Source organism: Streptomyces sp. NPDC001100 (genome assembly GCF_053598575.1).
This window is the reverse complement of the sequence record NZ_JBSFKO010000036.1, coordinates 54,979-109,173: the sequence shown is the minus strand read 5'-3', so window position 1 is coordinate 109,173 and position 54,195 is coordinate 54,979. Positions and strand designations below refer to the sequence as shown.

The window sequence follows — 54,195 nt, the reverse complement described above, 5'->3', positions numbered from 1 at the left end:
GAAGCCGAAGCCGAAGCCGAAGCCGAAGCCGAAGCCGAAGCCGAAGCCGAAGCCGGAGCCGACCCGGCCGCAGTCGGTCCAACCCCCGAAGGCCAAGCCCCCGAAGACCCGACCCCCGACACCCCCGCAGGAGGCCCGCAGTGAACGACGTGCTCGACGTCGCCCTGCGACTCCTGATCGTCTTCGTCGTCTTCCTCACCTTCCCCCTCATCGTCGGTCAGACCGAGCACAAGGTGATGGCCCACATGCAGGGCCGCCTCGGCCCGATGTACGCCGGTGGCTTCCACGGCTGGGCCCAACTCGTCGCGGACGGCGTGAAGTTCGCCCAGAAGGAAGACATCGTCCCGGCGGGCGCGGACCGCCGTATCTTCCAACTCGCCCCCGCCGTCGCCCTCCTCCCGTATCTGCTCGTCCTCCTCGCCATCCCGATCGGCCCGGGCGAGGGCGCCGTCGGCCAGGTCCTGGACGCGGGCATCTTCTTCGTCCTCGCGGTGATGGGCGTGGGCGTCCTGGGCTCCCTCATGGCCGGCTGGGCCTCCGCCAACAAGTTCTCCCTCCTCGGCGGCCTCCGCACCGCCGCACAGCTCCTCGCCTACGAACTCCCCATGCTGCTCACCGCCGCCTCCGTGGCGATGGCAGCGGGTACGGTCTCCCTGCCCGGCATCCTCGACGCCTTCCACTGGTGGTGGCTGCCCTGGCAGATCGTCGGCGCGATCGTCTTCTTCGTGGCGGGCCTGGCCGAACTCCAGCGGCCCCCCTTCGACATGCCCGTCGCCGACTCCGAGATCATCTTCGGCGCCTACACCGAGTACACCGGTCTCCGCTTCGCCCTCTTCCTCCTCGCCGAGTACGCCGGAATCGTCGTCCTGTGCGGCCTGACCACCGTCCTCTTCCTGGGCGGCTGGCACGGCCCGTGGGGCGCGGACGGTCTCGGCTGGGTGTGGACCCTGCTGAAGACCGCGCTCCTCGCCTTCGTCGTCATCTGGCTCCGCGTCACCTATCCCCGGCTGCGCGAAGACCAGCTCCAGAAGCTCTCCTGGACCCTCCTCGTCCCCCTCTCCCTCGCTCAGATCGCCCTCACCGGCATCGTGAAGGTGGTGTTCCTCCAGTGACCCCGTTTCCCGGCTCCGGCCTGGCCAAGGGCCTGGCCGTCACCCTCCGCACGATGACGAAGAAGACCGTCACCGAGCAGTACCCGGACACCCAGCCCGACCTCCCGCCCCGAACCCGGGGAGTCATCGGCCTGTTCGAGGAGAACTGCACGGTCTGCATGCTCTGCGCCCGCGAGTGCCCCGACTGGTGCATCTACATCGACTCCCACAAGGAGACGGTCCCGGCGGCAGTCCCCGGTGGCCGCGAGCGCAGCCGCAACGTCCTCGACCGCTTCGCCATCGACTTCTCCCTGTGCATGTACTGCGGTATCTGCATCGAGGTCTGTCCTTTCGACGCCCTGTTCTGGTCCCCGGAGTTCGAGTACGCCGAGACCGACATCCACGAACTCACCCACGAACGCGACAAGCTCCGCGAATGGATGTGGACCGTCCCGGCCCCACCCGCCCTCGACCCCGGCGCGGAGGAGCCCAAGGAGATCGCCGCGGCCCGCAAGACCGCGGAGAAGCTCGCCGCGACTCAGGCTGCCGCGGAGGCCGAGGAAGCGGCCCGGGCCGCGGAGGTCGCCGGCGCTGCGGAGGTCACCGGGGGCGTGCAGACCGCGCCCGAGGCCGCCGAGCCCGGCCACGTCGAGTCGGCCTCGCCCACCGACCCGCCGGAGGGACAGTCGTGACCCTCGCCGCCACTGCCACCGCCACGGCAAGTCTCGCCGTCACCCGCACTCACGGCTTCCTCTCCCCGACCGGCGTGGAGATCGCCTTCCTCCTCGTCGGCCTGGTCACCTTCGGCGCCGCCCTCGTCACCGTCACCACCAAGCAGCTGGTGCACGCCGCCCTGTGGCTCGTGGTGGCCCTCGGGGGCATCGCCGTCGAATACCTCCTGCTCACCGCCGAGTTCATCGCCTGGGTGCAGGTCCTCATCTATGTCGGTTCCGTCGTCGTCCTCCTTCTCTTCGGTCTGATGCTCACCAAGGCCCCCATCGGCCGCTCCCCGGACGCGGACTCCGGCAACCGCTGGGCCGCTCTCACCGTGGCCGTCGCCGCGGCGGCGGCCCTGGTGTGGGTCGTCGTCGACGCCTTCCGCGCGACCTGGACGGACCTGGACGGTCCGGCCGCCGGCTCCACCGCGGTGACCGGCGCGAGCCTGTTCCAGAACTGGGTCCTCCCCTTCGAGGCCCTCTCCGTCCTGCTCCTCGCGGCCCTGGTCGGCGCGATCGTCCTGTCCCGCAAGTCGAAGGCGGAGTCGAGCTCTCCCCCTGTGAACTCCCGACCCGCGACCGGTAGTTCCCCATCCGTCCCGGATTCCCGTAATCACACGATCGGGCGAAATGGTGCGGTTGAGGGTAACGGTCCCGCCCGCCCGGACAACCCGGCCCAGCAGGAAGGAGCCCGCTGATGCACCTCGTCTATCCCGCTGTACTCGCCGTCCTCCTCTTCTGTACGGGCCTCTACGGCGTTCTCGCCCGCCGCAACGCGATCCTCGTCCTGATGTCGGTCGAGCTGATGCTCAACGCCGTCAACCTGAACCTGGTCGCCTTCGACGTCTGGCTCAGCCGGACCGCCGAGGACAAGCTGCACTCCGGCCAGGCCCTGACGCTGTTCACCATCGCCATCGCCGCCGCCGAGATCGGCATCGGCCTGGCGATCGTCCTCGCCGTGTACCGAGCCCGCGGCACCTCGGACATCGACAAGCTCCGCGACACCGCCGAGGGCCACGAGACCAACGGCCCCGACAGCGACCCCGCCGGCAGCGACGGCACCGAGCCCCCCGCGGCCGAGAAGGCTGAGGCCACCGCGTGACCACGACCACCCTGGCCGTCCTCGTCCCTCTCCTTCCGTTCCTCGGTGCGACGGCCGGCCTGCTCCTGGGCCGCACCGCCCCCGGCTTCGTCCGCCCGCTCGCCGTGCTGCCGACGCTCGCCGCGCTCGCGTCGGCCGTGATCGTCGCCGTACGCCAGGGCGGCGACGCGGCCATCGACTCCGCCACCGAACTCACGCCCACCGGCTCGGTACCGATCGAACTCGCCCTGCACATCGACGGCTTCGCCGCGCTCGTCGCCGTCCTGGTCGGCTTCGTCGCCACCTGCGTGCAGATTTACTCGACGGGCTATCTGCGCGACGACCCGCGCTATCCCTCGTACGCCGCCCTCGTCTCCCTCTTCACCTCCGCGATGCTCCTCGTCGTCTACTCCGGCGACCTGATCGTGCTGCTGGTCGGCTGGGAAGTCATGGGCATCTGCTCCTACTTCCTGGTCGGCCACTACTGGGAGACCCCGGAGGCCCGCGCCGCCTCCATGAAGGCCTTCCTCGTCACCAAGCTCGGCGATGTCCCCTTCCTGATCGGCCTGTTCGCGCTCGCCACCGACGCCGGGTCCTTCCGCATCACCAAGGTCCTGAGCACCGTCGCGAGCGGCGGGCTGCACCACCCGACGCTGATCGCGCTGCTGCTCCTGGCCGGTGTCGCGGGCAAGTCGGCGCAGTTCCCGCTGCACACCTGGCTGCCCGACGCGATGGCCGGCCCGACCCCCGTCTCCGCGCTGATCCACGCCGCGACGATGGTCGCCGCTGGTGTCTACTTCGTCGCCCGTCTCCTCCCGGTCTTCGAGGCCTCCTCGTCCGCGATGGTCGTCCTCGCCGTCATGGCCGCCGTGACGATGGCCGGTTCGGGCCTCGCCGCGCTCGCCCAGGACGACATCAAGCGCGTCCTCGCCTACTCGACGATCGGCCAACTCGGCTACATGACCGGCGCCCTCGCCGTCGGCGACCGCGGTGCCGCCGTCTTCCACCTCCTGTCCCACGGCGCCTTCAAGGCGCTGCTCTTCCTCGCCGCCGGCGTCATCATCCACGCCTCCGGCACCAACTCGCTGGCCGCCATGTCCCGCATGGGCAACCTGCGCGCCCGCGTCCCCGACGCCTTCTGGACGATGACCGTGGCGCTTCTCGCACTCGCCGCGATCCCGCCGTTCAGCGGCTTCTTCTCCAAGGAGTCCGTCCTCGGCGCCGCCGAACACGCGGCCACCGAGCACACCTCGCACATCCCCGGCGCCGCGGGCTGGATCGTCCTCCTCGCCGGCCTGCTCACGGCCCTGCTCACGGCCGCGTACGCGACGCGCCTTTGGCTGCTCGCCTTCCACGGCAGGGGAGCCGAGGCCCCCGACCACGGCAGGCAGCCCGTGGCGATGAACGCCGTGCTGTGGGTGCTCGCCGTCCCGTCCCTCGCCCTCGGCGGGCTCGCCTACCGCGTGCTCCCCGACTGGTTCGACGGCCGCGACCTCACCCCGACGCTCACCACATCCGTGCTCGGTACGGGTGTCGCGCTCGTCGGCGGCATCGTCACCTACGGCGCCTGGCGGCACACCACCGAGCGCGCGGCCCGCGCACCGATGGGCGCGGTCGCGGCCCACCCGGAGGGGGACGCGGGACTGGTCGAGGCGGAGGCCATCACGAGCCACGCGCCCGCCTACGGAGACATGGCCTCGGCAGCCGACCCGGTGGACCCGGGCCGCCTCCTGCTCGGCCCGCTGCACCGCCACGCGGCCTCCGGCTTCCACCTGGACGCCGTCTACGGGGCGCTGTTCGTCCGCCCTGTGCTGGCGGCGGCGAGCCTCGTCCGGTTCCTGGACCGAGAGGTCGTCGACACCTACGTACAGGGCGCGGGCACCCTGCCCCGCCTGCTCGGAGCCGCCGTACGGCGCGCTCAGACCGGCAATCTGCAGACCTATGTGAGCGCGCTGCTCGCCGGCACCGTCGTCCTGACGGTTGCCGTCCTCCTCGTCGCCACGGGAGCGTGAGCAGGCGTGATCGATATCAACGAGTCCGTGATGCAGGTCCTTCTGGCGTTCGTCGTCGTCGGCCCGCTCCTCGGCGCCGTCGCCGCCCTCCTGCCGGCTCCGCCCGGGCTGAAGGGGAAGTCACCCGAGCAGGCCGTGCTGCGGCACGGCGTCACCGTGACCGGCGTGATCCTCGTCGCCGCGCTCGTCCTCGCGCTCGGCTTCGACCACGACCATCCGTCGAAGATGCAGGCCACGACCGACATCAGCTGGATCCCCGCACTCGACGTTCGCATCCACCTCGGCATCGACGGCATCTCCCTCCCCCTCCTGGTCCTGACCGCGCTGCTGACCTTCCTCTGCGCGCTCTACTCCTACTTCAAGATGCCGTCGGGCCCGTCCCCGAAGGCATTCGTCGCCCTGCTGCTCGTCCTGGAGTCCGGCACCCTCGCCACCTTCGCCGTCCTCGACCTGATCCTCTTCTTCCTCGCCTTCGAGACCGTCCTCATCCCGATGTACTTCCTCATCGCCCGCTGGGGCGGTGCCCAACGGACCCAGGCCGCCTGGAAGTTCATCCTCTTCACGCTGCTCGGCTCCGTCGTCATGCTGCTCGGCCTGCTCTTGATCGGAATCAAGGCGGGCACATTCGACATGGTGGCACTCGCCACTGACAACGGCCGGTCGCTGACCACATCCGTGCAGGTCATCGCGGTTCTGGCGGTCGGGATCGGGCTCGCGGTCAAGACGCCGATGTGGCCGCTGCACAGCTGGCTGCCCGACGCCCACACCGCCGCCCCGACCGTCGGCTCGGTCCTGCTGGCCGGCGTGATGCTGAAGATGGGCACGTACGGGTTCGTCCGCATCCTGCTGCCGATCGCCCCCGACGGCATGCACACCTTCGCGCCCTACCTCGCCGCCTTCGCCGTCGTCGGGATCATCTACGGTTCCCTGGCCTGCCTCGCCCTCGCGAAACAGGGCGCGAAGGGCGACCTCAAGCGCCTCATCGCGTACTCCTCCGTCGGCCACATGGGCTTCGTCCTGCTCGGCATCTCGACGATGACCCCGACCGGCGTGAACGGCGCCCTGTTCGCCAACATCGCCCACGGCCTCATCACCGGCCTCCTGTTCTTCCTCGTCGGCGCCCTCAAGGACCGCACGGGCACCACCGACCTGGACACCCTGGCGGAGGAGACCGGCGCGGCCCTCTACGGCAAGGCACCGCGCCTCGGCGGCCTGCTCGCGTTCGCCGCCGTCGCCTCGCTCGGACTCCCCGGACTCGCCGGATTCTGGGGCGAGATGCTGGCCCTGTTCGGCGCGTTCAAGCCCGCCGCCGACCTCAGCCGCCCCGCGTTCCTCACCTTCATGGCCGTCGCGGCCTTCGGTACCCTGCTGACCGCCGCCTACATGCTCGCCGTGGTCCGCCGCGTCTGCATGGGCGCCGTGGCGCAGGAGGCGCCGAAACTCTCCGACGTCCAGACGTACGAGTTCGCCGCCTGGACCCCGCTCGTCGCCCTCACCGTCGCCGCCGGCCTGTGGCCGAAGGCACTCCTCGGCCTGACCGACCCGGCCGTGCAGCAGCTCCTCGCAGGAGGCACCCGATGAGCTCCCTGGCCCAGCCCCTCGCGGAGTCGGTCGTCCAGTCCGTCGACTGGCTCGCGATCGCACCGCCCACCATCTCGGCGGTCGTCGGCCTGGTCGTCCTCGTCGCCGACCTGTTCCTCCAGGAGGCCCGAAAAGCCTTCCTGGGCTGGGTGTCGGTCGCAGGCCTCGCCGTCTCCGCGCTCATGCTGCTGCCCCTCCTGGACGGCGACCGCGCCACCTTCTGCCACACCGGCGCCCCGACGGCCTGCAGCTACACGGCGGACCGCTTCACCCTGGTCATCCAGTTCCTGGTCCTCGGCGGCGCCCTCCTCGCGGCCCTCCTGTCGATCACCACCCTGAAGGACGCCGACAAGGGACTCCCCGAAGGGGAGTACTGGTTCCTGCTGCTGTCCTCCGCCGCGGGTGCCGCCCTCCTGCCCGCCTCCCGCGACCTCGCGACCCTGATCGTCGCCCTGGAGGTCGCCTCCCTGCCCGCCTTCGCCCTCGTCGGCATCCGGCACGGCGACAAGAAGTCCGCCGAAGCGGCCCTCAAGTTCTTCCTGTCCTCGGTCACCGCGACCGCGGTCAGCCTGATGGGCGTCAGCTTCGTGTACGCCACCACGGGCACCCTGTACCTCACCGAGATCGCCGACCGCATCCAGCACGTCGACGGCCAGTTCCACACCCTGGCCCAGACCGGCGTCGTCCTCACCCTCATCGGCTTCGCCTTCAAGACGGCCGCCGTCCCCTTCCACTTCTGGGTACCCGACACCTACGTGGGAGCGCCCCTCCCGATCGCCGCCTACTTGTCGGTCGTCGGCAAGGCGGTCGGCTTCTCCGGCCTGATCCTCGTCACCGTCGTCGCCTTCCCGTCGTACGCCGACGTGTGGGGCCCCGCGCTCGCCGCACTGGCCGCCCTCACCATGACGGTCGGCAACCTGGGCGCCCTGCGCCAACAGGCCACGCGCGCGTACAGCGCGGTACGGCTGCTCGCCTGGTCCTCCGTCGGACAGGCCGGCTACCTCCTGGTGCCGATCGCCGCAGCCGCTTACTCCAAGGACGCCCAGAAGTCGATCGGCTCCACCGTCGCCTACGCCCTCATGTATGCCGCCGTGAACCTCGGCGCCTTCGCGGTGGCCGCACTGGTGGGCCGCAGCAGAGCTCTGAACCGCGTCAGCGACTACCGCGGCCTGTACGGGTCGAACCCCCTGGCCGCCCTCCTCCTGGCCTTCTTCCTGCTGTGCCTCGCCGGACTGCCGCCGGGCGTCATCGGGCTCTTCGCCAAGGTCACCGTCTTCTCGGCGGCCGTCGACGCGGGCCTGGGCTGGCTCGCGGTCGTCATGGCCGTCAACGTGGTGATCGCGCTCTTCTACTACCTCCAGTGGACGGCCCTGCTCTTCCGCGCACCCGAGGGAGAGCACGACAAGCACCGCGTCCCCGCCCCCCTCACCGCCGCCCTCGCGCTCACCGGCGCCCTCGGAATCGCCCTCTCCGGAGCACCCCAACTGGTCCTGCGCTTCGCCGACACCGGACTCTTCTGAGCCACCGGCACATACCACCGTCCTCACCCGGACGGCCCACGCCCGGCGCCGTACGCACAAGGGAACTAGTGGCCCCCGCCTGGCGTTGACCAGTGCGGAAGGTTCCACTGGACGTGGCACCACGACACCAGTGGCATCAGAGATCAGCAAGCAAAGGGTTCCCCTGCTGCACGATTTGGAGGGCGTACCGTGCACCGCCGGCACAACGGGCTCAGGACCGCAGTTCTCCTCGGGGGACTGTCCGCACTCATCATCGTCATCGGCAGCTTCTTCGGCCGCATGGGGCTCGTCGTAGCGGTCGTGATCGCGCTGGGCACGAACGCGTACGCGTACTGGAACAGCGACAAACTGGCGCTGCGCGCGATGCGCGCCCGCCCGGTGAGCGAGTTCGAGGCCCCCGCCCTGTACCGCATGGTCCGCGAGCTCTCCACCCAGGCCCGCCAGCCCATGCCGCGCCTGTACATCTCGCCCACGGAGGCCCCCAACGCCTTCGCGACGGGCCGCAACCCGCGCAATGCCGCCGTGTGCTGCACGGAGGGCATCCTGCGCATCCTGGACGAGCGCGAGCTGCGCGGAGTCATCGGCCACGAGCTGAGCCATGTCTACAACCGCGACATCCTGATCTCGTCGGTCGCCGGCGCCCTCGCCTCGGTGATCATGTTCCTGGTCAACTTCGCCTGGCTGATCCCGATCGGACGCTCCAACGACGACGACGGCCCCGGCATCCTGGGCATGCTGATGATCATGATCCTGGGGCCCCTCGCGGCCAGCCTCATCCAGTTGGCCATCAGCCGCTCCAGGGAGTACGAGGCCGACGCGTCCGGCGCGCAACTGACCGGGGATCCCCTCGCCCTCGCCAGCGCCCTGCGCAAGCTCGACGCGGGCACCAAGCAGCTTCCGCTGCCCCCGGAGCCCCGCATCGAGACCGCGAGCCACATGATGATCGCGAACCCCTTCCGCCCGGGCCAGGGACTCTCCAAGATGTTCTCGACACACCCGCCGATGGCGGAGCGCATCGCCCGGCTCGAGAAGATGGCAGGTCGCCCTCAGTGAAAACCATCCTGAACGTCATTTGGCTCGTCCTGAGCGGCTTCTGGCTGTTCCTCGGGTATCTGTTCGCGGGCGTGGTGCTCTGCATCACCATCATCGGCATCCCGTTCGGCATCGCCGCCTTCCGTATCGGCGTCTTCGCCCTGTGGCCCTTCGGGTACACCACGGTCGAGCGCCGTGACGCGGGCGCGCCGTCCTGCGTCGGCAACGTCCTGTGGCTGATCCTCGCGGGCTGGTGGCTGGCCCTCGCGCACATCGTCACCGGCATCGCCATGTGCATCACGATCATCGGCATCCCGTTCGGCATCGCCAACTTCAAGCTGATCCCGATCTCGCTGTTCCCCCTGGGCCGCGAAATCGTGCCCACGGACCAGCCGTTCGCCACCCGCTGACGGGAGCGACCGTGGTGGGGGCGCCGAAGTACGTCCTGCTGTCGTACGACGAAGTCTCCGAAACCGACGGCGAGCACGGGTACGAGCAGACCTGGGCACTCTGCCAGGACGCCGACGACCTCTTCGCCGACCCGCTCCCACCCGTCCGGGAGACGTACGAACTGCTCGGCTGCGCCCCCGAGGGCGAACTCGCCGTGGCCCTGGCACGCGCGCGTGCCGACGGTTCGGCGCCGCTCGGCCTGCTGACCCTGGAGATCCTCGACAAGACCGGCACCGGCGCGGGCATGGAGGGCGACTGGTGGCTGGAGGACGTACGCGTCGTCGGTGACCGCCCCTGCGCGCGTGACCTGTCCCTGAGGGACGTCACCGTCGAGGGACTGCCGTCCGACGACAACCTCTACGACTACCCGCACTGCCCGCCCCTCTCCCCGGGATACCGGCTGCTGGGCCCGGATGGCGAACCCTGGGGCGCCTGCCGGGACTTGGCCCATCCGCAGGAGGACCGGCCCGAACCGCTCGACCCTCCCGTGCGCCTGCTGGGCTGTTCCCCGCGCGGTGCGCTGCGGGCGGCCATGGACAGCGGGGACGAGGACCTCGGCCACGCCAAGGTGCTGCGCATCGACTCCTCGGGCCGGCCTCTGCAGCCCGCCACCGATGGCGAGTTGCGGGCCTGGATCCCGTCCGCGCGCGGCCCCGGCCTGGTCGACCTCACCCTCGACCCCTGGGCGGAACGGCCACCGCTCGCCGCCCGGGCGGTGTGGGACCTGTGGGGCGAAGGACGTCCCTCCGAGCCCGGCCGCTGGGCCGGTTGCGACGCGGACGGCCGCCGGTTCTGGCTCGACACCGCGCTGGCGAACCACCCCCACGGCGCCCCGGACCGGCCGCCGGGCACCACCTACCACCTCGACGGCAGGCACATCACCGACCCGCAGGGCTTCTTCTGCGCCCTCGGCGAGGCGGTGAACGGCCCCGGCGGATACTTCGGTTGGGGCGTCGACGCCCTGGACGACTGCCTGTGCGGTTGCTGGGGAGCCGCCCCGCACTTCACCCTCGTCTGGCACGACGCGACCGTCGCCCGCGCCTGCCTCGGCCTCACCCCGCTCACCGGCCCGCGACCACCGACGTTCGAGGAACTGCTTGCCCTCCTCGCCGAGAGGCACGTCGACGTCCGCCTGGCCTGACCGTTCGTCACCGGCCCCTCCGGCGAGCCGGATTTCCACAACCGCCGGGTTGTCCACAGGCCGGCCCGATTGTCAGTGGCGCGTTGCACTATGAAGCCATGACCGAGAACGAGCAGCGACTGCTGACCCGGGTGGCCGTCGAGGCCCGCAACACCCGTCCGTGGGGCTGGACTTCGCTCCCCGCCCCGGTGGACGAGGCCACGGTGACCCGCGCCGAGGCCGCCCTGGGCTTCAGCCTGCCTCCGCTGCTCGCGGCGCTCTACTCGCGGATAGGAGACGGTGGATTCGGCCCGGAGTACGGCCTGTTGTCCCTGCTCGACAGCCCGCCGGCCGGCGAGCCCGCCGCCGTCACTCAGTACCTCGCCAACCGCGAGAGCGGACGCAAGGACCCCGACTGGCCCTGGCCCGAGGGCGTCCTGCCGATATCCCACTGGGGCTGCGCGATGTACGCATGCGTGGACTGCCGGACCCCGCAGGCCACCGTGCTGCTCTACGAACCGAACGCGGACGAGGCGGACCACGCCTGGTACGTGGACGCGCCCAGCCTCGCCGACTGGCTTCAGGGCTGGCTCGACGGCACGGGCTGGTACGTCGACGCCAACATCGGCATCGAGCCCGAGCCGTGGGCCGACTTCCGTATACGTACGGCCGCGCCGGCATCCTGACCGGCTCCCGGCACCGGGCGCCCCTCGCAGCACCCCCGCCGATGTCTGCAACCACCACACGCATCCGTGGCGTCCTGTTCATCGACACGGCGCAACATGCAGCGACAGGCCGTGCGCAGGACCTACGAACACAGCCTGTCCGGGCGGAATTCACAGCTCCGGATCAGCGCAAGCACAGTGTGAAAGGGCAGGTTCACGGCATGGGCATCATCAGCTGGATCATCCTGGGACTGTTGGCCGGAGCCATCGCCAAATTCCTGCTGCCGGGCCGCGACCCGGGCGGCTTCATCGGTACGACCGTCATCGGCATCGCCGGCGCGTTCCTCGGCGGCTGGATATCGGCCCGCTGGCTGGACCACCCGGTCGCCAAGAACTTCTACGACGGCGCCACCTGGGCCTCGGCGATAGGCGGCGCCCTCGTCCTCCTGATCGCCTACCGCATCTTCTTCGGCAACTCGCGCAACTAGGGCTTCTCCGGCGGACAGGCCCTGGCGCCCCCGTACCGCAGCCAGCAGAAGAGAAGGGTGGGTGCCGACGGGCACCCACCCTTCCTCGTACCGCGTACCGCTGCGCGTCAGGCGCGCAAGGCGTGGCTCTACCGGTAGTTGACGAACTGCAGCGCGAAGTCGAAGTCCTTGCCCTTGAGCAGGGCCTGCACGGCCTGCAGGTCGTCGCGGCTCTTCGAGCTGACCCGCAGTTCGTCGCCCTGCACCTGGGCCTTCACGCCCTTGGGGCCCTCGTCGCGAATGATCTTCGCCACTTTCTTCGCGTTGTCCTGGGAGATGCCCTCCTCGATGGACGCGAAGATCTTGTACTCCTTGCCGGAGAGCTGAGGCTCACCGGCGTCCAGCGCCTTCAGCGAGATGCCGCGCTTGACCAGCTTGGACTGGAAGACGTCGAGCACCGCCTTGACCCGCTCCTCGGAGTTCGCCTCCATGAGGATCTTCTCTGCGGACCACGAGATCGAGGCACCCACGCCCTTGAAGTCGTAGCGCTGCGAGATCTCCTTGGCGGCCTGGTTGAGGGCGTTGTCGACCTCCTGCCGCTCGACCTTCGAGACGATGTCGAAACTGGAGTCGGCCATGTCCTGTGGCTCCTTGTATCGGGGTGCGTATCGATGCGTGTCACTGCGTATCGGCGTGCGTGGGGGCAGCCGCCGAGCCCGGTGTAGGCGCCGGGCCGCATCCGTATAAGCCTAGCCATCCCCTCCCCTCCGGGCGCCGATCTATCGGGTGGCGGAGCACCCCTGGGCATCGGGTATCGTTTACGTCGTTGCCACGGAGCACCGCTGAAAAGCGGTTCGAGGGGCAGCATCCCCGGCGGTGTGCCCGAGTGGCCAAAGGGAGCAGACTGTAAATCTGCCGGCTCAGCCTACCCAGGTTCGAACCCTGGCGCCGCCACATGATCGAGAGGGTCCGTCCTCAGCAGCAATGCTGAGGACGGACCCTTTTGTCGTTCCCGGAGCCTTCTGCCGCTCCGCCACCAGTCTTGACGTGACCGTGCCACAGCCCTACTGTCGCGGCAGTGCGTTCATATTGAAACACAAAGTTCATGTATGTGAATACGCGTGAACGCGCATCGCCAACCGAGTCCATCGAGCAGACAGGAAGGCACCCCCCATGCGCATGCGTACGCTGCTCACCTCCCTGGCCACCGTCACCGCAGTGACCGGTGGGCTGGCCCTCACGGCGCCGGCCGCTTCGGGCAGTACCGACGTCACCCGCGCCGTCGCCGCACCCCTCGCCGACCCGACCGTCGCGCCCGGCGGGAACTTCGACCTGGGGGTGTGGCAGCTCCAGGAGCCGGTGGGTTCCCCCGGCTCGCCCACGACCATCTCGTCGGCCCGGCTCCAAGGGGCCAACGGCTTCCAGGACTCGTACTTCTACACGGACACCCGTGACGGCGCGATGACCTTCTGGGCGCCGGAGAAGGGCGTCACCACGCCCAACTCGAACTACGCCCGCTCCGAACTGCGCGAGATGAACCGCAGCGGCAGCGCCGCCAACTGGTCGCTCAGCGGCACGCACACGATGAAGGCGACGCTACGGGTCGTCTCCGTCACGTCGAACGTCTGCGTGGGTCAGATCCACCTCGGCACGGGCGGCACGTCCACCAAGCCGCTGCTGGAGCTGTACTACCGGTCGAGCGGAGACATCGTCCTCGGCACGGAGAACTCGCCCGACGGCGGACAGACGCTGCACACCGTGGGCAACGTGGCGGTCGGCAAGACATGGAGCTACACGATCGGCGTCTCGGGCGGGAACACCATCAACCTGACGGTCAACGGGAGTACGACGCACTACGCCATCCCGTCGTCCTTCAACGCCTACAAGCAGTACTTCAAGGCCGGTTCGTACAACCAGTCGTCCTCCGACAGCACCACCAAGGGCGCCCGGGTCGCCTTCTACGGACTCACCGTCTCCCACAGCTGAGCGAGCCTCGACGGCCGACGCGGCCTGCGGCGGGGCAGACTGATCCCATGTCGTCACGCCGCAGAAGCTGCCCCGAGTGCCGTCGCGAGATCGCCGTCGTCGCCGGACGGTTCGCGCGCCACGACCCGCCCGGCGCACGCGAGAGCGGCGAGCTCGTGTCGTGCCCCGGCTCGCGCCGACAGGCGGAACTCGGGGCGGCCCAGCCCGCGTTGGACGGTTACGCGGTGCCGGACTTCCCGGGCCAGATGCCGCTGTTCTAGGCAGAGTAGAAGGCAGTAGAAGAACGTCCGGCGGACAACGTCAGTTCCCCGCCACCGACTTCACCGCCACCGACACCGGCGCGGACCCGCCGATCAGCTCCAGCGTCAGACCGGCCGTCGCCGGAGTCTCCACCAACTCCGCGAGTACGGCGGCCACATCGTCGCGCGGGATCGCGCCGCGCCCGGTGTGGGCCTCCAGGCGGACCAGGCCCGTGCCGGCGTCGTTCGTGAGCGAGCCGGGGCGCAGAATCGTCCAGTCCAGGGCATCCAGCCCGCGTACATACGCGTCGGCCTCACCCTTGGCACGCAGATACACGTCGAACACGCCGTCCCCGGCGTGCGCGGGATCCGCGCCCATCGAGGAGACGACGACATGACGCCGTACGCCCGCCAGGACCGCCGCGTCGGCGAACAGCACCGCCGAACCCCGGTCCACCGTGTCCTTCCGGGCCGTACCGCTGCCCGGGCCCGCGCCCGCCGCGAAGACCGCCGCGTCCGCGCCCCGCAGCAGCGCCGCGACCTCCTCGACCGAGGCCGACTCCAGGTCGAGCACGAGCGGTTCGGCGCCGACCGCCCGTAGATCGTCGCTCTGTCCGGCGTTGCGGATGATGCCCGCGACCTCTTCACCACGTGCGGCGAGCAGGCGCTCCAGCCGCAGCGCGATCTGACCATGACCTCCAGCGATGACAATGCGCATGCCTTCGACCGTACGCCCGGAGGGCCGCACGCGCCGCATGACTTCAGCCGCGTCCCAGCAGCACACTCCCGCGACGCACGCGCCGGGCGCGCGAGCAGGGATGCATGCGGGCCTTCGCGCCCCAGGCGTACGCCCCCGGGCGGCAGCGGGTCACACCAGCGGTTCACCCACCGAGCCGAGCCCCTGCTTACGGTCCCGTCGAGTGGCTCACGGACCGCGCCCCGCTTCTGTCTCGGGTCACGTCGAGCGGCTCGGGCACCGCGTCCCGCCTCCGACTCGGCTCACGACACCTCGCCCCGCCCCTGCCGCGGCAGCCCCAACTCCGCGCCCGCCGCCGTGTTGCAGTACTCCCGGACCGCGCTCGTCCGTGCCACAACGCGCCCCCGGTGCACCACGATCCGGCTGTACGCCAGCGAGAGCGCGCCCGCGAGCCGGTCGCCGCGCACCGCGAGCAGTTCGGCCGGAAAACCCGCCTCGACCCGCACCTCGGGCAGACCGAGCGCCGCCCGTGCCGACGAGCTCACCGTGTCGAAGGCGTCCTCGGGCCGCATCCCGTGCCGCGAGGCGAGCAGGTACGCCGCCTCCAAAGGGTCCCCGCGGCCAACAGGGTTGGACAGGTCACGCAGGGCGCCGCTGCCCGCGGCCACCTGGACGCCGGCCGTGCGCAGCAGTCGTACCGGAGCCGTGCCCCGCCGGTCGACGCCGCCGCAGCCGCCCTGCGGCAGGCACACCACCGTCACGCCTGCCGCGGCCAGTTGGTCCGCGATCCGCGTGACCGTGTCCGCGGGCAGCCGCCCCAGGCCGCCGCACGGACCGAGCGTCACCCCGGGCCGCATCCCGCCCGCGACCGCCGCCAGCCGGGCCAGCCGGGCCGGGTCGGCGGCGTCGGTGTGCAGGTCGACGGGGCAGCCGTGCTCGGACGCGACCTCTAGGACCGCCTCCACGTATCCCGTCGGATCCGGGTCCAGATCTGGACAACCGCCCACTACGGAGGCACCCATTTTCAGCGCGTCCCGCAGCATCGCGAGCCCGTCCGCCCCCGCGACCCCGGTCAGCAGCCGGGGCATCGCCACCGCCGTCAACTCCGCCAGCCCGCGCAGCGCCCGCCGTGCCTGCAGTACGGCGGCCAGCGCGCCCAGCCCCTGGACGTCCCCCACGCGCACGTGTGCCCGCTGTGCCGTCGCCCCGTGCCCGAGCTGCAGCAGCGCGGCCTCCGTGGCCCGCCGCTGGACGTCCTGGGGGTCGTAGGAGACGGGTCCGCCGTTCTCGGCCGACAGCGCGGTGTCGCTGTGCGCGTGCGGCTCGGCCGGGGCCGGGAGGAGGAGGTAGCCGCCGAGGTCCACGCGCGCGCCGCACGCGCGCGTGGCCTCCGTCGCCAGACTGCCCGCCGTGCCGACCGCCTCGATGCGCCCGCCGCCCAGCCGTACGTCCACGGTCCTGCCGTCGGTCAGCCGGGCCCCGCACAACAGGAGCGCGGCCGGGTCGGCCGGCCCCGACGAACCCGACGACGAGTGGGACGGCTGGGGCTGACTGTCGGGCATCGCGCTCCAGGGGCTCAGGGCTTCGCGGGCTCGGCTTCGGGGCTCACGGTGGGGGCTGCGCAAAGGGGCGCAAGATCACGCAGAGTGAGTCGAGCCTAGGGCGGTGATCCGTTCGCGGCGCGGAGGAGCGCAATAGTCGTACCGGTGTGGTCCGCCGTGCGGGAGGGGCCCGAGAGGCCTTCGGGAGGGCCGTGGAAGGGGCTGGAGCGGTGCCGCGAAACGGATTTGGGCGAACGGCGGCGGAGCGTGTAATGTCTTCATCGCTCGCCCCAATAGCTCAGTCGGTAGAGCGTCTCCATGGTAAGGAGAAGGTCTACGGTTCGATTCCGTATTGGGGCTCTGGTGTGAGAGGTTCCTACCGCAAGGTGGGAACCAATCCCATCACAGCGGTGTAGCTCAGTCGGTAGAGCAAGCGGCTCATAATCGCTGTGTCACCGGTTCAAGTCCGGTCACCGCTACTGACAGTAGCCGATTGTGGGGTCGGTCCTTCGATCGGCTACTCTGTTATGCGTTCATAGTCCCATCCGTTCGTCAAGGAGCACTCCTGTGGCTGCCACCGACGTCCGCCCGAAGATCACGCTGGCCTGCGTGGAGTGCAAGGAGCGGAACTACATCACCAAGAAGAACCGGCGTAACAACCCGGACCGACTGGAGATGAAGAAGCACTGCCCGCGTTGCAATGCGCACACCGCGCACCGCGAAACGCGATAAATACAGGCTCGTACACGAGGCCGTCCCCGCACGTTGGGGGCGGCCTCGTGTCGTTATTCAGCAGAGCAGACACATCAGGAGGTGCCGAGTCATGGCGCTCGACCAGTCCTTCGTGGGGCGGACCTACCCGCCCACCGACCCCTACGAGGTGGGCCGGGAGAAGATCCGTGAGTTCGCGGAGGCGGTGGGGGACGCCAACCCGGTATACACGGACCCGGAGGCCGCCAAGGCGCTCGGACACTCCGATGTGATCGCCCCGCCTACCTTCGTCTTCTCCATCACCTTCAAGGCCGCAGGGCAGGTAGTCCAGGACCCGCAACTCGGCCTGGACTACAGCCGCGTGGTGCACGGCGACCAGAAGTTCGTCTACGTCCGCCCCGTGCGCGCCGGCGACCGTCTCACGGTCACCTCCACGATCGAGGCGATCAAGTCGATGGCGGGCAACGACATCCTGGACGTCCGCGGCGAGGTCCACGACGAGGCGGGCGAACACGTCGTGACCGCCTGGACCAAGCTGGTGGCCCGCGCGGCGGAGGGGAGCTGACATGACCGCGAAGATCGCGTACGACGACATCGAGGTCGGCACCGAGCTGCCGGCCCAGACCTTCCCCGTCACCCGCGCCATGCTCGTCCAGTACGCGGGTGCCTCCGGGGACTTCAACCCGATCCACTGGAACGAGAAGTTCGCCAAGGAGGTCGGGCTCCCGGACGTCATCGCGCACGGCATGTTCACCATGGCCGAGGCGATCCGCGTGGTCACCGACTGGGCCGGCGACCCGGGCGCGGTCGTCGAGTACGGCGTCCGCTTCACCAAGCCCGTCGTCGTCCCGAACGACGACCAGGGCGCGACCGTCGAGGTCAGCGCCAAGGTCGCCGCCAAGCTCGACGACAACACGGTCCGCGTGGACCTCGTGGCGACCAGCGCCGGCCAGAAGGTGCTCGGGATGTCGCGAGCGGTCGTACGACTGGCGTGAACGTGAGCCGAGGTAAGGGGCGTCCGCCACTGCAGGCGCCCCTTACCTGTTGTAGGTCGGCTCGGCCCGGCTTGGTGACTTGCAGTGACACCGTCCGGCCCGCTCGTGTGCCGTGCCCCACACTCTTGACTTGGTTAGTGATTGAGTACTAACTTTCTCGCATGGTCAGGATGAGCGCAGAGGAGAGGCGCGAGAGCGTCGTTCGCGCAGCGATCGCCGAGTTCGCGCAGCGGGGGTACTACGGCACCTCCACGGAGGCGATCGCCAAGCGGGTCGGTGTCTCGCAGCCGTATCTCTTCCGGCTCTTCCCGGGCAAGAAGGCGATGTTCGCGGCGGCCGCGCTCAGGTGTGTCGAGGACGTGTGCCGGGTCATGGAGGAGTCGTCCGAGGGGCTGGAGGGCGAAGAGGCCGTGCACGCCATGGCCGACGCCTATGTGCGGCTCATCACGGAGCATCCCGAGAAGCTCCAGATGCAGATGCAGACGTACATCACGGTGGCCGCCGCCGAGGCGGAGGGCGACCGCGAGTTCGGCGAGGCCGTACGCAAGGGCTGGATGAGGCTCTGGGACATCGTGCATGTGTCCATGGGCGCGGATGTGAACGAGACCGCGACCTTCATGGCGCACGGAATGCTGATCAACACCCTTGCGGCCATGGGTTTCCCGCCCGAGCACAGGGTCTGGGAGGGGATGTACCCGGAGGCCCGTGTCACCGGTCGGCTGGAGAAGTCGTAGCGGCGGGCGAGAGGCGGATTCCGCGCCTTTTCGTGACCGCCAAAGTTAGTCATCAATAACTAATCACCAGTAGCGATCACCCACACTGGGGGAGCGATGTCAGAGAAGACCGCACCGCGCGGGGGAATGGTCTGGGCCCTCGTCATCACCAGCGTCGCCGGATTCATGGCGGCCCTCGACAACCTCGTCGTCACCACCGCTCTGCCCTCCATCCGCAAGGACCTCGGGGGCGCGCTGGGCGACCTGGAATGGACCGTGAGCGCCTACACGCTCACCTTCGCCGTCCTGCTGATGTTCGGCGCGGCCCTCGGTGACCGGTTCGGCCGCCGCCGGCTCTTCGTCGTCGGCATCACCATATTCACCGGCGCCTCCGCCGCCGCGGCCATGGCGACCGGCATCGACTCCCTGATCGCGGCCCGCGCGGTCCAGGGCGTCGGCGCGGCGATCATGATGCCGCTGACACTGACCCTCCTCACCGCGGCCGTGCCCGCCGCCAAGCGCGGTATGGCCTACGGCATCTGGGGCGCCGTCAACGGACTCGCCGTCGCCTCCGGACCGCTCATCGGCGGCAGCCTCACCGAACACGTCTCCTGGCACTGGATCTTCTGGCTGAACGTCCCGCTCGGCCTGGCCCTGATCCCGCTCGCCCGCCTGCGCCTCTCCGAGTCCCACGGCACCGGCGCCCCGCTCGACTTCCCCGGCACCCTGCTCGCCAGCGGCGGCCTCTTCGGGATCGTCTACGGCCTGGTCCGCGGCCCCGCCGACGGGTGGACCAGCTCCCTCGTCCTCACCGGGCTCTTCGCGGGCAGCGCGCTCTTCGTCGGCTTCATCATCTACAGCGTCAACGCCAAGAACCCCATGCTCCCGATGCGGCTGTTCCGCTCCCGCGCCTTCTCCGGGATCAACGCGGCGAGCCTGCTGATGTTCCTCGGGATGTTCGGGTCGATCTTCCTGCTCAGCCAGTACATGCAGGGCGTGCTCGGCTACTCGCCCACCGAGGCGGGCCTGCGGATGCTGCCCTGGACCGGTATGCCGATGCTGGTCGCACCCGTCGCCGGCATTCTGTCCGACCGCGTCGGCGGCCGCCCGGTCGTCGCCGCCGGCCTCTTCCTCCAGGCCGCCGGTCTCGGCTACATGGCGTACATCGTCACCACCGACGTCTCCTACGCCGCCCAGCTGCCCGGTCTGATCCTCAGCGGGATCGGCATGGCTCTGTTCTTCGCGCCGGCCGCCAACCTGGTCATGTCCAGCGTCCGCCCCTCGGAACAGGGCATCGCCTCCGGCGCCAACAACGCGCTCCGCGAGGTCGGCGGCGCCCTCGGCGTCGCGATCATGGCGTCGATCTTCTCGGCCCAGGGCGGCTACGAGACCGGGCAGAGCTTCGTCGACGGGCTGAAGCCCGCGCTGGTCACCGGCTCGGGCGTGGTCGCCCTCGCCGGGATCGCGACCCTGCTGATCCCGACGAGGCGCCGCGCGGCGGAGCTCGTGAAGGTGGCCGAGTCGGCCGACAGCGCCAGGGCCGAGTCGGTCATGGAGTCGGCCGGCCGCTGAGCACGAACAACCGGTACGACCGAGAACGAACAACCGGCACGACCGAGAACAAACAACGGCACACGCGCGTGGGGCCCCACCAAAACCGGTGAGGCCCCACGCGCGCGTGCGTCCCACCTCCACCCCCACCGCGCCCGGCGTTGTCGGTCCCGTCTCGTACTCTTGGCCCCGTGCAGGAACTCCACGACGCTCCCCTCGCCCCGCTGACCACCTTCCGGTTGGGCGGCCCCGCGACCCGTCTGATCACCGCCGGCACCGATGCCGAGGTGATCGACGCCGTCCGCGAGGCCGACGACACCGGGACGCCGTTGCTGGTCATCGGGGGCGGGTCCAACCTCGTCATCGGGGACAAGGGGTTCGAGGGCACCGCCCTGCGCATCGCCACCCGCGGCTTCGCGCTCGACGGCACACGGCTGGAGCTGGCGGCCGGCGAGGTGTGGACGGATGCCGTCGCCCGCACCGTGGAGGCCGGGCTCGCCGGGATCGAGTGCCTCGCCGGGATCCCCGGATCGGCGGGCGCGACCCCGATCCAGAACGTGGGGGCGTACGGCCAGGAGGTCTCCGCCACCATCACCGAGGTCGTCGCCTACGACCGCACCACCCGCGCGACGGTCACCCTCACCAACGAGGAGTGCGCCTTCTCGTACCGCCACAGCCGCTTCAAGGCCGAGCCCGAGCGCTACGTGGTGCTGCGCGTCCGCTTCCGACTGGAGGACGCGGACGGACTGTCGGCGCCGGTCAAGTACGCCGAGACGGCCCGTGTCCTCGGCGTCGAGCCCGGCGACCGGGTGCCGCTCGCGCGGGCTCGCGAGACCGTCCTCGCGCTGCGCGCCGGCAAGGGCATGGTCCTGGACCCCGAGGACCACGACACCTGGTCGGCCGGTTCCTTCTTCACCAACCCGATCCTCACCGAGGAGCAGTTCACCGCGTTCCACGCGCGCGTGCGGGAGCGCCTCGGTAAGGACACGGAACCACCCGCCTATCCGGCGGGGGAGGGGCACACCAAGACCTCCGCCGCCTGGCTGATCGACAAGGCGGGCTTCACCAAGGGGTACGGCAGCGGTCCCGCCCGCATCTCCACCAAGCACACCCTCGCCCTCACCAACCGCGGCGAGGCGACCACCGCCGACCTGCTCGCCCTGGCCCGCGAGGTCGTCGCCGGCGTCCAGGACACCTTCGGGATCACCCTCGTCAACGAGCCGGTGACGGTCGGCGTCAGCCTCTGAAAGCGCCCTCCGGAGGGGCTCAGTAGGCCACCCCCACCCCCTGCTTCACCGTTCCCGGGTCGTCGGTCATCGCCAGCATCGCGTGGGCCACGTCCGCGCGGGCGATGAACCGGCCCTTGTCCGGGAAGCCGCCCACGACCGTGCGGTACGTGCCGGTCACCGGCTTGTTCTGCAGGCGTGGCGGGCGGACCGAGGTCCAGTCGGTCGCACTGCGGGCCAACTCCGCCTCCATCGCCCGCAGATCGGCGTACACGTTCTTCAGGAGCGCCGAGATCAGCCCGCGCGCGGTGCGGTCGAGGAGACCCGCGCCCGCCGGTTCGGGGCCGACCGGACCGGCGCTCACCACCAGCACCCGGCGCACCCCTTCCGCCTCCATGGCGGCCAGAACCGTCCGCGTGAGCCGGGTCGCGACCCCCGCGTCCTTGCGGCTGCGGGCGCCGAGCCCGGAGAGGACCACGTCCCGGCCCGCGACCGCGGGGCGCAGCGCCTCCGGGTCGGTGAGGTCCGCGCGGAACACCTCCAGGCCCTTGCCGCGCACGGTCAGCCCGGCCGGGTCCCGTACGACCGCCGTGACCTGGTGACCCGAGGCCAGCGCCTGGCGGACGATCTCCTGACCGATGCCTCCCGTGGCACCGAAAACGGTGAGCTTCATGGCCTGCTCCTCAGCCTCACGGGGTGGGTGAGCATTCACTCACCCCTGTCTCCCCACTAGAGTGGGTAAGTACTCACCCACTCGTCAAGCCCGAACGGACCGGCCATGGAATCCTCGAAGCCCGCGCGGGTCCGCATCCTCGACGCGGCCCACGAGCTGATGCTCACCGTCGGGCTGGCCCGGGCGACCACCAAGGAGATCGCGAAGGCCGCCGGTTGCTCCGAAGCCGCGCTCTACAAGTACTTCGCGAGCAAGGAGGAGCTGTTCATCCGCGTCCTCGCGGAACGGCTGCCCCAGCTGACCCCGCTGCTGCAGAGCCTCGCCGCCGAGCCCGGACAGCACTCCCTGGAGGACAACCTCACCGAGATCGCCCGCCAGGCGGCCCTCTTCTACGAGCAGAGCTTCCCGATCGCGGCCTCCCTGTACGCCGAGACCCAGCTCAAGCGACGCCACGACGAGGCGCTGCGACAGCTCGGCTCCGGCCCCCACAAGCCGATCGAGGGCCTCGACGCCTACCTCCGCGCCGAACAGGCCGCCGGCCGCGTCCGCCGTGACGTGGACACCTTCGCCGCCGCATCCCTCCTCCTCGGCGCCTGCGCGCAGCGTGTGTTCGCCTACGAGGCGACGCAGACCGGCGTACGCCCGCCCGTGGACGAGTTCGCGCCACGCATCGCCAGGACGCTGCTGGGCGGAATCTCCGTTGCCGAGGCCCCCTCCGGGCCGTGATCCTTACCGTATGAGGCACCCCGAATGGAGCTGAGACTCCGCCAGTTCAGGCCCAGGACCGGCCCGCACGAACACCGTGTCGTCCAGCCCGGGCAACCGCTGCGCCACACCTCACTGCGCGAGCCGGCGCCGATCGGGATGCTCATGGGGGACCACGACGGGCTGAGCCGGCTCGCGGGACTGTTCTCGTTCGCCGCCTGCTCGCGGCACACCATCGTGCACGTTCCGCTGCGGGACTGCGTGCCGCCCGACGAGGGGTGCGGGGAACTCGTCGACCTGGTGCTGGCGCACCCGGAGGCGGGGCTGCGGCCCTCCAAGTGGCCCGAACTGAGGCGGCGGTTGGGGCGCGGCACACCGCTCACCGTCCGTACGGACGAGGCCCGTACCGAGCGGCACGCGCGCGCGTGGCTGGAGCGGCCGTACGACCGGGGGCTGTTGCGGCACACCACACACGCGCGGACGTACTTCCTCATCGGCGGTCGTGAGGTGTTCTCCTGTGCGGCCACCGCCTTCGCCTACGCGGCCGGCTGGGGGCCGCGGCACAAGCGGGTCGTCAAGGGACAGTCGGCGTTCATGGCCGGTCTGCAGCACGAGCTGGAGCCCACGCGCGGCGGTGGGCACCCTCCCGAGGTCCTGATCTGTTTCAAGCCGTATCCGCCCTACGCCCACTTCAAGCGACCGGGGCGCTGAGCCAGTCGTCGATGCCGGACAGGAGCTTGGTCTTCATGTCCTCGGGGGCCGCCGAACCCCGTACCGACTGGCGGGCCAGTTCGGCCAGTTCGCGGTCCGAGAAGGCGTGGTGGCGGCGGGCGATCTCGTACTGGGCCGCCAGCCGGGAGCCGAACAGGAGCGGGTCGTCGGCGCCGAGCGCCAGGGGGACGCCGGCCTCGAAGAGGGTCCGCAGGGGCACGTCCTCGTGCTTCTCGTAGACGCCCAGGGCCACGTTCGAGGCGGGGCACACCTCGCAGGTGATGCCCCGGTCGGCGAGCCGCTTCAGCAGCCGGGGGTCCTCCGCCGCGCGCACCCCGTGGCCGATCCGGGTCGCGTGCAGGTCGTCCAGGCAGTCCCGCACCGAGGCCGGGCCCGCCAGTTCGCCGCCGTGCGGGGCCGACAGCAGACCGCCCTCCTGGGCGATCGCGAAGGCCCGGTCGAAGTCCCGTGCCATACCCCGGCGTTCGTCGTTCGAGAGGCCGAAACCGACCACACCCTGGTCCGCGTACCGCACCGCCAGCCGGGCCAGCGTGCGGGCGTCCAGCGGGTGCTTCATCCGGTTCGCGGCCACCAGCACCCGCATCCCGAGCCCGGTTTCGCGGGAGGTCGTCTCCACCGCGTCGAGGATGACCTCCAGCGCCGGGATCAGCCCGCCCAGGCGCGGCGCGTACGACGTCGGGTCGACCTGGATCTCCAGCCAGCCCGAGCCGTCCCTGACGTCCTCCTCGGCGGCCTCGCGGACCAGCCGCTGGATGTCCTCGGGTTCCCGCAGGCACGACCGCGCCGCGTCGTACAGCCGCTGGAAACGGAACCACCCGCGCTCGTCCGTGGCCCGCAGCTTCGGCGGCTCCCCGCTGGTCAGCGCCTCGGTCAGGGCGTCGGGCAGGCGCACCCCGTACTTGTCGGCGAGCTCCAGCACGGTGGTGGGCCGCATCGACCCGGTGAAGTGCAGGTGCAGATGGGCTTTGGGCAGTTCAGAGACATCGCGTACACGCTCCATCCGGGAATCCTGCCGTACGTTCCCGTGGTCCCGGTACCGCTTTCCCCGATAGTGGTCTTGCTCGCACACAGCAGCGGGCCGCCTCCCCGGAGGGAAACGGCCCGCACGCGCGCGTGGAGGTACGGAAACTCAGTCCGTGGCCTCGGAGAGCAGCTTCTGGATCCGGCTGACGCCCTCGACGAGGTCCTCGTCACCCAGGGCGTACGACAGCCGCAGGTAGCCGGGGGTCCCGAAAGCCTCGCCGGGGACGACCGCGACCTCGGCCTCCTCCAGGATCAGCGCGGCCAGCTCGACCGAGTCCTGGGGGCGCCTGCCCCGGATCTCCTTGCCGAGGAGGGCCTTGACCGACGGGTAGGCGTAGAACGCGCCCTCGGGCTCGGGGCAGAGGACGCCGTCGATCTCGTTCAGCATCCGCACGATCGTCTTGCGGCGGCGGTCGAAGGCCTCGCGCATCTCCGCCACGGCCTTCAGGTCACCGGAGACGGCGGCCAGCGCGGCGACCTGGGCCACGTTCGAGACGTTCGACGTGGCGTGCGACTGGAGGTTGGTCGCGGCCTTGACGACGTCCTTGGGGCCGACGATCCAGCCCACCCGCCAGCCGGTCATGGCATATGTCTTGGCGACACCGTTGACCACGATGCACTTGTCGCGCAGCTCCGGCAGGATGGCGGGCAGCGAGGTGAACTTCGCGTCTCCGTAGACGAGGTGCTCGTAGATCTCGTCCGTCATGACCCACAGGCCGTGCTCGACGGCCCAGCGGCCGATCGCCTCGCCCTCGGCCTCGCTGTAGACGGCGCCGGTCGGGTTCGAGGGGGAGACGAAGAGGACGACCTTGGTGTTCTCGGTGCGGGCCGCCTCCAACTGCTCGACGGTGACGCGGTAGCCGGTCGTCTCGTCCGCGACGACGTCCACGGGGACACCGCCCGCGAGCCGGATCGACTCCGGGTACGTCGTCCAGTACGGCGCCGGGACGATGACCTCGTCGCCCGGGTCGAGGATCGCGGCGAACGCCTCGTAGATGGCCTGCTTGCCGCCGTTGGTGACCAGGATCTGCGAGGCGTCCACCTCGTAGCCCGAGTCGCGCAGTGTCTTCGCGGCGATCGCGGCCTTCAGCTCCGGCAGACCGCCGGCCGGGGTGTAGCGGTGGTACTTGGGGTTCGAGCAGGCCTCGACGGCGGCCTGGACGACGTAGTCCGGAGTCGGGAAGTCCGGTTCACCCGCGCCGAAGCCGATCACCGGACGCCCGGCGGCCTTGAGGGCCTTGGCCTTGGCGTCCACGGCGAGGGTGGCGGACTCGGAGATCGCGCCGACTCGGGCGGAGACCCGGCGCTCGGTGGGAGGGGTTGAGGCGCTCATGGGCCCATCGTTTCAGACCCGAAACCCGCCCGGCACACCGGTTTCACGGACTGAACATGATCGGGCGGCCGTTGAACAACCGTCCGGATTCCCGCCCCTGCCTGGGCGATCTTCCTTCGGCGATCCCCGTACAGGCACTTTCTGTTCGACGACCGCCTCAGGAGCACGTACACTCCTACCTCGTTGGCCTTCAGCAGCCGCGCCCTACTTGGTGCACACCGAGCACCCGGGTGGATGCGGTACGTTGGGGATGTCACAAAGGGTCGTAGCTCAATTGGTAGAGCACCGGTCTCCAAAACCGGCGGTTGGGGGTTCAAGTCCCTCCGGCCCTGCTACACACACCCGCACCAGGATGTGTGCGCAGCGCATGTACGTACAGCAATGCACCGCCGTGCGGCTCAGACCGGGCGCGGCACGGCCACGACCCGGGAACAGGTGAGGATGAATGGCGGACGCCGTGGGCTCCATCGACATGCCTGATGCCCAGGACGAGGTGTCGGAGTCCAAGAAGAAGACCCGCAAGGGCGGTAAGCGCGCCAAGAAGGGCCCGCTGAAGCGACTCGGCATCTTCTATCGCCAGATCGTCGCGGAGCTCCGCAAGGTCGTCTGGCCGACGCGCAACCAGCTGACGACGTACACGACCGTCGTGATCGTCTTCGTCGTCATCATGATCGGTCTGGTGACCGTGATTGACTACGGACTGAATCACGCCGCGAAGTACGTCTTCGGCTGAGGCCGGAAGCGAAGGGCGCCCTGACCGGCGCCCCTTTCGCGTGTTCCACCCCCATGTATCCAGGAAGAAGCAGCCACGTGTCTGACCCGAACCTGAACGAGGCCGTCGAGCCGGACGAGTCCGTGGAAGACGAACTCGACATCGTCGAGGGCGCGGACGAGGAGCTGGACGAGGTCGAGGCTGCCGACGCCGACGCGGGCGAGCCCGCCGAGGAAGCCGCCCTGCACGTCGAGGACGAGGACGAGGAAGCGACCGAGGACCTCGACGACGAGGCCGCGGCCGAGGACGACGAGGAAGAGGCCGAGCCGGCCGAGCCCGTCGACCCGGTGGTCGCCCTGCGCGAGGAACTCCGCACCCTCCCCGGCGAGTGGTACGTCATCCACACGTACGCCGGTTACGAGAACCGCGTGAAGACCAACCTGGAGCAGCGCGCCGTCTCGCTGAACGTCGAGGACTACATCTTCCAGGCCGAGGTGCCGCAGGAAGAGGTCGTCCAGATCAAGAACGGCGACCGCAAGACCATCAAGCAGAACAAGCTCCCGGGCTACGTCCTGGTCCGCATGGACCTGACGAACGAGTCCTGGGGCGTCGTCCGCAACACCCCCGGCGTCACCGGCTTCGTGGGCAACGCCTACGACCCGTACCCGCTGACCCTGGACGAGATCGTCAAGATGCTCGCCCCGGAGGCCGAGGAGAAGGCCGCCCGCGAGGCCGCCGAGGCCGAGGGCAAGCCGGTTCCGCAGCGCAAGGTCGAGGTCCAGGTGCTGGACTTCGAGGTGGGCGACTCGGTCACCGTCACCGACGGCCCGTTCGCGACGCTGCAGGCGACCATCAACGAGATCAACGCCGACTCGAAGAAGGTCAAGGGTCTCGTCGAGATCTTCGGCCGCGAGACGCCGGTCGAGCTCTCCTTCGACCAGATCCAGAAGAACTAGCCCCTCAGGGCTGGCTCCTCCTGGACGTACGTCTTCCGAGCAGGTCAGACGGGCTGTCAAAAGCCTCTCTGACCTGCTCGGTTTTTGGCCGCGCATGGATACCCGTTATCGTTGTGCGGTATGCCTCCATCCGGATTAACCGGACGGGGGCCGAAAACTCTCACTAGGACCCGGAGAGAGCAATGCCTCCCAAGAAGAAGAAGGTCACGGGGCTTATCAAGCTCCAGATCAACGCCGGTGCGGCGAACCCGGCCCCGCCGGTCGGCCCCGCGCTCGGTCAGCACGGCGTCAACATCATGGAGTTCTGCAAGGCCTACAACGCGGCGACCGAGTCGCAGCGTGGCTGGGTGATCCCGGTGGAGATCACGGTCTACGAAGACCGCTCCTTCACCTTCATCACCAAGACTCCGCCGGCCGCGAAGATGATCCTCAAGGCCGCGGGTGTCGAGAAGGGCTCGGGCGAGCCGCACAAGACCAAGGTCGCCAAGATCACCCAGGCGCAGGTCCGCGAGATCGCCACGACCAAGCTTCCCGACCTGAACGCCAACGACCTGGACGCCGCGTCGAAGATCATCGCCGGCACCGCCCGTTCCATGGGCATCACGGTCGAGGGCTGACCTTCACCCCGCAGAAGTGATTGTGGTGGGACCTGCTCGGTCCGTACCACGACTCCTCAGAACACATCAGGAGCAGTAGTGAGCAAGCGCAGCAAGTCTCTCCGCGCTGCGGACGCCAAGATCGACCGGGACAAGCTCTACGCCCCGCTCGAGGCCGTCCGTCTCGCCAAGGAGACCTCCACGACCAAGTTCGACGGCACCGTCGAGGTCGCCTTCCGCCTGGGTGTCGACCCGCGCAAGGCCGACCAGATGGTCCGTGGCACCGTGAACCTCCCGCACGGCACTGGTAAGACCGCCCGGGTCCTGGTCTTCGCGACCGGTGACCGTGCCGAGGCCGCGACCGCCGCGGGCGCCGACATCGTCGGCTCCGACGAGCTGATCGACGAGGTGGCGAAGGGCCGGCTGGACTTCGACGCCGTCGTCGCCACCCCGGACCTCATGGGCAAGGTCGGCCGCCTCGGCCGCGTGCTCGGTCCCCGTGGTCTCATGCCGAACCCCAAGACCGGCACCGTGACCCCGGACGTCGCCAAGGCTGTCACCGAGATCAAGGGTGGCAAGATCGAGTTCCGCGTCGACAAGCACTCGAACCTGCACTTCATCATCGGCAAGTCGTCCTTCGACGACACCCAGCTGGTGGAGAACTACGGCGCGGCCCTGGAGGAGATCCTCCGTCTGAAGCCGTCCGCCGCCAAGGGTCGTTACATCAAGAAGGCCGCGATCAGCACCACGATCGGCCCCGGCATTCCGGTCGACCCGAACCGCACCCGCAACCTCCTCGTCGAGGAGGACCCGGCCGCCGTCTGAGCCACGCGCTCACCCCGGTAGCCGCGTCGCGTACGCGTCAAAGTTGGACGAGCCCCGCAACCTTCGAGGTGCGGGGCTCGTCCTCTTTCGTACGGGGTGTCAGTGCTCTGCGCTAGCGTTTGAGGCAGGCACAGCAATCGCTTAGGGGTGGGGGACGGATGAAGAGCAGGACCGTGCGCAGGGTGGGTCTCTCGATCGCGGTGGGGACCGCGCTGGCCTCGGTGGCCGCCTGCGGTTCCACGGGCTCCTCCGGGGGTTCGGGCAAGGACGACAAGACGGTCGGCAAGGGCACGACCCATGTGAGTCCCATAGCGGCCCTGCGCAGCGCCGAGCAGTCCACCGACAAGGCCGACTCCGCCAAGGTCGAGTCCTCCACGGTCCTGGGCACCCTGATGTCCATGGACGCCAAGGGCAACCTCGGCTGGAGCGACGGCATCAGCGGCACCCTCACGATGAACTACACCGGCGGCTCGATGGCGGACGCGATGCGCGCGGCGGGCAGCACCTCGATGGAGGCCCGCTATCTGCCCGACGCCTACTACGCCAAGATGGGCGAGAAGTTCGCCGCGCAGGCAGGCGGCAAGCACTGGATCAAGTACGTGTACGACGACCTCGCCAAGCTCGGCGGCAGCTCCGGCGCGTACCTCAAGGACCAGATGCAGAACTCCACCCCGAACCAGTCGGTGAAGCTCCTGCTCGCCTCCGGGGACGTCAAGAAGGTCGGCACGGAGTCGGTCCGCGGCCAGCAGACCACGCACTACTCGGGCACGGTCAACGTCGCCGACCTCGCCACCAAGAACTCCAACCTCACCGCGAGCCAGCTCGCCGGCCTGAAGAAGCAGCTCACCTCGGCCGGTGTCTCCACGGAGCGGGTCGACATCTGGATCAACGCCAAGGACCTGCTGGTCAAGAAGGTCGAGAAGGGCGAGATGTCGTCGGGCGAGTACAGCCAGACCGCCTACTACAGCGACTACGGCGTGAAGGTCCAGGCCACCGTGCCCCCGGCGAGCGACACCGAGGACTTCATGACACTGCTGAAGAAGCAGGGCATGACACCGGGCAGCGCCGACACGGCGACCGGGTCCGGCACCAGCTCCTGAGCGCAGGGCTTGCCGGTGCCGGGCCCGCAGCCCTGCTCCTCGCCGGGGAAGCGGTCGGCTGCTCGAAGGTGCTGGGCGGCAGGCACCGGGCGACGCTCGACCTGTCCGCCCTGGGCGGCCCGGGGAACAACCTCACCGCCAACGGGACCGGAGCGGCCGAGGCCGACAGGCACCCGGCCGCCGAGGCCGCCGCAGCCAAGGTCCGGGACAGGGGCGCCAGGGAGCGGCGCGCGAAGAGCGTCGAGCGTTACGAGAAGACGGGCGCCGACGCGCTCACCATGGACATGTGGGTCGACGGCGACCACCACACGGAGCGGCTGGCGACGAGCACACCAAGCGGTTGCGGATGCGCCGCCGGGGCGACAAAGGCCGGCTCGACAGGACGGTCACCGTCCCGCCGGCGCAGGACACCACCGACTTCGCCCGGCTGACGAAGGACGCCCGGCGCTGAGCCGTACGGGCGGATTTGCTTGGGCGTGTGTGGGTCCCGTACTCTTCCGGAGAAGCCAAAGACCGCTGGTCGTTGCCGTGCCTGTCAAAGGGTGTGGTGACCGAAGGATCCGCTGAACAGTGGACGACCCGCGCAGGTGAACTGGATGTGCTCCCGGCGTGTTTCACTGCCGGTCGAGCTACGCCCCGTGCGCCTGCGCCGGGGCGTTTTCTCTGTCCCAGCCCCTTCTGAGCGGTCCTCATCACCCGGAAGGAGGCCGACGCTCTATGGCAAGGCCCGACAAGGCTGCCGCGGTAGCCGAGCTCGCGGGACAGTTCCGCGACTCGAACGCCGCCGTGCTGACCGAGTACCGGGGTCTCACCGTGGCGCAGCTCAAGACGCTGCGTCGTTCGCTCGGTGAGAACGCCCAGTACGCCGTGGTGAAGAACACGCTGACCAAGATTGCGGCCAACGAGGCCGGGATCTCTACGCTCGACGACCTGTTCAACGGTCCGACGGCGGTCGCCTTCATCACCGGTGACCCGGTGGAGTCGGCGAAGGGTCTTCGTGACTTCGCCAAGGACAACCCGAACCTCGTCATCAAGGGCGGTGTCCTTGACGGCAAGGCGCTGTCCGCCGACGAGATCAAGAAGCTCGCGGACCTCGAGTCCCGCGAGGTTCTGCTCTCCAAGCTGGCGGGTGCCTTCAAGGGCAAGCAGACTCAGGCTGCGCAGCTCTTCCAGGCGCTTCCCTCGAAGCTCGTCCGCACGGTGGACGCCCTTCGCGCCAAGCAAGAAGAGCAGGGCGGTGCCGAGTAATTCGGCTCGCAGCATGACCGCCGCCTGAGGCTCCGCGCCGCACGGCATCGGTCGTAGCGGGCCGAACGTACGCCCGCCAGACATGTACACACCGGCACCAGCCGAAATTAGTGGAAGGAAGCCATCGTGGCTCTCACCCAGGACGAACTGCTCGCCGAGTTCGAGACCATGACCCTCATCCAGCTTTCCGAGTTCGTGAAGGCGTTCGAGGAGAAGTTCGACGTCACCGCCGCCGCCGCGGTCGCCGTTGCCGGCCCCGCCGCCCCCGGCGCCCCGGTCGAGGCCGCTGAGGAGCAGGACGAGTTCGACGTCGTCCTCACCGGCGCCGGCGAGAAGAAGATCCAGGTCATCAAGGTCGTGCGTGAGCTCACCTCGCTGGGCCTGAAGGAGGCCAAGGACCTCGTGGACGGCGCTCCGAAGCCGGTCCTCGAGAAGGTCGCCAAGGACGCCGCCGAGAAGGCCGCCGAGTCCCTCAAGGCCGCCGGCGCCTCCGTCGAGGTCAAGTAACACCCGCGAGGTCGTGGACGAGGTCTCAAGGACCTTGTAACGCCTAAGCACCGAAGAGCGATCATCCATCTGGGTGGTCGCTCTTCGGCGTTCCTGGGTCGGGCGAGCGGCAGCCTTGCGGCCAGATGTTCGCGGAGTATGGTGATCTTCTTCGTGCCTCCGAGCACCCTGGCGGCATGTGGGGTGGGCCATGGAGGCCTTGACGAACCGCACGCAGCGCGCAATTCTCAGGACGCGTCGTCACAACGATCCGAATCCGAGGCATGGATCGGCGGCGAAGAGGGCAGTATCAACGCGTTGAGGACGTGAGCTTGCCGAGGGTGTTGAGCACGACGAGGGTCTCAAAAAAGCGGGGCTGGACATCAGTGCGCCAAGTGGCTACACTGACCCTTTGCGCTGCCTGTTAGCTGCTCCCTGCCCGTCACCAGGGGCATGCCCTCGCTTTAGCACCGACGATCGGATCGTCCCTGACCTGGGACTCCTGTCTCTGTGCGCGAGTGGGGGGCCGGTACGCGCGTAGTGAGTCCGAGCCCTCGGAAGGACCCCCTCTTGGCCGCCTCGCGCACTGCCTCGACCGCGAATATGAACAACGGCGCCAGCACCGCCCCGCTGCGCATCTCCTTTGCAAAGATCAAGGAGCCCCTCGAGGTTCCCAACCTGCTCGCGTTGCAGACCGAGAGCTTCGACTGGCTGCTCGGCAACACCGCCTGGCAGAGTCGGGTCGAGGCGGCTCTGGAGTCGGGTCAGGACGTCCCCACCAAGTCCGGTCTGGAGGAGATCTTCGAGGAGATCTCTCCGATCGAGGACTTCTCCGGGTCGATGTCGCTGACCTTCCGCGACCACCGTTTCGAACCTCCCAAGAACAGCATCGACGAGTGCAAGGAGCGCGACTTCACGTACGCCGCCCCGCTCTTCGTAACCGCTGAGTTCACCAACAACGAGACCGGCGAGATCAAGTCCCAGACGGTCTTCATGGGCGACTTCCCGCTCATGACCAACAAGGGCACCTTCGTCATCAACGGCACCGAGCGTGTCGTCGTGTCGCAGCTGGTCCGTTCGCCGGGCGTCTACTTCGACTCCTCGATCGACAAGACGTCCGACAAGGACATCTTCTCCGCCAAGGTCATCCCCTCCCGGGGTGCCTGGCTGGAGATGGAGATCGACAAGCGCGACATGGTCGGTGTCCGCATCGACCGCAAGCGCAAGCAGTCCGTCACCGTCCTGCTCAAGGCTCTCGGTTGGACGACCGAGCAGATCCTGGAGGAGTTCGGCGAGTACGAGTCCATGCGCGCCACCCTGGAGAAGGACCACACCCAGGGCCAGGACGACGCGCTCCTCGACATCTACCGCAAGCTGCGTCCGGGCGAGCCCCCGACCCGCGAGGCCGCGCAGACGCTTCTTGAGAACCTCTACTTCAACCCGAAGCGCTACGACCTCGCCAAGGTCGGCCGCTACAAGGTCAACAAGAAGCTGGGCGGCGAAGCCCCGCTGGACGCCGGTGTGCTGACCGTCGAGGACATCATCTCGTCGATCAAGTACCTGGTGAAGCTGCACGCCGGCGAGACCGAGACCGTCGGTGACAACGGCACCACGATCGTCGTCGAGACCGACGACATCGACCACTTCGGCAACCGTCGTCTGCGCAACGTCGGCGAGCTCATCCAGAACCAGGTCCGTACGGGTCTGGCGCGTATGGAGCGAGTCGTCCGCGAGCGGATGACGACCCAGGACGTCGAGGCGATCACGCCGCAGACCCTGATCAACATCCGGCCGGTCGTCGCCTCCATCAAGGAGTTCTTCGGCACCAGCCAGCTGTCGCAGTTCATGGACCAGAACAACCCGCTGTCGGGTCTCACCCACAAGCGCCGCCTGTCGGCTCTTGGCCCGGGTGGTCTCTCCCGTGAGCGGGCCGGCTTCGAGGTCCGTGACGTGCACCCCTCGCACTACGGCCGCATGTGCCCGATCGAGACCCCGGAAGGCCCGAACATCGGCCTGATCGGCTCGCTCGCCTCCTACGGCCGCGTCAACGCGTTCGGTTTCGTCGAGACGCCGTACCGCCGGGTCACCGACGGTGTCGTCACCGACGAGGTCGACTACCTGACGGCCGACGAAGAGGACCGATTCGTCATCGCGCAGGCCAACGCGCCGCTGACGGACGAGTTCCGCTTCGAGGAGTCCCGCGTCCTGGTCCGCATCCGCGGCGGCGAGGTCGACTACGTCCCCGGTGACGACGTCGACTACATGGACGTCTCCCCGCGCCAGATGGTGTCGGTCGCGACCGCGATGATCCCGTTCCTGGAGCACGACGACGCCAACCGTGCCCTCATGGGCGCGAACATGATGCGTCAGGCCGTTCCGCTGATCAAGTCCGAGGCGCCGCTGGTCGGCACCGGCATGGAGTACCGCTGTGCGGTCGACGCCGGTGACGTCCTGAAGTCGGAGAAGGACGGTGTGGTCCAGGAGGTCTCCGCGGACTACATCACCACCGCCAACGACGACGGCACGTACACCACGTACCGCCTCGCCAAGTTCTCCCGCTCCAACCAGGGCACCTCCGTCAACCAGAAGGTTGTCGTGGACGAGGGCGCCCGGGTCGTCGCCAACCAGGTGCTGGCCGACGGTCCGGCGACCGAGTTCGGCGAGATGGCGCTCGGCAAGAACCTGCTCGTGGCGTTCATGCCGTGGGAGGGTCACAACTACGAGGACGCGATCATCCTGTCGCAGCGCCTCGTGCAGGACGACGTCCTCTCCTCGATCCACATCGAGGAGCACGAGGTCGACGCCCGTGACACCAAGCTCGGCCCGGAGGAGATCACCCGGGACATCCCGAACGTCTCCGAGGAGGTCCTCGCCGACCTCGACGAGCGCGGCATCATCCGGATCGGTGCCGAGGTCGTCGCCGGTGACATCCTCGTCGGCAAGGTCACGCCCAAGGGTGAGACCGAGCTGACCCCCGAGGAGCGCCTGCTCCGCGCGATCTTCGGTGAGAAGGCGCGCGAGGTGCGCGACACCTCGCTGAAGGTGCCGCACGGCGAGATCGGCAAGGTCATCGGCGTCCGCGTCTTCGACCGCGAGGAGGGCGACGAACTGCCGCCCGGCGTCAACCAGTTGGTCCGGGTGTATGTTGCGCAGAAGCGCAAGATCACCGACGGCGACAAGCTGGCCGGCCGTCACGGCAACAAGGGTGTCATCTCCAAGATCCTGCCCATCGAGGACATGCCGTTCCTCGAGGACGGCACCCCGGTCGACATCATCCTCAACCCGCTGGGTGTCCCGTCCCGAATGAACCCGGGACAGGTCCTGGAGATCCACCTCGGCTGGCTCGCCAGCCGCGGCTGGGACGTCTCCGGGCTCAGCGACGAGTGGGCGCGCCGCCTGCAGGCCATCGGCGCCGACCAGGTCGCCCCGGGCACCAACGTCGCGACCCCGGTCTTCGACGGTGCCCGCGAGGACGAGATCTCCGGTCTCTTCGAGGCCACGATCCCGAACCGCGACGGCGACCGCCTGGTCCAGGCCTCCGGAAAGGCCAACCTGTTCGACGGCCGCTCCGGCGAGCCGTTCCCGGAGCCGATCTCGATCGGCTACATGTACATCCTGAAGCTGCACCACCTGGTCGACGACAAGCTGCACGCCCGTTCGACCGGTCCGTACTCGATGATCACCCAGCAGCCGCTGGGTGGTAAGGCGCAGTTCGGTGGTCAGCGATTCGGCGAGATGGAGGTGTGGGCGCTGGAGGCATACGGCGCCGCCTACGCCCTCCAGGAGCTGCTCACCATCAAGTCCGACGACGTCACCGGCCGCGTGAAGGTCTACGAGGCCATCGTCAAGGGCGAGAACATCCCCGAGCCCGGCATCCCCGAGTCCTTCAAGGTGCTCATCAAGGAGATGCAGTCGCTCTGCCTGAACGTGGAGGTGCTGTCCAGTGACGGTATGTCCATCGAGATGCGTGACACCGACGAGGATGTCTTCCGCGCAGCGGAGGAGCTCGGCATCGACCTGTCCCGGCGCGAGCCGAGCAGCGTCGAAGAGGTCTGACGGGAGTCCGGAGACCTGCCGCGCGCAGGTCTCCGGCCCCAGGACCCCCGTATCAGACCCCAAGACTTACAACCCTGAGAGGGATTGACGCATAGTGCTCGACGTCAACTTCTTCGATGAGCTCCGGATCGGTCTGGCAACCGCTGACGACATCCGTCAGTGGAGCCACGGCGAGGTCAAGAAGCCCGAGACCATCAACTACCGCACGCTCAAGCCCGAAAAGGACGGACTCTTCTGCGAGAAGATCTTCGGTCCGACCCGGGACTGGGAGTGCTACTGCGGCAAGTACAAGCGCGTCCGCTTCAAGGGCATCATCTGTGAGCGCTGCGGCGTCGAGGTGACCCGCGCCAAGGTGCGCCGTGAGCGGATGGGCCACATCGAACTGGCCGCGCCCGTCACGCACATCTGGTACTTCAAGGGTGTCCCGTCGCGTCTGGGCTACCTGCTCGACCTCGCCCCGAAGGACCTCGAAAAGGTCATCTACTTCGCGGCGTACATGATCACGTTCGTCGACGAGGAGCGCCGCACCCGCGACCTGCCCTCCCTGGAGGCGCACGTCTCCGTGGAGCGTCAGCAGGTCGAGAACCGGCGTGACTCCGACCTCGAAGCCCGTGCCAAGAAGCTTGAGGCCGACCTGGCCGAGCTGGAGGCCGAGGGTGCCAAGGCCGACGTGCGCCGCAAGGTGCGCGAAGGTGCCGAGCGCGAGATGAAGCAGCTGCGCGACCGTGCGCAGCGCGAGATCGACCGCCTGGACGAGGTGTGGACCCGGTTCAAGAACCTCAAGGTCCAGGACCTGGAGGGCGACGAGCTCCTCTACCGCGAGCTGCGTGACCGCTTCGGCACGTACTTCGACGGTTCGATGGGTGCCGCGGCGCTGCAGAAGCGCCTGGAGTCCTTCGACCTGGACGAGGAGGCCGAGCGCCTCCGCGAGATCATCCGCACCGGCAAGGGCCAGAAGAAGACCCGCGCCCTGAAGCGGCTGAAGGTCGTGTCTGCCTTCCTGCAGACCTCCAACAGCCCCAAGGGCATGGTCCTCGACTGCGTCCCGGTCATCCCGCCGGACCTCCGCCCGATGGTGCAGCTGGACGGTGGCCGCTTCGCGACCTCCGACCTGAACGACCTGTACCGCCGTGTGATCAACCGCAACAACCGCCTGAAGCGCCTTCTCGACCTCGGTGCGCCCGAGATCATCGTGAACAACGAGAAGCGCATGCTCCAGGAGGCCGTCGACGCGCTCTTCGACAACGGCCGTCGTGGCCGCCCGGTGACGGGCCCCGGCAACCGTCCGCTGAAGTCGCTGTCCGACATGCTCAAGGGCAAGCAGGGCCGTTTCCGTCAGAACCTGCTCGGCAAGCGCGTGGACTACTCCGCGCGTTCCGTGATCGTCGTCGGTCCGCAGCTGAAGCTGCACCAGTGCGGTCTGCCGAAGGCCATGGCGCTGGAGCTCTTCAAGCCGTTCGTGATGAAGCGCCTGGTGGACCTGAACCACGCGCAGAACATCAAGTCGGCGAAGCGGATGGTCGAGCGCGGCCGCACGGTCGTCTACGACGTCCTCGAAGAGGTCATCGCCGAGCACCCGGTTCTGCTGAACCGTGCGCCCACGCTGCACCGCCTCGGCATCCAGGCCTTCGAGCCGCAGCTGGTCGAGGGCAAGGCCATCCAGATCCACCCGCTCGTCTGCACCGCGTTCAACGCGGACTTCGACGGCGACCAGATGGCCGTACACCTGCCGCTCTCCGCGGAGGCGCAGGCCGAGGCCCGCATCCTGATGCTGTCCTCGAACAACATCCTGAAGCCGGCCGACGGTCGTCCCGTCACCATGCCGACCCAGGACATGGTGCTGGGCCTGTTCTTCCTCACCACCGACGGTGAACTCCGTGACGTCAAGGGCGAGGGCCGCGCGTTCGGCTCCACGGCCGAGGCGACCATGGCGTTCGACGCCGGCGAGCTGGCGCTCCAGTCGGCCGTCGACATCCGCTTCCCGGTGGGCACCATCCCGCCGCGTGGCTGGGTGCCGCCGGTCCGCGAGGAGGGCGAGCCGGAGTGGCAGCAGGGTGACACCTTCCGCCTCCGTACGACCCTGGGCCGCGCGCTCTTCAACGAGCTGCTGCCCGAGGACTACCCGTTCGTCGACTACTCGGTGGGCAAGAAGCAGCTCTCCGAGATCGTCAACGACCTGGCCGAGCGCTACCCCAAGGTCATCGTGGCGGCGACGCTCGACAACCTGAAGGCGGCCGGCTTCTTCTGGGCGACCCGTTCCGGTGTCACCGTGGCCATCTCCGACGTCGTCGTGCCCGAGGCGAAGAAGGCGATCGTCGCCGGCTACGAGGCCAAGGACGAGAAGGTCCAGAAGCAGTACGAGCGCGGTCTGATCACCAAGGAAGAGCGCACGCAGGAGCTCATCCAGATCTGGACCCAGGCGACCAACGAGGTCGCCGAGGCGATGAACGAGAACTTCCCCAAGACGAACCCCATCTTCATGATGGTTGACTCGGGTGCCCGAGGAAACATGATGCAGATGCGTCAGATCGCCGGTATGCGTGGTCTGGTGTCGAACGCCAAGAACGAGACGATTCCCCGTCCCATCAAGGCGTCCTTCCGCGAAGGCCTGTCCGTGCTGGAGTACTTCATCTCCACCCACGGTGCCCGTAAGGGTCTGGCCGACACCGCCCTCCGTACCGCCGACTCGGGTTACCTCACCCGTCGTCTCGTCGACGTCTCCCAGGACGTCATCATCCGCGAGGAGGACTGCGGCACCGACCGCGGCCTCAAGCTGCACATCGCGGAGCGCGGCGCGGACGGTGTCCTGCGCAAGGCGGAGAACGTCGAGACCAGCGTGTACGCCCGTGCGCTGGCCGAGGACATCACCGTCGACGGCAAGGTGCTGGCCCCGGCCAACACCGACCTCGGCGACGTCCTCATCGACGAGCTGGTCAAGCACGGCATCGAGACGGTCAAGACCCGCTCGGTCCTGACCTGTGAGTCCGCCGTCGGCACCTGCGCCATGTGCTACGGCCGCTCGCTGGCCACCGGCAAGCTGGTCGACATCGGTGAGGCGGTCGGCATCATCGCCGCCCAGTCCATCGGTGAGCCCGGCACGCAGCTGACGATGCGTACCTTCCACACCGGTGGTGTGGCCGGTGACGACATCACCCAGGGTCTGCCCCGTGTCGTCGAGCTCTTCGAGGCTCGTACGCCGAAGGGTGTCGCCCCGATCTCCGAGGCCCAGGGCCGCGTGCGGATCGAGGAGACCGAGAAGACCAAGAAGATCGTCGTCACCCCGGACGACGGCAGCGACGAGACGGCGTTCCCGATCTCGAAGCGCGCCCGTCTTCTGGTCAGCGAGGGCGAGCACGTCGAGGTGGGCCAGAAGCTCACCGTGGGTGCCACCAACCCGCACGACGTGCTGCGCATCCTGGGTCAGCGTGCCGTCCAGGTCCACCTGGTCGGCGAGGTCCAGAAGGTCTACAACTCGCAGGGTGTGTCGATCCACGACAAGCACATCGAGATCATCATCCGGCAGATGCTCCGCCGCGTGACGATCATCGAGTCCGGCGACGCCGAGCTGCTGCCCGGCGAGCTGGTCGAGCGTTCGCGCTTCGAGCAGGAGAACCGTCGTGTGGTCCAGGAGGGCGGTCACCCGGCCTCCGGTCGTCCGCAGCTCATGGGTATCACCAAGGCCTCGCTGGCCACGGAGTCCTGGCTGTCGGCGGCGTCCTTCCAGGAGACGACCAGGGTGCTGACGGACGCGGCGATCAACGCCAAGTCCGACTCCCTGATCGGCCTCAAGGAGAACGTCATCATCGGTAAGCTCATCCCGGCCGGTACGGGCCTGTCCCGCTACCGCAACATCCGGGTCGAGCCGACCGAGGAGGCCAAGGCCGCGATGTACTCGGCCGTCGGCTACGACGACATCGACTACTCGCCGTTCGGCACCGGCTCCGGCCAGGCCGTCCCGCTGGAGGACTACGACTACGGTCCGTACAACCAGTAGGCGAGCAGCTTGAGTTGAAGGGCGGTCACCCCGGTTCGTAGGGGGTGGCCGCCCTTCTGCGTGTCCGTCACCGGCCCGGCTTGAGATAGGGGGCCAGGCGTTCCAGCCGGGTCGCGTAGTCGGGATGGGTCGCGAGCAGCCGGTCGAGGAGGCCGGGGGACACCGACCGGCCGGCGAGGGCCCTGCGGTCGAGGTCGGCATCCTCCGCGTGCATCTTCAGGAGGGCGTCCCGCAGCGGGCCCGCGAAGCCGAGCACGGCTGCCTGCCGGTCGGCACGCAGCTCGGCCACGCGCCCGACCGCGGCGATCAGGTAGGGCGTGGCCAGCAGGAGGAGGGGCACGCCGTACAGAAACGTGACCGTCTCGTACGCGATCCAGGCCACGACGAGGAGCAGCGCTCCGGCGGCCAGCAGGGAGTAGGCGCCGACGTAGGCGACCGCGAACACGACCAGGGCGCGGACCAGGCGTGAGGCCAGCCTGCCCGGTCGTTCGTACCACTGGCCGAGCTGGAGGACCCAGGCGTGCCCCCAGGTGTGGTGACCGAGCTCGTGGGCGAGCACGCCTGCCAGCTCGGCGTCGGTGAGGCGGTCCAGGGCCGTGGTCGTGACGCCGACGAGGTGTCCGGCAGCCGCGTAGGCGTTGAGGTCCTCGCTCTCCTCGACCCACAGTTTGTGGACATGGCTGTCGATGCCGGCGGGGGCGGTCACCTCGTGCCAGATCGGCTCCAGGCGTTCGGCTTCGGCGGGCATCGGCGGCCGCATGTGCCATACGTAGCGGGCCATCGCGTATTCGGTGGGCCGGTGGAAGATCAGCGCGCCGGAGAGCAGCCACAACAGCGGCGGTATCCAGAACGGCACGCCCACCAGCCAGTCGAGGCCGAGCGACAGCAGCAGGACGACGAGCAGGCTCATGAGCAGGCCCGGCACGAGCAGGAGCAGATGGCCGACAGCGGTGACGTCGATGCCCCGCCAACGGCGGGTGAGCAGGGTACGCCGCCCCCGATGGGCGAAGGGCAGGTCCCGCTCGCTGCCGTCGGGCTCGGGGTCGGGGGTGGGCGGATCGGCGCGTCGGGGCATGGTGGACCTCCGTGCGTACGTGGGTGAGTGGGGACGTCAGCCGATGAGCAGGGCGCAGAGGAACAGCACCGAGCCCGCGCAGAAGGAGAGCAGGCCGGTACGGATCCACTGGTGCTTGCGGGCGGCGATGCGGCTGTTCTCGGTGAGAGCGGTGAGGACGGCGGTGGTGGGGGCGCGGTCCGTGTCGGCGAGTGCCTCGGCCAGCAGGTGGCCGCGGACGGCCTGACAGATGTCGCCGAAGTACGACAGGGGCGCACCGGGGGCCCAGCCGGTTCGGCCCGGGCGTGGCAGGACGGCCAGCAGGAGCGACAGCAGGGCGAGAGCCAGCGCCAGGGCTCCGCTCCACCACAGGGCGCCGTCCGGAGTGGAGAGGCGGGGCGGGGTCAGCGTCCGCCCGCCCAGCAGCCCGCCGAAGCCGCCGACCGCGACCGAGAGGGCGGCGACGAGGACGGACGCCTTGGCGTCGGCGCGGGCGATCTCCGTGCGCAACTCGGCGAGGAGCCGCTCCGCGCACGCGAAGGCGGGCGGGGCCGAGCCCGGAGGCGGCGCGGTCACGGGGCGGACCCGTCGTGGTCGTGCGGGCTGGTCTCGGTGCCGTAGCCGGAAGGCGGCTGCCAGCCGGGGGCGCTCTTCGGGCGGCTGTCGGACGGCGGGCCCGTGCGCTGCCCCCGGCTGTCGAAGAAGCCGCGGACGGAGGTCATGGCGGCCCGCTTGAGCTCGTCCCGCTCGAAGCCCTCGGTCCTGTCGTCGTCCAGGAGGCGGATGGCGAGGTTCAGCTCGGAGGCCATCCCCTGGAGTTCCTCGTCCTTCATGCTGTTCACGACGGCCAGCAGGTCGTCGGGACGCTCGGCGATCAGCACGGCCCACTTCGCGATGCCGTTCGTCTCCAGATACCGCTGGTAGAACTCGATCTTCCGGGCCAGGAACCCGCGGAGCGCCTCTTCGTTCTCGCTCCTGCGCCACGCTCCCTCGAAGTCGAGGTCCTCCTGGTCCCGGCGGACCCGCAGGGTCCATCTCACCCGCAGACCGGCCTCGTCGGCGGCCGCGTCGACGGGGTTCCCCGCGCCGGCGAGCCGCGCCAGCAGCTCCTCCTCGGCGCGGGCGCTGTCCTTCATGACCGAGCGGCGGGTGACGGGCCTGGCGGCCCTGCGTATCTCGCCCAGGAGCAGGTCCGGTACGTCGCGGTGGTTGCTGCGGATGAACAGCACAGGATCCCTGACCTGCCAGGACAGGTCGACCTCGGCCGTGAACTGGAAGGCGTCGTTGGCGCTGGGCAGTTGGAGCTCCTCCGTCACCGGATGGATGCCCATGTCCACTTCGTACACCGCGGTGTAGTGGCTGACCGCCACCTGCCAGCGGCTGGGGTGCAGGGGCGGGAGATAGGGGACGTAGTCGCCCGTCCGGGTCGAGAAGACCAGCGCGTGCTCCCTGCGGGTCATCGCCCGCGCGGAGAACCCGCCGCGCCCGAGCTGCCGTACGGTGAGGACCGGATCGACCAGGTAGTCGGACATGTGTGTGCCTCCTGTGCCTCAGCGGGGTCGGGGCAGGACCGTCAGCAGACGGGCCGCGACGAGGGGTGGGGACGCGCCGTCCTCGCCGTGCATCGTGCGCAGCAGATGGCTCAGCCGCTGGTGGTCGGCGTCCGTCGCCACCAGGGTCGGGAGCAGGGCGGCGAGGGCCCATTCCGCCGCGGGTTCACGGTCGGCGGCGAGCACCCAGTCGCGCAGGGCCGCGAGCGCGGCGTCCGTGTGCCGGAGGTCGCCCAGGGCCGCGCGCCAGAGCGTGGTGATGCCCCGGGCCGTCGTGCCGTCGCCGCCCGCGGCACGGGCGTACCAGCCGAGGACGGACGGGACACCGGACGGTTTGTCGTCCTGCTGGTGTTTGCAGGCGCTGAGGAAGCCGCGGACGGCGAGGTCGTGGACGGCCTGGTCGTCGTCGAGTTTCGCCACGAGCCCGGCGAGGACCGTCTCGCTGGCCGGTGATATCAGCAGGAGCCCGACGGACGCCGCGAGGTGGTCGACCATCAGTTCGTCCTCGTCGTCCTCGTCGTCCTGCTCGTACTGCTTGCGGGCGGCGCCGCGGAGCGCCGCGAGGGCCTGCTCCGGGCGTTCGTCGCCGATCAGGCCGTACACGCGGATGGCGACCCAGCGCAGGGCGTCCTCGTCGGCCCCGGACCAGGAGTCGAGGATCTCCGGGATGTTGGGGGTGCCGATGAGGTGGCCGAGGGTGAGGGCGTTGACGGCGGCGAGCCGGTCCCGGTAGCGCCGGGACATCCCCCACGGCTCGATGACCAGGGCCATCGCGGACGGGAGGTCCGTCAGGGCGAGGACGGCGGCGGTCGACGCGGCGCGGGTGTGGACCAGGGGCCGTCCGTCGCGGGCGAGCCGGGCCAGCCACTTGACGAGAGCGGGTCTCGCCGACGGGTGCCGGGTCCACACCACGGTCAGCAGGACCTGCCAGGCCCGCCCGTCCTCGTAGGCGGCCTTCGACAGCAGGACCGGGCCCCACTCCGTCCGCACGGTCTTCACGTACTCGTGGGCGCGGGCGAGTTGCAGGCGCTTGCCGATATGGGTGCCGAACACCGGGACGTACGGCCGCGCGGCCGGGTTCTCGGTCTCCTGGAGGAACGTGTAGAGGAGGTCGCTCAGTTCGGCGGTGAGAGCGTACGGGCCGTCGTCGAAGGCGGCCAGTGCGACGAGGAACGCCTTGTCGCGCAGCGGGACCGCCTTCTCCTCCGCTTCGAACCACTCCTGGATCTGGCTCTCCAGCGCACCCCGCGAGAAGTCGCCGACGGCGGCCTCGCTCTCCTCTCCGGCCGCGTGGCGGCTGAGCAGCCCGGCGAAGGCGACCACCTCGCGCAACTGGTGGCCGTGCGTGAGGAACTCCCCGACCTGCGGCAGCGCCAGCAGTTCCCGGGCCCTCGGTTCACCGGTGAGTACCCGCAGATGCGCCGTCAGTACGTCGGCGGGGGCAGGTGGCCGCCAGTCGAGGGGGGTGATGTCCTCCAGGACCGCCGAGGGGTCCACGGTGATCACCAAGTAGGCGCCGCTCTTGAGGAGTTGGTCGCGTACGGCGAGGAGGTGTGCCTCCTGCAACGGCTGGTCCCGGCGGGTGGTGAGGTCGCACAGGACGTATCCGTGGCCCTGGTTGTCGCCCTGGGCGAGCAGTCCGGGGAGGGACTGCGGTGTGGTGTCGCGCGCCAGCAGATGGATCGGTGAGACGCCCATGCGGTGGAGAGCCACCAGGGCGGCGGTCCGACGGCCCGTGAAGCGACCGCCGGAGACGGTGAGGGCCAGCTCGGTGCTGATGCGCCGGGTGAGGGTGTCGAAGGCGGTGCCGTCGGTGACGAAGGTGCGGTCGGTCCGCGTGAGGGTGGTCTTCGGGACCTCGCCGGAGGAGTGGGAGGCGGCGGACACCCCGATGTAGTAGTTCTCGGTCCTGGCGCCCATGTACACGTCGCGTGCGTCGCCCGTCACGGCCGTCTGGTCGCCGGCGACGACGCTGCCGCCGAACCGCGCGTGGGAGCCGACGTCGATGGCCCGCGGGCTGTGGTCGACCAGATCGCGGCGAGCGGCCCAGGCGTCCTGCGGGCGGTCCTCCTCCTCGGTCTGTTCCTCCGTGCCGGACTGCTCGGTCTCGGACGGCTTGGGCGCCTTGTCGTCCGCCGTGTTGTCACCGCCGGGTTGCTTCGGCGCTCCGTCCGCCGGGCCGGCGGTCATTCGGACCCGCCCCGGTCGGTGTCGTCCTGGTCGGCGGAACCGACGTGGCCGCCCAGATGGAGGTCCCGTACGTGAACGTGGTCTCCGGAGGCGCCTGTCTGGTCTCCGCCGACGACGCTGCCGCCGATCTTCGAGTTGTCGCCGATGGAGATGGAACGGCTGCCCGGGGTTTCGCCGGCGGCTGGTGCTGGTGCTGGTGCTGGTGCTGGTGCTGGTGCTGGTGACGGTGCGGGGGCGGGTGCCGGTCGCCGTACGGAATCCCTTGCGCCCGCCCCGCGCGCTACCGGAACCGGCCCGTGCAGCCAGGCCCGGAGATCCCCGTTCTTGCTGTCCACCGTCACTTCGTGGAAGTCCTGCTTCGGGACGCCTTGATGGTCGTGCCGCACGATCCCCCGGTACACCCCCTCCGAGACGCACAGCGCGAAGTCGTTCTCGCGTTCCCGCAGGGCGGCGCGCAGCAGATCGGCGTCGAGGAGCCGGCAGGCGAGGTTGAGGTCGTCGCCGACCCAGCCGTCGTGGTCGTCTATCCGCACGTAGCCGTCGGCGACGACGGCCCGCAGCCGGATCTGCGCCGAGGTCGACGCCATCCGGTTCACGGCGTGCAGCTGTGCCGGTACGTCGGTGATCAGCGCGCGCAGCAGAGCGGGGACCGACGAATGGGCGTCGATCAGCTCGATGACCGCGTCGCCCCGGTCGGCGCGCAGCCGCAGGGTCTTGTCGATGCCGGCGCTCTCCTCGGCACGGTCACTGATGTCGAACAACATGCGCCGCAGATAGGCCTGTTCGTGATCGTCGCGCCCGCTGTAGTTCTCGATGTCGATGAGGAGCATGGTCCGGCTCACCGGGTCGTTCATGAGTGCCTCTCTCCGTTCGCGGTCGGGCCGTGAGCAGCGTGACGGCGAAGGGCGGTCCGTCTCTGCCGCGGCTGACGCCTTTCAACCGGGAAAAAGTGCACAGTCCACAGCCGGGCACGCCGTGCCGCCCGGAGAACTCCGGGGCTCCTGGGGCGCGGTGTCGTCAGGGGGCGGGGTGGGCCAGCCGCAGCAGGATGTCCGGCCGGGTGATCAGCAGGGCGCGGTGGCCGGTGACCACGGCCTCGTACGCCCGCAGTTCCTGCAGGAGACGCTGGATCATCCGGCGGGACACGCCGACCGAGCCGGCCAGCTCCTCCTTGGTGAGCGGAACGTCCAGCTCGATGCCCTTGGGTGTGACACGGCCGTGCACCCGGGCCAGGTCCAGGAGCAGGACGGCGAGCCGCTGCCGTGCGGGCATGGAGGCGAATTCGAGCCGGCGCCGGTCGGAGGCGCGGGCGCGGTCGGCGAGGAGCGCCAGCAGGGCCGCGGTGGCCGCGGGGTGGCAGTCCAGGAACTCGGTGAAGTGTTCGCCCCTGACCGCCATGGCCGAGACCGGTCCCAGCGCGGTCACGGTCGCCGAGCGCGGTCGCCCCGTCACCGCGGCGGACTCCCCGACGACGTCGCCGGGGCCGCGCAGCGCGAGCAGTGCCACATAGCCGTCGCCGGAGGCGGCGCTCACCTTGCACCAGCCGCTCAGAATGAAATAGACCAGGGTCGACGGCTCGTACTGCCGCACCAGCGTCTCGCGGGCCGCGAACTCCAGAGTGTGCCCCTGCTCCAGCAGGGCGGCCTCGTCCTTGGTCTCCAGCCGAGCCAGGAAGGGCACCTGGTCGTCCAGCCCGCTGTCGTCGGGCAGGCGTGTTCCCGCCATGGGATCCCCCGATCGTCGCCCAGCCGGTCAAGCTACTGAAAGCGCGTCGACCGTGTGCGGGGCACCGGCTGGATCCGGGCAGCCGGCGAGATGACCGGGCGGATCAGCGCTACGCGGACAAGTGCGCGAAGCCCGGCGCGTCACGGTGACGTCCACGCGTTTCGGCCGAACTTCTCGGCCGGACCTCCGGGGGGGCGCGTCGAGTCCGGGGCGGTCACCTCGTTTTCCGCCGAGGCAGCCGCTCCATGGCGTCGCAGGGGAACCGCTTCCGTTTTCGGCACGTTGGAGCATCATGGAGGCATTCGGTCTCCGGCGCCGGGGGAGGTGTTCCGTGTCGTACCCGACACCGTGGCAGGGGCAGGGGGCGCAGCCGTGGCACGGGCAGGGCGGGGCGTCGATGCTGGCGGCGACCGCCGACCGTGAGCGGACCGTGGACGTGCTCCGGGCGGGCTTCGCCGAGGGGCGGCTGCGGGAGGACGAGCTGGAGAAGCGGGTCGCGCGGGCCTACGACGCTCGTACGGTCGGCGAGTTGATGCTGCTGGTCGCCGATCTGCCCCAGGGGCCGCAGGCGACGGTCGTCCAGGTGCCGCCGCCGGGTTTCCGGCCGGTGCCGCCGACCTTCCTGCCGGCTCCGCTGCCGCCGACCAACGGCAAGGCGGTCGGCGCCCTGGTCTGCGGCCTGCTGACCGTGCCGACGCTGGGCCTGACCGGCATCCCCGCGGTGATCCTGGGGCACACCGCCCGCGCGGAGATACGGCGGACCGGCGAGGGCGGTGACGGGCTGGCGCTGACCGGGCTGGTCTTCGGGTGGTTCGCCGTGAGCGCCTGGACCCTGTTCCTCATGCTGCTGGTGGTGGCCGGGGCGAGCTCCACCTGACCCCTCCGGACCGTAGATTCGAAGATCGCGGAGGGGGTGCGGCTTCGGCTTGTTCCGCGCCGAGCCGTGGGTGACACCCATTTGTTTTGACCGCAGCGAATGAGGTAGGTACGCTCAGACCTTGTGCCTGGGGTGTGCCCTGGCCCTCGTGCGTGCCTTGAACCGCACTAAGGGGGCCGACACTGGCCACCGCAATCTGCGCCCCTTTTGCTGCCCGGCGAAAGTCTGCGGGATTCGACACACCCGACCGCGTGGGTCGGCGACGTTCCAGGTTAGCTTCACCATCGGCACACAGAAACCGGAGAAGTAGTGCCTACGATCCAGCAGCTGGTCCGGAAGGGCCGGCAGGACAAGGTCGAGAAGAACAAGACGCCCGCACTTGAGGGTTCCCCTCAGCGTCGCGGCGTCTGCACGCGTGTGTTCACGACCACCCCGAAGAAGCCGAACTCGGCCCTGCGTAAGGTCGCGCGTGTGCGTCTGACCAGCGGGATCGAGGTCACGGCTTACATTCCGGGTGAGGGACACAACCTGCAGGAGCACTCCATCGTGCTCGTGCGTGGCGGTCGTGTGAAGGACCTGCCCGGTGTTCGCTACAAGATCATCCGCGGCTCCCTTGACACCCAGGGTGTCAAGAACCGCAAGCAGGCCCGCAGCCGCTACGGCGCCAAGAAGGAGAAGTAGAAAATGCCTCGTAAGGGCCCCGCCCCGAAGCGCCCGGTCATCATCGACCCGGTCTACGGTTCTCCTCTTGTCACCTCCCTGATCAACAAGGTCCTGCTGAACGGCAAGCGCTCCACCGCCGAGCGCATCGTGTACGGCGCCATGGAGGGCCTGCGCGAGAAGACCAGCAACGACCCGGTCATCACGCTGAAGCGCGCGCTGGAGAACATCAAGCCCACGCTTGAGGTCAAGTCCCGCCGTGTCGGTGGTGCGACGTACCAGGTTCCGATCGAGGTCAAGCCCGGTCGCGCCAACACGCTCGCGCTGCGCTGGCTGGTCGGCTACTCCCGCGCCCGTCGCGAGAAGACCATGACCGAGCGTCTGCTCAACGAACTTCTCGACGCTTCGAACGGCCTCGGCGCGGCCGTCAAGAAGCGCGAGGACACCCACAAGATGGCCGAGTCCAACAAGGCCTTCGCGCACTACCGCTGGTAGTCGCAGACCCCATCGAGACCGAGAGAAGACTGAAGCCTTATGGCTACCACTTCACTTGACCTGGCCAAGGTCCGCAACATCGGGATCATGGCCCACATCGACGCGGGCAAGACGACCACCACCGAGCGGATCCTCTTCTACACCGGCGTCAGCTACAAGATCGGTGAAGTCCACGACGGCGCCGCCACCATGGACTGGATGGAGCAGGAGCAGGAGCGTGGCATCACGATCACCTCTGCTGCCACCACCTGTCACTGGCCGCTTGAGGACAACGACTACACGATCAACATCATCGACACCCCGGGGCACGTCGACTTCACCGTCGAGGTGGAGCGCTCGCTGCGCGTCCTCGACGGTGCCGTCACGGTGTTCGACGGTGTCGCCGGTGTCGAGCCGCAGTCCGAGACGGTGTGGCGTCAGGCCGACCGTTACGGCGTGCCGCGCATCTGCTTCGTGAACAAGCTGGACCGTACCGGCGCCGAGTTCCACCGCTGCGTGGACATGATCTCGGACCGCCTGGGCGCCCAGCCGCTCGTCATGCAGCTGCCGATCGGCGCCGAGATGGACTTCAAGGGCGTTGTGGACCTGGTCCGCATGAAGGCGCTCGTGTGGTCCGCCGAGGCCGCGAAGGGCGAGATGTACGACGTCGTCGACATCCCGGCCACGCACACCGAGGCCGCCGAGGAGTGGCACAACAAGCTCGTCGAGGCCGTCGCGGAGAACGACGAAGAGATCATGGAGCTGTACCTGGAGGGCCAGGAGCCCACCGAGGAGCAGCTGTACGCCGCGATCCGTCGTATCACCATCGCGTCCGGCAAGTCCAAGGACACCACGGTCACCCCGGTGTTCTGCGGTACCGCGTTCAAGAACAAGGGCGTCCAGCCCCTGCTCGACGCGGTCGTGCGCTACCTGCCGACTCCCCTGGACGTCGAGGCCATCGAGGGCCACGACGTGAAGGACCCGGAGCTGGTCGTCAAGCGCAAGCCGTCCGTGGACGAGCCGCTGTCCGCGCTCGCGTTCAAGATCATGAGCGACCCGCACCTGGGCAAGCTCACCTTCGTCCGGGTCTACTCGGGCCGCCTGGAGGCGGGTTCGGCAGTGCTGAACTCGGTCAAGGGCAAGAAGGAGCGCATCGGCAAGATCTACCGCATGCACGCGAACAAGCGTGAGGAGATCGACTCGGTGGGCGCCGGCGACATCGTCGCCGTCATGGGCCTGAAGCAGACCACCACCGGTGAGACGCTGTCCGACGACAAGAACCCGGTGATCCTGGAGTCCATGGACTTCCCGGCGCCGGTCATCCAGGTCGCGATCGAGCCCAAGTCCAAGGGCGACCAGGAGAAGCTGGGTGTCGCCATCCAGCGTCTCGCGGAGGAGGACCCCTCCTTCCAGGTCCACTCGGACGAGGAGACCGGCCAGACGATCATCGGCGGTATGGGCGAGCTGCACCTTGAGGTGCTGGTCGACCGTATGCGCCGTGAGTTCAAGGTCGAGGCCAACGTCGGCAAGCCGCAGGTCGCCTACCGTGAGACGATCCGTAAGGCCGTCGAGCGCGTGGACTACACCCACAAGAAGCAGACCGGTGGTACCGGTCAGTTCGCCAAGGTGCAGATCGCGATCGAGCCGATCACCGAGACCGACGGTCCGGCGTACGAGTTCGTGAACAAGGTCACCGGTGGCCGTATCCCGCGGGAGTACATCCCGTCGGTGGACGCCGGTGCGCAGGAGGCCATGCAGTTCGGCATCCTCGCCGGGTACGAGATGACGGGCGTCCGCATCACGCTGCTCGACGGTGCCTACCACGAGGTCGACTCCTCCGAGCTCGCGTTCAAGATCGCCGGTTCGCAGGCGTTCAAGGAGGCCGCCCGCAAGGCGTCTCCCGTGCTCCTTGAGCCGATGATGGCCGTCGAGGTCACCACGCCCGAGGACTACATGGGCGAGGTCATCGGCGACATCAACTCCCGCCGTGGTCAGATCCAGGCCATGGAGGAGCGTGCCGGTGCCCGCGTCGTGAGGGGCCTCGTGCCGCTCTCGGAGATGTTCGGCTACGTCGGCGACCTCCGCAGCAAGACCTCGGGTCGCGCAAGCTACTCGATGCAGTTCGACTCCTACGCCGAGGTTCCCCGGAACGTCGCCGAGGAGATCATCGCGAAGGCCAAGGGCGAGTAACACACAGCGTTTACACGCTTTAGGCTTGACACCGACCGCCGGGGCTCACCCGGGAGGGCAGAGCCCGGCGGGCGGCATCCCAGCAAAGATCACCTGGCGCCGATGAGTAAGGCGTACCAGAACCACTCCGCAGGAGGACCCCAGTGGCGAAGGCAAAGTTCGAGCGGACTAAGCCGCACGTCAACATCGGCACCATCGGTCACATCGACCACGGTAAGACGACCCTCACGGCCGCCATTACCAAGGTGCTGCACGACGCGTACCCGGACCTGAACGAGGCCTCGGCCTTCGACCAGATCGACAAGGCTCCCGAGGAGCGCCAGCGCGGTATCACGATCTCGATCGCGCACGTCGAGTACCAGACCGAGACGCGTCACTACGCCCACGTCGACTGCCCCGGTCACGCGGACTACATCAAGAACATGATCACGGGTGCCGCGCAGATGGACGGCGCGATCCTCGTGGTCGCGGCCACCGACGGCCCGATGCCGCAGACCAAGGAGCACGTGCTCCTGGCCCGCCAGGTCGGCGTTCCGTACATCGTCGTAGCCCTGAACAAGGCCGACATGGTGGACGACGAGGAGATCCTGGAGCTCGTCGAGCTCGAGGTCCGTGAGCTCCTCTCCGAGTACGAGTTCCCGGGCGACGACCTTCCGGTCGTCAAGGTCTCGGCGCTCAAGGCTCTTGAGGGCGACAAGGAGTGGGGCCAGACGGTCCTCGACCTGATGGCCGCCGTCGACGAGTCGATCCCGACCCCCGAGCGTGACGTCGACAAGCCGTTCCTCATGCCCGTCGAGGACGTCTTCACGATCACCGGTCGCGGTACGGTCGTCACCGGCCGTATCGAGCGTGGTGTCCTGAAGGTCAACGAGACCGTTGACATCATCGGCATCAAGCAGGAGAAGACCACCACCACGGTCACCGGCATCGAGATGTTCCGCAAGCTGCTCGACGAGGGCCAGGCCGGTGAGAACGTCGGTCTCCTCCTCCGTGGCATCAAGCGCGAGGACGTCGAGCGCGGCCAGGTCATCATCAAGCCCGGCTCGGTCACCCCGCACACGGAGTTCGAGGCCCAGGCGTACATCCTGTCCAAGGACGAGGGTGGCCGTCACACGCCGTTCTTCAACAACTACCGTCCCCAGTTCTACTTCCGCACCACGGACGTGACCGGCGTCGTGACCCTCCCCGAGGGCACCGAGATGGTCATGCCGGGCGACAACACTGAGATGACCGTTTCGCTCATCCAGCCCGTCGCCATGGAAGAGGGCCTGAAGTTCGCCATCCGTGAGGGTGGCCGCACGGTGGGCGCCGGCCAGGTCACCAAGATCAACAAGTAGTTCTGATCTGACCCGGTTGTAGTTTCCGGGGAGGCCCGTACGACTTCGGTCGTACGGGCCTCTTTGTCGTTGCGGGGCCGGCTGTTACGAAACTATTCGGCGCGTACGACCCGTTGTCCCCTCCGGTCGCTCGTCCCACCATTTGTCATGCCGCTGAGCAAATTCGCTTGGGAGGGATGAGTCATGAGTGGGTACGTGAGTCGAAGAGCCGTTCTGGGTGCGGGACTTGCCGCGGTGCCGGTGCTGTCGTCGGGGGTCCCGCGGTCTGTCGAGGCGGGTGCGTACATCTCCTTCTCACGTACGACGGGTGCCTTCCCCCTGGTCGGAGCCCCGGTCGTGGTGGACCCCGACGATCACCCCGGAGTCGTACGGGTAGCAGGGGATCTGCGCGACGACATCGAACGCGTCACCGGCGTACGCCCCGGTGGGGAGCTCGCGCGTGAGGTGGTGCTGGTCGGCACGATCGGCCGCAGCGCGCTCATCGACGGCTTGGTGGCCGCCGGGAGACTGGACGTGTCCGGGATCCGCGGCAGGTGGGAGACCTCGCTGCAGACGGTGGTCGAGCGCCCGATGCCGGGTGTGGAGCGGGCGTTCGTCGTCGCGGGGAGCGACCCGCGCGGCACGATCTTCGGCGCGTACGACGTGTCGTACGGCATCGGGGTCTCGCCCTGGCACTGGTGGGACGACGTACCGCCGACGCATCGCGACGAGGTGTGGGTGCTGCCGGGCCGGTACTCGCAGGGCACGCCGGCGGTGAAGTACCGCGGCTTCTTCATCAACGACGAGAACCCGGCGCTGGGGACCTGGGCGCCGGCCTACTTCGGTCCGGGCAAGGCGCCGGGGTATCCGGGCGGCTTCACCGCGGACTTCTACGGCAAGGTCTTCGAGGTGCTGCTGCGGCTGAAGGGGAACTACCTCTGGCCGGCGGTGTGGGGACGGGCCTTCGCGGAGGACGACCCGGAGAACCACCGGCGGGCTGCGGAGTACGGAGTTGTCATGGGCACGTCGCACGAGGCGCCCATGATGCGCGGCATCGAGGAGTGGAACCGGCACGCCGTGGCCGCCGTCCGCGACTCCTCCGGCGCGATCGTGACACCGGGGCACGATCCGTACGGCGGCACGGGTGAGTGGTCGTACCGGCTCAACTCCCAGGCGATCCGCGCCTATTGGCGGGCCGGCGTGCAACGCATGGCCGACCAGGGCTTCGGGGGCGTCGTCACGCTCGGCATGCGCGGCAACGGCGACACGAGCCTCCCGGACGGCGACGGTATTGAACTCATGCAGGAGATCATCGCGGCCCAGCGGCAGATCATCGAGGAGGTGACGGGCCGCCCGGCGGCGGAGACCCCGCAGGTGTGGACGCTCTACAAGGAGGTCCAGCGGTACTGGGACCGGGGGTTGAGGGCGCCGGACGACGTCACCGTCGTACTGACGGACGACAACTGGGGGAACATCCGCAAGCATCCGGATGCGGCGGGGGAGGGGGAACGGACCGGGGGTCACGGGCTCTACTACCACTTCGACTACGTGGGCGCCGGACGGAACTACAAGTGGGTGGACACGGCGAACCTGCGGAACGTCTGGGAGCAACTGCACGCGGCGCACGCGTACGGGAATCGGGGGTTGTGGGTCGCGAACGTGGGCGATCTGAAGGGGAACGAGCTGCCGACCGAGTTCTTCCTCAACTACGCCTGGAATCCGGGGGGTTGGGATCTCTCACGACTCGGGCAGTGGGAACGGCGGTACGCGCGGCAGAACTTCGGAGCGGGGCAGGCCGACGAGATCGCCTCGGTGCTGGCCGCGTACGGGCAGTTGCAGGCCCGCCGCAAGCCGGAGTTGCTGAACCGGCGGATCACTCTCGTCGACGGCCAGGTGGTCTACGACGACCAGCAGACGCCGTTCGCCTTCGGGCACCGGGAGTTGGAGCGGGTCACGGCGGAGTGGCGGGAGCTGGGGCGCCGGGCCGAGCGGATCGGGCGGCGGCTGCCGGGCGGCGGGGTGCGGGACGCATGGTTCGAACTCGTCGGGTACGAGGTGCTGGCGACCGCCAACCTGTACGAGCTGCGGTCGGCCGAGTTCACGAACCTGCTGTACGCGGCGCAGGGGAGGGCCGCGACCAACGCCCTGGCGGACGCGGCGGAGGCGGCCCTCGCGCGGGACTTCGCCCTCGCCGACCGCTTCAACTCGGTTGTGGCGGGCGGGAAATGGCGCGGCTTCCAGACGCAGCCGCACATCGACTACGGGGATGTGGAGCGGTACGGGCCCAATGCCGGGTGGCAGCAGCCGGAGAAGGACAACGTGGCGT

Annotated in this window: 50 protein-coding genes and 4 tRNA genes (1 of these 54 only partly in view); 42 read left to right on the top strand and 12 right to left on the bottom strand. The window is 69.1% G+C overall.

The features are described 5' to 3' along the window. Window positions 1-140: 140 nt before the first annotated feature. From ACWDEW_RS38105 to ACWDEW_RS38050, 12 genes are all read left to right on the top strand, one after another. Window positions 141-1,112: a complex I subunit 1/NuoH family protein gene (locus ACWDEW_RS38105; RefSeq protein WP_450519239.1), complete on the top strand. Its 972-nt coding sequence runs from the start codon at window positions 141-143 to the stop codon at window positions 1,110-1,112. Next, window positions 1,109-1,783, top strand: a complete 675-nt coding sequence (locus tag ACWDEW_RS38100; protein ID WP_450519237.1) for a NuoI/complex I 23 kDa subunit family protein — start codon at window positions 1,109-1,111, stop codon at window positions 1,781-1,783. Before ACWDEW_RS38105 ends, ACWDEW_RS38100 begins: the two co-directional genes overlap by 4 nt. Next, on the top strand, window positions 1,780-2,505 hold the full coding sequence (locus ACWDEW_RS38095) for an NADH-quinone oxidoreductase subunit J family protein (protein WP_450519235.1): 726 nt from the start codon (window positions 1,780-1,782) through the stop codon (window positions 2,503-2,505). Before ACWDEW_RS38100 ends, ACWDEW_RS38095 begins: the two co-directional genes overlap by 4 nt. After that, window positions 2,505-2,909 carry an NADH-quinone oxidoreductase subunit NuoK gene (nuoK, locus tag ACWDEW_RS38090; protein ID WP_450519233.1) on the top strand — a complete coding sequence of 135 codons (405 nt, stop codon included), beginning with the start codon at window positions 2,505-2,507 and terminating at the stop codon, window positions 2,907-2,909. The genes ACWDEW_RS38095 and nuoK overlap by 1 nt, the downstream gene beginning before the upstream one ends. Next, window positions 2,906-4,900, top strand: a complete 1,995-nt coding sequence (locus ACWDEW_RS38085; RefSeq protein ID WP_450519231.1) for an NADH-quinone oxidoreductase subunit 5 family protein — start codon at window positions 2,906-2,908, stop codon at window positions 4,898-4,900. The genes nuoK and ACWDEW_RS38085 overlap by 4 nt, the downstream gene beginning before the upstream one ends. Before the next feature lie 6 nt (window positions 4,901-4,906). Then, the gene (locus ACWDEW_RS38080) at window positions 4,907-6,481 is read left to right on the top strand and encodes a complex I subunit 4 family protein (protein ID WP_450519229.1); all 1,575 of its coding nucleotides are present in this window, start codon (window positions 4,907-4,909) and stop codon (window positions 6,479-6,481) included. After that, window positions 6,478-8,001 (top strand): NADH-quinone oxidoreductase subunit N, encoded by a 1,524-nt coding sequence (locus ACWDEW_RS38075; protein ID WP_450519227.1) that lies wholly within the window; start codon window positions 6,478-6,480, stop codon window positions 7,999-8,001. The genes ACWDEW_RS38080 and ACWDEW_RS38075 overlap by 4 nt, the downstream gene beginning before the upstream one ends. Before the next feature lie 189 nt (window positions 8,002-8,190). Then, window positions 8,191-9,054, top strand: a complete 864-nt coding sequence (gene htpX / locus ACWDEW_RS38070; RefSeq protein WP_200715187.1) for a zinc metalloprotease HtpX — start codon at window positions 8,191-8,193, stop codon at window positions 9,052-9,054. Beyond that, window positions 9,051-9,443 (top strand): YccF domain-containing protein, encoded by a 393-nt coding sequence (locus ACWDEW_RS38065; RefSeq protein ID WP_450519225.1) that lies wholly within the window; start codon window positions 9,051-9,053, stop codon window positions 9,441-9,443. The genes htpX and ACWDEW_RS38065 overlap by 4 nt, the downstream gene beginning before the upstream one ends. 14 nt (window positions 9,444-9,457) lie before the next feature. Continuing rightward, window positions 9,458-10,624 (top strand): barstar family protein, encoded by a 1,167-nt coding sequence (locus ACWDEW_RS38060; protein ID WP_450519223.1) that lies wholly within the window; start codon window positions 9,458-9,460, stop codon window positions 10,622-10,624. Between the two features lie 98 nt (window positions 10,625-10,722). Then, the gene (locus ACWDEW_RS38055) at window positions 10,723-11,289 is read left to right on the top strand and encodes an SMI1/KNR4 family protein (protein ID WP_450519221.1); all 567 of its coding nucleotides are present in this window, start codon (window positions 10,723-10,725) and stop codon (window positions 11,287-11,289) included. A gap of 200 nt (window positions 11,290-11,489) precedes the next feature. After that, window positions 11,490-11,756, top strand: a complete 267-nt coding sequence (locus tag ACWDEW_RS38050; protein WP_019072336.1) for a GlsB/YeaQ/YmgE family stress response membrane protein — start codon at window positions 11,490-11,492, stop codon at window positions 11,754-11,756. Window positions 11,757-11,884: 128 nt separating this feature from the next. Here the strand turns inward: ACWDEW_RS38050 and ACWDEW_RS38045 are convergent, their stop codons facing one another. Continuing rightward, window positions 11,885-12,373 carry a YajQ family cyclic di-GMP-binding protein gene (locus tag ACWDEW_RS38045; RefSeq protein WP_019072335.1) on the bottom strand — a complete coding sequence of 163 codons (489 nt, stop codon included), beginning with the start codon at window positions 12,371-12,373 and terminating at the stop codon, window positions 11,885-11,887. Window positions 12,374-12,607: 234 nt separating this feature from the next. Here ACWDEW_RS38045 and ACWDEW_RS38040 point away from each other — a divergent pair. The 3 genes from ACWDEW_RS38040 to ACWDEW_RS38030 all read left to right on the top strand — a co-directional run bounded on the left by ACWDEW_RS38040 (window position 12,608) and on the right by ACWDEW_RS38030 (window position 13,981). Next, window positions 12,608-12,689, top strand: a tRNA-Tyr gene (locus ACWDEW_RS38040). Between the two features lie 219 nt (window positions 12,690-12,908). Then, window positions 12,909-13,721 carry a polysaccharide lyase family 7 protein gene (locus ACWDEW_RS38035; RefSeq protein ID WP_450519219.1) on the top strand — a complete coding sequence of 271 codons (813 nt, stop codon included), beginning with the start codon at window positions 12,909-12,911 and terminating at the stop codon, window positions 13,719-13,721. Window positions 13,722-13,768: 47 nt separating this feature from the next. Further along, a complete protein-coding gene (locus ACWDEW_RS38030; RefSeq protein ID WP_093627344.1) occupies window positions 13,769-13,981 on the top strand; it encodes a hypothetical protein in 213 nt (70 codons plus the stop codon). Between the two features lie 40 nt (window positions 13,982-14,021). On the opposite strand, the gene ACWDEW_RS38025 is transcribed toward ACWDEW_RS38030, so the two are convergent. Both ACWDEW_RS38025 and ACWDEW_RS38020 read right to left on the bottom strand, forming a co-directional pair. Then, on the bottom strand, window positions 14,022-14,678 hold the full coding sequence (locus tag ACWDEW_RS38025) for an NAD(P)H-binding protein (RefSeq protein WP_450519217.1): 657 nt from the start codon (window positions 14,676-14,678) through the stop codon (window positions 14,022-14,024). A gap of 281 nt (window positions 14,679-14,959) precedes the next feature. Continuing rightward, on the bottom strand, window positions 14,960-16,219 hold the full coding sequence (locus ACWDEW_RS38020; RefSeq protein ID WP_450519216.1) for an amidohydrolase family protein: 1,260 nt from the start codon (window positions 16,217-16,219) through the stop codon (window positions 14,960-14,962). 266 nt (window positions 16,220-16,485) lie between these two features. Between ACWDEW_RS38020 and ACWDEW_RS38015 the strand changes: the two genes are divergently transcribed. The 8 genes from ACWDEW_RS38015 (at window position 16,486) to ACWDEW_RS37980 (ending at window position 21,415) form a co-directional block, all read left to right on the top strand. Further along, window positions 16,486-16,558, top strand: a tRNA-Thr gene (locus ACWDEW_RS38015). A gap of 46 nt (window positions 16,559-16,604) precedes the next feature. Beyond that, window positions 16,605-16,677: transfer RNA gene (locus ACWDEW_RS38010), tRNA-Met, on the top strand. An 88-nt stretch (window positions 16,678-16,765) separates the two neighbouring features. After that, window positions 16,766-16,930 (top strand): 50S ribosomal protein L33, encoded by a 165-nt coding sequence (gene rpmG / locus ACWDEW_RS38005; protein ID WP_003948671.1) that lies wholly within the window; start codon window positions 16,766-16,768, stop codon window positions 16,928-16,930. 91 nt (window positions 16,931-17,021) lie between these two features. Further along, the gene (locus ACWDEW_RS38000) at window positions 17,022-17,474 is read left to right on the top strand and encodes an FAS1-like dehydratase domain-containing protein (protein ID WP_450519215.1); all 453 of its coding nucleotides are present in this window, start codon (window positions 17,022-17,024) and stop codon (window positions 17,472-17,474) included. 1 nt (window position 17,475) lies between these two features. After that, window positions 17,476-17,904, top strand: a complete 429-nt coding sequence (locus tag ACWDEW_RS37995; RefSeq protein ID WP_450519213.1) for a MaoC family dehydratase — start codon at window positions 17,476-17,478, stop codon at window positions 17,902-17,904. A gap of 161 nt (window positions 17,905-18,065) precedes the next feature. After that, complete coding sequence (locus ACWDEW_RS37990; protein ID WP_450519211.1) at window positions 18,066-18,638, top strand: TetR/AcrR family transcriptional regulator; 573 nt, start codon at window positions 18,066-18,068, stop codon at window positions 18,636-18,638. Between the two features lie 96 nt (window positions 18,639-18,734). Continuing rightward, on the top strand, window positions 18,735-20,189 hold the full coding sequence (locus ACWDEW_RS37985; protein WP_450519209.1) for a DHA2 family efflux MFS transporter permease subunit: 1,455 nt from the start codon (window positions 18,735-18,737) through the stop codon (window positions 20,187-20,189). Window positions 20,190-20,359: 170 nt separating this feature from the next. Further along, window positions 20,360-21,415: a UDP-N-acetylmuramate dehydrogenase gene (locus ACWDEW_RS37980; protein ID WP_450519208.1), complete on the top strand. Its 1,056-nt coding sequence runs from the start codon at window positions 20,360-20,362 to the stop codon at window positions 21,413-21,415. A 19-nt stretch (window positions 21,416-21,434) separates the two neighbouring features. On the opposite strand, the gene ACWDEW_RS37975 is transcribed toward ACWDEW_RS37980, so the two are convergent. Continuing rightward, window positions 21,435-22,067 (bottom strand): NAD(P)-dependent oxidoreductase, encoded by a 633-nt coding sequence (locus ACWDEW_RS37975; protein WP_450519206.1) that lies wholly within the window; start codon window positions 22,065-22,067, stop codon window positions 21,435-21,437. A 105-nt stretch (window positions 22,068-22,172) separates the two neighbouring features. Between ACWDEW_RS37975 and ACWDEW_RS37970 the strand changes: the two genes are divergently transcribed. Both ACWDEW_RS37970 and ACWDEW_RS37965 read left to right on the top strand, forming a co-directional pair. After that, entirely contained in the window at window positions 22,173-22,793 is a 621-nt protein-coding gene (locus ACWDEW_RS37970; protein WP_450519205.1) for a TetR/AcrR family transcriptional regulator, read from the top strand. Between the two features lie 24 nt (window positions 22,794-22,817). Next, the gene (locus tag ACWDEW_RS37965) at window positions 22,818-23,483 is read left to right on the top strand and encodes a hypothetical protein (protein WP_450519203.1); all 666 of its coding nucleotides are present in this window, start codon (window positions 22,818-22,820) and stop codon (window positions 23,481-23,483) included. Here ACWDEW_RS37965 and ACWDEW_RS37960 read toward each other — a convergent pair. Further along, window positions 23,464-24,504 (bottom strand): adenosine deaminase, encoded by a 1,041-nt coding sequence (locus ACWDEW_RS37960; protein ID WP_450519202.1) that lies wholly within the window; start codon window positions 24,502-24,504, stop codon window positions 23,464-23,466. The two genes, ACWDEW_RS37965 and ACWDEW_RS37960, sit on opposite strands and share 20 nt — an antisense overlap. A gap of 129 nt (window positions 24,505-24,633) precedes the next feature. Next, window positions 24,634-25,860 (bottom strand): pyridoxal phosphate-dependent aminotransferase, encoded by a 1,227-nt coding sequence (locus ACWDEW_RS37955; RefSeq protein ID WP_450519200.1) that lies wholly within the window; start codon window positions 25,858-25,860, stop codon window positions 24,634-24,636. 259 nt (window positions 25,861-26,119) lie between these two features. Here ACWDEW_RS37955 and ACWDEW_RS37950 point away from each other — a divergent pair. The 11 genes from ACWDEW_RS37950 (at window position 26,120) to ACWDEW_RS37900 (ending at window position 39,833) form a co-directional block, all read left to right on the top strand. Then, window positions 26,120-26,192: transfer RNA gene (locus ACWDEW_RS37950), tRNA-Trp, on the top strand. A 113-nt stretch (window positions 26,193-26,305) separates the two neighbouring features. Continuing rightward, a complete protein-coding gene (secE, locus tag ACWDEW_RS37945) occupies window positions 26,306-26,593 on the top strand; it encodes a preprotein translocase subunit SecE (RefSeq protein WP_450519198.1) in 288 nt (95 codons plus the stop codon). Window positions 26,594-26,670: 77 nt separating this feature from the next. Then, window positions 26,671-27,528: a transcription termination/antitermination protein NusG gene (gene nusG, locus ACWDEW_RS37940; RefSeq protein WP_450519196.1), complete on the top strand. Its 858-nt coding sequence runs from the start codon at window positions 26,671-26,673 to the stop codon at window positions 27,526-27,528. A 182-nt stretch (window positions 27,529-27,710) separates the two neighbouring features. After that, window positions 27,711-28,145 (top strand): 50S ribosomal protein L11, encoded by a 435-nt coding sequence (rplK, locus tag ACWDEW_RS37935; RefSeq protein ID WP_006383482.1) that lies wholly within the window; start codon window positions 27,711-27,713, stop codon window positions 28,143-28,145. Between the two features lie 78 nt (window positions 28,146-28,223). Next, window positions 28,224-28,949 (top strand): 50S ribosomal protein L1, encoded by a 726-nt coding sequence (gene rplA, locus ACWDEW_RS37930; RefSeq protein ID WP_450519194.1) that lies wholly within the window; start codon window positions 28,224-28,226, stop codon window positions 28,947-28,949. 158 nt (window positions 28,950-29,107) lie between these two features. Continuing rightward, on the top strand, window positions 29,108-30,049 hold the full coding sequence (locus ACWDEW_RS37925; RefSeq protein ID WP_450519193.1) for a hypothetical protein: 942 nt from the start codon (window positions 29,108-29,110) through the stop codon (window positions 30,047-30,049). Between the two features lie 68 nt (window positions 30,050-30,117). Continuing rightward, window positions 30,118-30,480 (top strand): hypothetical protein, encoded by a 363-nt coding sequence (locus ACWDEW_RS37920; protein WP_450519191.1) that lies wholly within the window; start codon window positions 30,118-30,120, stop codon window positions 30,478-30,480. Between the two features lie 286 nt (window positions 30,481-30,766). Continuing rightward, a complete protein-coding gene (gene rplJ / locus ACWDEW_RS37915; RefSeq protein WP_033279978.1) occupies window positions 30,767-31,297 on the top strand; it encodes a 50S ribosomal protein L10 in 531 nt (176 codons plus the stop codon). Window positions 31,298-31,420: 123 nt separating this feature from the next. Then, complete coding sequence (gene rplL / locus ACWDEW_RS37910; RefSeq protein WP_093627330.1) at window positions 31,421-31,804, top strand: 50S ribosomal protein L7/L12; 384 nt, start codon at window positions 31,421-31,423, stop codon at window positions 31,802-31,804. A gap of 549 nt (window positions 31,805-32,353) precedes the next feature. Beyond that, complete coding sequence (gene rpoB, locus ACWDEW_RS37905) at window positions 32,354-35,839, top strand: DNA-directed RNA polymerase subunit beta (RefSeq protein ID WP_026179099.1); 3,486 nt, start codon at window positions 32,354-32,356, stop codon at window positions 35,837-35,839. A gap of 94 nt (window positions 35,840-35,933) precedes the next feature. Further along, window positions 35,934-39,833, top strand: a complete 3,900-nt coding sequence (locus tag ACWDEW_RS37900; RefSeq protein WP_262063989.1) for a DNA-directed RNA polymerase subunit beta' — start codon at window positions 35,934-35,936, stop codon at window positions 39,831-39,833. Window positions 39,834-39,900: 67 nt separating this feature from the next. Here the strand turns inward: ACWDEW_RS37900 and ACWDEW_RS37895 are convergent, their stop codons facing one another. From ACWDEW_RS37895 to ACWDEW_RS37870, 6 genes are all read right to left on the bottom strand, one after another. Then, the gene (locus tag ACWDEW_RS37895; protein ID WP_450519189.1) at window positions 39,901-40,908 is read right to left on the bottom strand and encodes a M48 family metalloprotease; all 1,008 of its coding nucleotides are present in this window, start codon (window positions 40,906-40,908) and stop codon (window positions 39,901-39,903) included. Between the two features lie 36 nt (window positions 40,909-40,944). Then, a complete protein-coding gene (locus ACWDEW_RS37890) occupies window positions 40,945-41,463 on the bottom strand; it encodes a Pycsar system effector family protein (RefSeq protein WP_450519187.1) in 519 nt (172 codons plus the stop codon). Beyond that, window positions 41,460-42,419 carry a hypothetical protein gene (locus tag ACWDEW_RS37885; protein WP_450519186.1) on the bottom strand — a complete coding sequence of 320 codons (960 nt, stop codon included), beginning with the start codon at window positions 42,417-42,419 and terminating at the stop codon, window positions 41,460-41,462. The genes ACWDEW_RS37890 and ACWDEW_RS37885 overlap by 4 nt, the downstream gene beginning before the upstream one ends. An 18-nt stretch (window positions 42,420-42,437) precedes the next feature. After that, a complete protein-coding gene (locus ACWDEW_RS37880) occupies window positions 42,438-44,627 on the bottom strand; it encodes a hypothetical protein (RefSeq protein ID WP_450519184.1) in 2,190 nt (729 codons plus the stop codon). Further along, on the bottom strand, window positions 44,624-45,481 hold the full coding sequence (locus ACWDEW_RS37875) for a hypothetical protein (protein ID WP_450519182.1): 858 nt from the start codon (window positions 45,479-45,481) through the stop codon (window positions 44,624-44,626). Before ACWDEW_RS37875 ends, ACWDEW_RS37880 begins: the two co-directional genes overlap by 4 nt. 163 nt (window positions 45,482-45,644) lie before the next feature. After that, window positions 45,645-46,352, bottom strand: a complete 708-nt coding sequence (locus ACWDEW_RS37870) for a Crp/Fnr family transcriptional regulator (RefSeq protein WP_450519180.1) — start codon at window positions 46,350-46,352, stop codon at window positions 45,645-45,647. Between the two features lie 331 nt (window positions 46,353-46,683). Between ACWDEW_RS37870 and ACWDEW_RS37865 the strand changes: the two genes are divergently transcribed. From ACWDEW_RS37865 to ACWDEW_RS37840, 6 genes are all read left to right on the top strand, one after another. Then, on the top strand, window positions 46,684-47,229 hold the full coding sequence (locus tag ACWDEW_RS37865; RefSeq protein WP_450519178.1) for a DUF1707 and DUF4190 domain-containing protein: 546 nt from the start codon (window positions 46,684-46,686) through the stop codon (window positions 47,227-47,229). A gap of 309 nt (window positions 47,230-47,538) precedes the next feature. Then, window positions 47,539-47,910, top strand: a complete 372-nt coding sequence (rpsL, locus tag ACWDEW_RS37860; RefSeq protein WP_003948652.1) for a 30S ribosomal protein S12 — start codon at window positions 47,539-47,541, stop codon at window positions 47,908-47,910. A gap of 3 nt (window positions 47,911-47,913) precedes the next feature. Then, on the top strand, window positions 47,914-48,384 hold the full coding sequence (gene rpsG / locus ACWDEW_RS37855; protein WP_005481264.1) for a 30S ribosomal protein S7: 471 nt from the start codon (window positions 47,914-47,916) through the stop codon (window positions 48,382-48,384). A 39-nt stretch (window positions 48,385-48,423) separates the two neighbouring features. Then, window positions 48,424-50,553, top strand: a complete 2,130-nt coding sequence (gene fusA / locus ACWDEW_RS37850; RefSeq protein ID WP_381255166.1) for an elongation factor G — start codon at window positions 48,424-48,426, stop codon at window positions 50,551-50,553. A 143-nt stretch (window positions 50,554-50,696) separates the two neighbouring features. Then, on the top strand, window positions 50,697-51,890 hold the full coding sequence (tuf, locus tag ACWDEW_RS37845) for an elongation factor Tu (protein WP_019072299.1): 1,194 nt from the start codon (window positions 50,697-50,699) through the stop codon (window positions 51,888-51,890). Between the two features lie 183 nt (window positions 51,891-52,073). Continuing rightward, a protein-coding gene (locus ACWDEW_RS37840) for a glycosyl hydrolase 115 family protein (RefSeq protein ID WP_450519175.1) crosses the window boundary here: on the top strand, window positions 52,074-54,195 show its 5' portion. Its footprint extends 956 nt past the window's final position; only the first 2,122 of its 3,078 coding nucleotides appear in the window; the start codon lies at window positions 52,074-52,076; the stop codon falls past the right edge of the window.

Excerpts from the sequence above, each read along its gene's own strand:
- nuoK (WP_450519233.1), top strand. The coding sequence starts at position 2,505 with ATGCACCTCGTCTATCCCGCTGTACTCGCCGTCCTCCTCTTCTGTACG.
- ACWDEW_RS38075 (WP_450519227.1), top strand. The coding sequence starts at position 6,478 with ATGAGCTCCCTGGCCCAGCCCCTCGCGGAGTCGGTCGTCCAGTCCGTC.
- ACWDEW_RS38055 (WP_450519221.1), top strand. The coding sequence starts at position 10,723 with ATGACCGAGAACGAGCAGCGACTGCTGACCCGGGTGGCCGTCGAGGCC.
- ACWDEW_RS38050 (WP_019072336.1), top strand. The coding sequence starts at position 11,490 with ATGGGCATCATCAGCTGGATCATCCTGGGACTGTTGGCCGGAGCCATC.
- ACWDEW_RS38045 (WP_019072335.1), bottom strand. The coding sequence starts at position 12,373 with ATGGCCGACTCCAGTTTCGACATCGTCTCGAAGGTCGAGCGGCAGGAG.
- ACWDEW_RS38035 (WP_450519219.1), top strand. The coding sequence starts at position 12,909 with ATGCGCATGCGTACGCTGCTCACCTCCCTGGCCACCGTCACCGCAGTG.
- ACWDEW_RS38030 (WP_093627344.1), top strand. The coding sequence starts at position 13,769 with ATGTCGTCACGCCGCAGAAGCTGCCCCGAGTGCCGTCGCGAGATCGCC.
- ACWDEW_RS38025 (WP_450519217.1), bottom strand. The coding sequence starts at position 14,678 with ATGCGCATTGTCATCGCTGGAGGTCATGGTCAGATCGCGCTGCGGCTG.
- ACWDEW_RS38020 (WP_450519216.1), bottom strand. The coding sequence starts at position 16,219 with ATGCCCGACAGTCAGCCCCAGCCGTCCCACTCGTCGTCGGGTTCGTCG.
- ACWDEW_RS38000 (WP_450519215.1), top strand. The coding sequence starts at position 17,022 with ATGGCGCTCGACCAGTCCTTCGTGGGGCGGACCTACCCGCCCACCGAC.
- ACWDEW_RS37995 (WP_450519213.1), top strand. The coding sequence starts at position 17,476 with ATGACCGCGAAGATCGCGTACGACGACATCGAGGTCGGCACCGAGCTG.
- ACWDEW_RS37990 (WP_450519211.1), top strand. The coding sequence starts at position 18,066 with ATGGTCAGGATGAGCGCAGAGGAGAGGCGCGAGAGCGTCGTTCGCGCA.
- ACWDEW_RS37985 (WP_450519209.1), top strand. The coding sequence starts at position 18,735 with ATGTCAGAGAAGACCGCACCGCGCGGGGGAATGGTCTGGGCCCTCGTC.
- ACWDEW_RS37975 (WP_450519206.1), bottom strand. The coding sequence starts at position 22,067 with ATGAAGCTCACCGTTTTCGGTGCCACGGGAGGCATCGGTCAGGAGATC.
- ACWDEW_RS37970 (WP_450519205.1), top strand. The coding sequence starts at position 22,173 with ATGGAATCCTCGAAGCCCGCGCGGGTCCGCATCCTCGACGCGGCCCAC.
- ACWDEW_RS37965 (WP_450519203.1), top strand. The coding sequence starts at position 22,818 with ATGGAGCTGAGACTCCGCCAGTTCAGGCCCAGGACCGGCCCGCACGAA.
- ACWDEW_RS37960 (WP_450519202.1), bottom strand. The coding sequence starts at position 24,504 with ATGGAGCGTGTACGCGATGTCTCTGAACTGCCCAAAGCCCATCTGCAC.
- ACWDEW_RS37955 (WP_450519200.1), bottom strand. The coding sequence starts at position 25,860 with ATGAGCGCCTCAACCCCTCCCACCGAGCGCCGGGTCTCCGCCCGAGTC.
- secE (WP_450519198.1), top strand. The coding sequence starts at position 26,306 with ATGGCGGACGCCGTGGGCTCCATCGACATGCCTGATGCCCAGGACGAG.
- rplK (WP_006383482.1), top strand. The coding sequence starts at position 27,711 with ATGCCTCCCAAGAAGAAGAAGGTCACGGGGCTTATCAAGCTCCAGATC.
- ACWDEW_RS37925 (WP_450519193.1), top strand. The coding sequence starts at position 29,108 with ATGAAGAGCAGGACCGTGCGCAGGGTGGGTCTCTCGATCGCGGTGGGG.
- rplJ (WP_033279978.1), top strand. The coding sequence starts at position 30,767 with ATGGCAAGGCCCGACAAGGCTGCCGCGGTAGCCGAGCTCGCGGGACAG.
- ACWDEW_RS37895 (WP_450519189.1), bottom strand. The coding sequence starts at position 40,908 with ATGCCCCGACGCGCCGATCCGCCCACCCCCGACCCCGAGCCCGACGGC.
- ACWDEW_RS37885 (WP_450519186.1), bottom strand. The coding sequence starts at position 42,419 with ATGTCCGACTACCTGGTCGATCCGGTCCTCACCGTACGGCAGCTCGGG.
- ACWDEW_RS37880 (WP_450519184.1), bottom strand. The coding sequence starts at position 44,627 with ATGACCGCCGGCCCGGCGGACGGAGCGCCGAAGCAACCCGGCGGTGAC.
- ACWDEW_RS37875 (WP_450519182.1), bottom strand. The coding sequence starts at position 45,481 with ATGAACGACCCGGTGAGCCGGACCATGCTCCTCATCGACATCGAGAAC.
- ACWDEW_RS37870 (WP_450519180.1), bottom strand. The coding sequence starts at position 46,352 with ATGGCGGGAACACGCCTGCCCGACGACAGCGGGCTGGACGACCAGGTG.
- rpsG (WP_005481264.1), top strand. The coding sequence starts at position 47,914 with ATGCCTCGTAAGGGCCCCGCCCCGAAGCGCCCGGTCATCATCGACCCG.
- fusA (WP_381255166.1), top strand. The coding sequence starts at position 48,424 with ATGGCTACCACTTCACTTGACCTGGCCAAGGTCCGCAACATCGGGATC.